Consider the following 48,050-nt stretch of genomic DNA (forward strand, 5'->3'; position numbering starts at 1 on the left):
GCCCCACCACCAGGTGGGGAGTCGCTCGCCCCCACGGCGAGGATCCACAACGGTGCATCGGAAACCCGGTGAACGTTAGTGGACACCGCACTAGACGCAGCACCGTAGGCACCGGCGGTCGCGGTAGGTTGCACAGTCATGGCCACAAGCGCCGACGTCCGTCACGACCTCGCCAGCCTCGCCGACCCAGGTCGGGCGGAGGCATCGAGCCGGTTTCTGCAGATGACTCCCGGTGGGTACGGCGAGGGCGACACGGCGATCGGTGTCTCCGTGCCGGAACAGCGCAGGGTGGCCGCCCGGTACTGGCGCGATCTCTCCCTGGCCGAAACGGCGAAGCTGCTGACCAGCAGCGTGCACGAGGAGAGGCTGACGGCGCTGTTCATCCTGGTGCGCAAGTTCACCAGAGGAGACGAGGAGGAACGGGGCCGGATCTTCCGCATCATCCTGGGCAACACCGACCGCATCAACAACTGGGACCTGGTGGACTCATCCGCGCCGTACATCGTCGGCCCCTGGCTGATCGACAAGGACCGCAGCGTCCTGGACCGGTTGGCCGAGTCAACCCTGGTGTGGGACCGGCGCATCGCCATCATGGCAACGTTCGCCTTCATCAAAGCCGGCGACTTCCATTGGACCTTGCGCCTCAGTGAACGGCTCCTGCACGACCCGCACGACCTCGTCCACAAGGCGGTGGGCTGGATGCTGCGCGAGGTGGGCAACCGTGACAGAGCGGCGGAGGAGAAGTTTCTGGCCCGACGTTACCGGGACATGCCGCGGGTCATGCTGCGGTACGCGATCGAAAAGTTCGACCCGCAGCGACGTAGGGAGTACCTGTCCGGCGCGGTCTAGATCAGCGGCCGCTGTCAAAGCGGCGGGGGCGGGCCCCGAGCCGCCGGCCACCATGCCCGGATGCGGCGTGGCACTGACCGTGGGTTTTGGTGCAGCCGTGCGAGACATTGGTGTTGCCCTGGTCCCCCACCGACCACGGCGCGGCATGGATGATCGCGCCCTGACCGACTGCGCCCGGCGTTTCCGCTTGCGGCCCGACTAGGCCTGCGTGTGCTGTTCGTCGCGAACGCAACGATCACGCGTGTTCCACAGTGCGTAGGCAGCCTTGAGAAACAGCACAAGGTAATCGAAAGAGCGCACGGTTCGCAAATGGAATTCTCGCCGTCTTTCTACAACCGGGCTGTGCCTGCCTTGTCAGCAGTTACGGTGCTTTAACATGACGGTTGTTCGTATTACTGCCGTGGTGCTCAGCGCCGTACTGACCACGCCCGCCGTGGCAGTCGGGTCCTCGACGTTGGCGGCGTCCGCGCCGTACGTGCCCTGCCCGGCCGTGAAGCCGCCAATGCCCCCGCCCGCCGCACCGTCGCCACCACCGGTCGGTCCCGCCGACCTGGCCGTCGGCGGCGAGACGCTGGCGACGGCGGGGCTGGCCATTCCCGCGGGCGCGTCGATGGCGCCGTCGGTGACCGCCACCTCGTGGGTCGTGGCCGACCTCGACAGTGGCGCGGTGCTGGGTGGATGCGGCCCGCACGAACACCGCACGCCCGCCAGCGTGCAGAAGATGCTGCTGGCCGCGGCCCTGATGCCTCACCTCGACCCTGCACAGGAGGTCGAGGTGACCCGGGCGGATCTGCAGGATCTCGATCCGGCCAGCTCACTGATGGGGGTGGTCGAGGGCGGCCGTTACTCGGTCGAGAGCCTGTGGCTGGGACTCCTCCTCAAATCGGGAAACGACGCGGCGAACGTGCTGGCCCGCGCCGGCGGCGGCACCGCCGGGCGGCAGGGCGGCGTGCAGGCGATGAACGACGAGGCACACCGGCTGGGCGCAAAGCAGACCCACGCGGCGACACCGTCCGGCCTGGACGGTCCCGGTCAGTACACCAGCGCGTACGACCTGGCGCTGATCGCGCGCGCCACCTACGCCCGCGCAGACTTCCGGCGATACATCGCCACCCGGGTGGCGGAGATACCGGCAAAGCCGGGAACGCCAGGCTTCTCCATCACCCACGACAACACCCTGCTGGACCACTACCCGGGGACGCTCGGCGGCAAGACGGGCTTCACCGACCTGGCGCGACAGACATACGTGGGGGTGGCGGAACGTAACGGCCGGCGGCTCGCCGTGACCCTGCTCGGCGCGGAGACCGCGCCACTGGGGAGCCTGGGCGAGGCGGCGGCCCTGCTGGACTGGGGCTTCGCTCTCCCGCCCGACGCGTCGGTCGGCCGCCTGGTCACCCCCGATGAGAAGAAGCAGGACCGTCCCATTGCCGAGGTCAGAGGCGGGCTTGACGGTCATGCTGGGGCAGGACCATCGTTCTCGTTGGCGGTCATTCTCGGCCTCGCCGCCGCCGTCGTACTGGCCGTTCTCCTCCTGGCGGCTTCCTGGCGACAAAGGGCCACGCGCCGGGCGGCCAACCCGTAGGAAGCCGGCGGTTCAGCTCCGGAGACCGGGCGGGCGCGCCGAGGCGGCCCGCCCGGTGAGACGGAATTCAGGTCGTCTGACCAACTCGGTCGACGATGGCGAGGCCAAGCACGGCCGACGATCCCGCCGAGCCGCCCACTCCGAGAAAGGTGTAGGTCTCGGGGTGGAAGACGAGCACAATTTCGCCTGAGCCGCGCGTCGATGGCCAGGTGATCCCGATGCCCGATCGGCCCGCGCCGTCCTTGACATGCTCAACGGCTTGCAGGTCCGGCGTCGTCGCCGCGGCCTCGTAGAGCGCAGCAAGGGTGCGCGGGCGTAGATAGCTGCCGGTGAGGTAGTAGAGCACGTCCTTGCCGGCGGCATTGGCGTCACCTGGTTCACCGCTGCGATGCTCGATCAGAAAGGTCCGCATGGCGGCGGCATCGGTGGGCAGGTCGGCACGGTATGCCGGTGCTGGGGTGCACCGCTCGGTCACGCCCGGAACTACCTCGCCGCCCTTGAGCACCGCCGCCCGTCCGTTCCGGCAGCCGGGCACGATGCTTTCCGTGCGAGCGGTGGCAGTGTTCTCGATGACCAGTCCGTCTCGGGTTCCGTCCACCGACATCCAGCTCTCCCGCATTCCCCGACCCTCCTGGCTGCGGGAGTAGACGAACTGGTCGGGCCGGGGTTTGACGTCGGGCACCCGCAGCGCGGCGGTTGCCGCGTTCCGGAGAACCTGGGTGGCATCGGCCCGCGCGGGCGGCGTGCTGCCACCGAGCCGGTCCGGCGCAAGCACCAGTACCGCGGCGAGCGACGCCGCGACGCCCGCCGATACCACCCCGCTGAGCACGAGCCGCCAGGCCGGTCGCCTCGAGCGAGGAAGCGTCGAGGGCACGGTCGACGTCATGGGTACGGACGACTCTGCCGTCATCGCGGCCATCGCGGTCGTCAGCCGGCTGCGGGCCGGGCTCAACCGCTCGGCCGTCGGCAGCTCGGTCTCGTCGCCGAGCTGCTGGAGCAGTCGCATCTCATCCATTGCTCAGTGCCTCCTCGATCGTGCTGGCCGGTTCGCCGCCCAACTGCTCGCGGAGCAGCCTGCGGGCTCGATTGAGTCGTGATCGCACGGTGCCGACCGGGATCGCCAGTGCGGCGGCAACCTCCTCGTACGTCAGTTCCTCCCAGGCGATCAGCAGCAACACGTCGCGATCTCCGTCGGAGAGCGTGGCCAACGCGTCGAGGAGAAGTCGGCGTAGCGATTGCGCCGTCACCACGGTGGCGACCCGGTCGGCATGTGATGCCTCGTTCGTCGCGGGGATGTGCGCCTGCCGCAGTCGGTATTCGCGCTCCTCCGTCCGCCGGTGCTGGCCGGCGATGTTGGTGGCGATCCCGTACAGCCAGGGCCGGGCGTTCGGATACGCGATGTCGAATCGATCCCGACGACGAAACGCCGCGAGGAAGGTCTCAGCGACCAGGTCGTCCGCGGCCGGCGCGCCGAGGCGCCGGGCCAGGTAGCGATGGATGTACGGCGCGTGCCGGTCGAAGATCGTGGAGAAGATCTCTGGTTCCTGCACAGACCGCGCGATGATCGCTGCGTCCGTCACCGCACCGACGTCGACATCCTTCACTCGTCGCAGGTCTCTCATGTATGGCCCTTCGCGGAGTCGGGAAGCATCACCTGTTATCCGCACCCCGTGGCCGGACGGTTCACGGACGGGACTGTAGATGTCCGCACGCGAGTGGTGCGGGCCTCTACACGCAGGTCTCGTCCATGGCGACGCGGGAAGCCCTCAAGCGCCTCGGCGACTCGCTCGGCCACTGACGCCGTTGCTGTTTCGACAGCAGAAAGGCCACCCCCAAGACTGGGAAGTGGCCTTTGACCCCGTTCGGAAGATCACCACCGCCAGGGCTGCGATGATCCGCAACAGTTGATTTAATACAGCCGCTTCACGGCAGATCCACCGGCCCGTACCGGGTCTGGACGGCCCCGGTGCTCAGCGCCCAGTAGCGGTCGCCGAACGACCAGTGCCACCATTCGGTCGGGTAGTTGACCATGCCGGCGGACGACAGCGCCCGGCCCAGGATGCCGCGATTGGTGCGGGCCCGCGGGGAGATGTCGGGTGATCCGGTGAAGCAGGCGTTGGCGCTGTCCACCGGGCTGGCGTTGACGATCGTGCCCAGGTCCAGTTCGATCCCATCGGCCGTACAGAGCGTGAGGTCGACCGTCCCGCCGGTACTGTGCGGAGCCACCTCGGGCGGCGAGATGTACTTGCTGGCCTCCACGTGCCGGCGCGCCGAGTCCCACTCCGGGTACCTGCGGCGCAGTTCGTCCTGGTAGCTCTCGAAGTAGGTCGTCTGCAGGCTGAGCGGCCGGTACCCCTCGATGACCAGCAGCCGCAGCCCTCCGGGCAGGGTCCGCTGGGCGGCGAGCAGACGCTGCACCGTCGCCTCGCGCAGGTGCGCGTACGCGCCGGCCTCGTCGGCCAGCCGGTCGTCCACCCGAAGGTCCGCGACCTGGCGTACGTCGACCAGGGCCTCGCCGTTGTCGCCGAGCCGGATGGCCGAGATCCGCCGATCGGACAACAGGATCATGACCGGTACCGCCCAGCGGCGTCGATGATCGCGCTGGCGACGGCCGTGGCCGCATGGGGCCGGCCGTGCTGGCGGGCGGCGTTGGCCAGGTCCTGGCGTCGTTCCGGGTGGTCGAGCAGCACCATGATCTCCTCGTAGAGGCGGTGGGCGGAGGCGTCGGGGCCGGCGAGCATGCGGGCGGCACCGGCGTCGGCGAGGTGCCGTGCGGTCCGCCGCTGTTCGTCGCCGCCGGTGGGGATGAGCGGGATGAAGACGCATGCCTTGCCCAGAGCGGTGAGTTCGGCCACGGTGCCGGCGCCGCTGCGCGCGACGACGATGTCCGCGGCGCTCAGGACGTCGGGCAGCTCGCCGTGGACGTAGTCGACCACCCGGTACCTGCTGCGCAGGTGTTCCGGGAGGGCGGCCGCGACCTGCCGCATCCGGTCGAGGGAGTAGTCGCCGCACTGGTGCAGCACCTGACATTTCTGCAGGAGTCCGGGGAGGATGTCGGCGATCAGGTTGTTGACCTGGACGGCGCCCTGGGCGCCGCCGGTGACGTACACCAGCGGCAGGCGCGGATCCAGGTGGTACGCGGCGAGCGCCCGGTCGCGGTTGCCCGTGAGGATCTCGGGCCGGATCGGGTTGCCGGTGACCACCGCGCGGGTTCTCGCTCGGGCGGGCAGATGGTCGATGGAAGACTCGTGACTCAGCAGGACTCGATCGGCGAGGCGGGCGAGGATCCGGTTCGCCAGCCCGAGCGTGAGGATCTGCTCGTGCATGACCAGCGGGCGGCGGGTCATCCAGGCGGCGATCCCGATCGGGACGGAGACGTATCCGCCGGTGGAGAAGACCACCTCGGGCCGGGTGCGCACCACGATCATGATGGCCTGGAAGATGCCGAGCGGCACGCGGAAGGCGTCGGCGATGTTGCGGCCCCACTCGTGCAGATTCGGCGAGCGGCGCAGTTTGCCGGTGGTGATCGCCGTGAAGGGAATGCCCTCCTGCCAGGCGATTCTGGCCTCCAGTCCGTGCTCGACGCCCACCCAGCGGACGTCCGGTGCGGTGCCGGCTTCCGCCAGCCGGTCGCGGAGTGTATGGATCGTGGTCAGCGCCGGGTAGGTGTGCCCACCCGTTCCTCCGCCCGTGACGATCATGCGGAGACCACGGAGATGTTCCGCGGTGTAGACGGCCATCAGCAGGGACTCGGGCAGGGGGAGGCGGTGTCGCGGCTCTGCAGTGCGCCCTGGATGAGGATGTCGAGCAGTGCGGAGTAGCCGACGCCGGCCCGCTGCCAGATCTGCGGGTACTGGGAGGCGGCGGTGAATCCGGGGAAGGTGTTGACCTCGTTGATCACCGGCTCCCGGTGGTCTCCGGTCCACCCTGTGCCGCGGTCGGCGTCCGGATCCGGGAGGAAGAAGTCGACGCGGAGCAGCCCACGGCAGCCGAGCGCGTGGAACGCCCGCACGGCCCGGTCCTGCAGTAGTCGGGTGGTGCCGGGGTCGAGCTGGGCCGGAATGTGGAAGACGGCACCGCCGTCGTACTTGGCGTCGTAGTCGAAGAAGGCGGCGTTCGCCACCCGGATCTCCAGCGGCGGCCCGGCCTCGACGCGACCGTCGGGGTGCTGAAGGACGCCGACGTCGATCTCGCGCCCGCGCACGGCGCCTTCGACGAGAACCTTCGCGTCGCTCTCGCGCGCGAGCCGCAGGGCGGCGGGCAGTTGCGCCCATCGTTCGACCTTGGAGACCCCCAGGCTGGAACCGGCCCGGGCCGGTTTGACGAAGACGGGCAGCCCCAGCCGCTCCTGATCCCGCGACGACAGATCCTCGTCGGGCCGCAGCGTCACCCCGTCGGCCACGCGCAGGCCGTCGGCGGCGAGGAGTTTCTTCGTGACCGGCTTGTCCATCCCCGCGGCGCTGGCGAAGACACCGTTTCCGACGAACGCGACGCCGAGCCACTCCAGCATCGACTGGACGGTGCCGTCCTCACCGTACGGGCCGTGCAGCGCCGGGAACACCACGTCCTGGTCGCCGAGGGTCCGCAGCGCCTGCGCGAACGTGGCCCGGTCGCCGTTGACCCGCCACTGGCCGTCCCGCTCGATCAGCACCTCGGTCACCTGGTAGGCGGCGGGGTCGAGGTGGGCCAGGATGCTCTCCGCCGAGCGCCGGGAGACGTCGTGCTCCCCGCTGCGCCCACCGAACAGCACCGCCAGACGAACAGTCATGATGTTGCCGCTTCCCCGTGCAGGTGTACGCGCGCCACTCGCGCGCCGATTCCGGTCAGGACTTCGTGCGGGTTGGTGCCGGCCCACCGCGCCCACTCGGCGGCCGTCGGCTCGGCCGGGTCGGGCGAGCCGGGCTCGGCGCCGGGACCGAAGACGACCACCGGATCGCCGAGCGCCACCGGCAGGTCGCCGACATCGACGACGCACTGATCCATGGCGATGCGGCCGACGATCGGGCAGCGCCGACCGGCGAGCCAGACCCACGCGCGGCCCTCGGCGGTGCGCGACAGGCCGTCGGCGTACCCGAGCGGCAGCAGGGCGAGCGTGGTCGGCCGATCGGTCACATGATCGGGGCCGTAGGACACGCCGGTACCGGCGGGCACGCGCTTCAGGTTGATCACCCTTGACCGCAGGGTCAGGGCGGGTCGCAGGCCGTAACGGCGGGGACCGGTCGCGCCGAACGGGTCGACGCCGTACATGGCCAGGCCGATCCGGCAGAGATCGAACCGGGTCTGCGGGGCGGCCAGCGCCGCCGCCGAGTTCGCCAGATGCACCACTTCGGGGTCGAGCCCGGTTTCCCGAGCGATCCGCAGCGCCTCCTGGAACGTTGACAGCTGCCGGACGATGCTCGGGCAGCCCGGCACGTCGGCGTTCGTCAGGTGGGACCACACCCCGCGTACCCGGACGCTGCCCTCCGCCTCGTGCTTGCGGGCCCAGGCGACCAGTTCGGGCCATTCGTCGCCGTCGGCACCGTTGCGGGACAGACCGACGTCCGCCTTGAGTTGGACCGCGGCGGGCACACCGAGTTCGGTGGCCGCGTCGGCGATCGCGCGCAGGTGGGTCAGGGTCGACACCGCGATGTCGACGTCCGCGGCGATCAGGCGGGTGAAGTCCTCGTCCGGCCGGTGCAGCCAGCTCAGGACGGGCGCGTCGATGCCCGCCGATCGCAGCGCCACCGCCTCCGTCGCCGAGGTCACACCCAGCCAGGCGGCGCCGGCCCCCACCGCAGCCCGCGCCACCGGCACCGCGCCGTGCCCGAACGCGTCGGCCTTCACCACGGCCATCAACCCGGTGCGTGCGATCGCCGCGATCGTCCGGATGTTCTCCGCGATCGCCGCAAGATCGATCACGGCCTCGGCCAGCTGGACACTCTCGTTGATCACACCGGTCCCCGCGCGCCGACCACGCGTACCCGGCGTCACCCGGCAGTCCCGGGCTCGACGGGTGGTTCATCCGGCGGTTCGGCGGCCCCTTGCCCGCCGACCACGGCGGCCCGGCGCACCGCGAGCGTCTCCCGGATCCGCCGCCGGACCGCCCGCCGCAGTCGCTCGTCGCGGCGGCGTGGGTGTGCCGGTTCGACGATCATGTCCGGCTCCTGTCTGACATGACGGGAACGGTAGGCAGCCTGTGGTGAAGAACCTTTGAAGAAGGTGTTGGCCAGCTGTGCGGGAATCCCGCTCACCGCTCTCCGGAGCCCGCCCACATCGGTTCTTCACGGGTTTCGGGTTTACTTGACCCCGCAACCAGCAGGCAGGACGGGGGAAACATGAGCGCGCGGATCCTGGTCGCCGAGGACGACCCCAAGCAGGCCAACCTCGTGCGGATCTATCTCGAACGCGAGGGGCACAGCGTGCTGCTGGTCGGCGACGGGCGGGCCGCGCTGGACCAGTGCCGGTCCCGCCGGCCGGACCTGGTGGTCCTCGACGTGATGATGCCGGTCGTCGACGGCCTCGACGTGTGCCGGATCCTGCGCGCCGAATCGGACATTCCGATCCTGCTGCTGACCGCCCGTACGACCGAGGACGACGTCCTGCTGGGCCTCGATCTCGGTGCCGACGACTACCTCACCAAGCCGTACAGCCCGCGCGAGCTGGCCGCTCGGGTCCGGGCGCTGCTGCGCCGGGCCCGGGTGGTGAGCGCCGACAACCGGGCGGTGCTGCGCGTCGGCGAACTCGAGGTGGACGCCGGCCGGTTCGAGGTACGCGTCGGTGGCCGGCCGGTCGCCCTGACGGCCAAGGAGTTCGGCATCCTCGAGGTGCTGGCCGGCGAGCCCGGGCGGGCGTTCACCCGGGCGCAGATCATCGACCGGGCCTTCGGATTCGATCGTTTCGTGCTCGAACGTACCGTTGACGCGCACGTGATGAACCTCCGCCGCAAGATCGAGGACGACGTTGCCGAGCCGCAGTACGTGCAGACCGTCTACGGCCGCGGCTACCGGCTCGCCGAACCGGAGCCGGAACCGGCGGCGAAGCCCCAGGGCACGCCCGGAGCCAGCCGGTGAGTTTTCGGCTACGGGTGCTCTGGCTGGTCATCCTCGTCGCGGTGAGCGCCACCGCGGCGACCGCGTGGCTGACCCTGCGGCAGGCCTCGCAACAGATCAACGACTCGGCCACCACCGACCGGGCGCAACTCGATGAGGTCGTCGGCCGACTCACGACGTACGGCAGCCGGCACGGCACCTGGGAGGGTGTGCCCGACCTGGTGCGGGACCTGCGCGCCCAGACCGGTCAGCGGATCCATCTGGTCGCCGACACGGGTCAGGTGATCGTGGACACGGACACCCAGGAGGACCGCACCGCCCGGCCGCTCGGCACGATGGTCGGGGTCGTCGACCCGCGGCCGGTTCTGAATCTGGCCGCACTGCCAGCGGAGCCGGCGAGCCGGCAGAAAGGTGTGGCCGCTGCGATCGCCGGCTACCGCACCGGCGTGCTGTTCGCGGCCTGCCTGACACGGGAATCCGTCCCGGTTGTCGCTTCACCCACCAGCACGGGAGTTCCGCAGTTCGACGCCGGCCTGAGCGCGGCCGACGTGCGCGATCGCCCTGGTGTCGCGGACATCGTCGACGGCTGCGCCGACGTCGCGGCAGAGCCGGGCCGGCACCTGGCAGACGCTGCCTCGGTGCAGGTGTGCGGCACCTCGACGGTGGAAGCACTGGATTCCTGCCTGGCCCAGGCCTTCACCAACGACATCAACGACGTCGCGCCGGTACCCGCCCGGGTCTATCTCGGTGCTCGCGGCGATCCGGCGTCCGTGTTGACCGCCGGTCCACTGCTCGCCGCGGCAGCGGGCGTTGCGGCGGTCGCGGTCATCGGCACCGTGCTGCTGAGCCGCCGGGTGCTGCGCCCCATCGACACGCTCACCGCGGCCGCTCAGCGGCTCGGCCGGGGCGACCTCACCGGACGGGTTCCGGTGCGGGGCAACGACGAGTTGGCGGAGTTGGCCCGGTCGTTCAACCGGATGGCAGACTCCCTGCAGCGCGGGGAGGAGCGGCAACGCCGGATGGTCGCCGACGTCGCCCATGAACTGCGCACCCCGCTGGCCAACCTGCGCGGCTATCTCGAGGCGCTCTCCGACGGCGTGATCACGCCGGACCAGGATCTCTTCGCATCACTCCACGAAGAGGCGGTGCTGCAACAGCGCATCGTCGACGACCTGCAGGACCTGGCCCTGGCCGAGGCCGGCAACCTGGCGTACCACCGGGTCACGGTGGATCTGGCCGAACTCCTGGAGACCTGCCGCACCGCCCACCACGCAAGGGCGGAGTCGGCCGGGGTGTCGTTGCGCGTGGCGGCCGAGCCGGTCGCGGTACACGCCGACCCCGACCGGCTCCGCCAGGTGGTGGGCAATCTCGTCACCAACGCCCTACAGGCGACCGCTGCCGACGGCAGCATCCGCTTGGTCGCGAGCCGCGCCGACACGCAGGCGGTCGTCCAGGTCGTCGACACCGGCTCGGGAATCGCAGCGGACGCGCTGCCGCATGTGTTCGACCGGTTCTGGCGGGCCGACTCCGCACGGGGCCGCCGTACCGGGGGCAGTGGCCTCGGCCTCGCCATCGCCCGACAGATCGTCACCGATCACCAGGGCACCATCACGGTCGCGAGTGAGGTCGGCGTCGGGACGACATTCACCATCACGCTTCCCCGCGTCGACTAGCTTGATCTTCACAGCAGAAAGGCCACCTCCCGTTTCCAGGAGGTGGCCTTTCTGCTGTGAGGACCGTCGGCGAAGGCCGCACGCGGATGGAGGAGTTGGCTCTCGCGTAGGACGTCACCCGCCGCACGTTCGTCCGCAATGCACGCTGGGTGGCCGGCCTGCGCTGAGCGAGAGCTCCCTCGCCTCGCTTCGGTCGTCCCTCACGTACCCGCCGAGATTTCTCCGTGGCGCATGGGTGGTTACGCCGGCGGCGTCGCCGGCTTCGGGGCAGACAGCGCCGCGCGGAGGTGTCGGCGAGAGCTGACTCCGAGCTTGGTGAATATCTTGCCGAGGTGCCACTCCACCGTGCGTGGACTGATGAACAGCTGGGCGGCGATCTCAGAGTTGGTGTGCCCGTCTCTGGCCAGCCTGGCGATCTGGGCCTCCTGGCTGGTGAGTTCAGCGACGGCGCCGATCGTCCGCTTGCGTACCGTTTCCCCGGTTGCCAGAAGTTCCCGGCGGGCCCGCTCGGCGAAGCCGTCGGCCCCGATCCGGCTGAAGACCTCGTAGGCGGAGCGTAGCTGCGTACGGCTTTCCTGGCGGCGGTTGTGGCGACGCAGCCACTCGCCGTAGAGCAGCCGGGCGCGGGCCAGCTGGACGACGATCCGGCAGCGTCCGAGATGCTCGATCGCCTCCCGGTAGAGCGCATCGGCCTCCTGGTCGTCGCTCAGTAGCGCGCGCGAGCAGGCGGCCACGCCCAGGGCCCACTCGGTTCCACTCGCGTGGGTGCGTTCGGTGAGCTTGTCCAGCGCCGCTGCGGCAACCTCCGACTGTCCGCTGCGGGCGGCGGCCTCGATCAGTTCGGCCAGTGCCCACCCGAAGAATCCGAGATCCTCGTACTGGCAGGCGCGTGTCGCGGCGGCCAGCGCGGTGTCGTAGCGGCCGAGGCCGTTGTACAGCACGGCGGTCGCGTACTCGGCGAGGCTGAGGACGCGTCCCTCGCCCCGGGCGCCCACCTCTTCGATGGTGGTCTCGATCAGGTCCCGTGCCTGGGATTCCTGTGCACGCCAGGCGCCGAGCACCAGTGACGTGTACATCATCGGCACGCCGCCCGCCGCCTCCGAGATCGCTGTCGCTTCGTCGATCAGAACCGCCGCAGCATCGAATTCGCCGGCGTGCACGTGGAAGCCCGCCATGTAGGTCAGCGCCATCGGAAGGACGGAGAGCGCACCCGTCTCGCGGGCGATGCGGACCGCGCCGGTCGCCATCTCGTGCCACGCGTCGTCGTCCCACAGCTCCGGTGCGAGCGGCTCGGGTATCACCCGGAACGTCAGCCACAGCCAGCGCCTGTCCGAATCCGTCGCGCCGGACTGCTGCTCCTGGCGAACGATGTCCAGTGCACGCCGGAGAGCGTCGACGGTGGGAGCGCAGCGATCGATGATCAGGCCAGCCATGCTGTCCAGAAGGACGTCGACCGCCCGCGGCGGCGACGGCGGGGACGTCCGGCGCGGACCGCCTCGGCCACCTCCCGCTGCCCGGGTCCGTCACTCAGGCGGCCAGCGAAGATCGCCGCGCCCACTGCTTCCAGCAGGGTGTCACGGGCGAGGGCGCCATCGAGGGGCGCGAGCCGGTGTGCGGCGTCGAGCAGAAGCCGCGGTGCGTTGCTGCAGCGTAGCTGGGAGAACACCAGTCGGGCTCGCAACCGCTCGAGCCGGGCGCGCTGCAGGTCGTCGAGGGGGCCGGCCTCAGCGACGCCCAGCAGGCTGTCCGCCTGTGCTGTCCCGCCCGCGTCGATGTCGAGCTCAGCGGCTGCCAGTGCTCGGATGACGCGTCGCGCCGGATCGGGCGTCAGCTCCGCCGCCCGCCGCAGGAACGCCGCTGCGGCAGCGGCTCCGCCCCTGCCGTGAGCCCGGTCCGCCGAGCGTTCCAAGTCGACGGCGACGTTCTCGTCAGGCCTGGTGGCGGCCTGAGCGCGATGCCACGCTCTGCGGTCGGGATCAAGGTGGGGATCGGTGGCCTGTGCCAACGCTCGGTGCGCCGTTCGGCGGTCGGGCGGGGGCGTCCGATGGTAGACGGCAGAGCGCACCAACGGATGGTGGAATCGCACCCTGGCGCCGAACTCAACCAGTCCTTCGCTCTCGGCCGGCCCTGCGGCGTCCACCGGGATGTCCTGCAGACTGGCCGCGCGCCACAGCAGGCCGCCGTCTCCGGTCGGCTCAGCCGCAGCGGTCACCAGAAGCCGCTGACTGTCTGGAGGCAGTGACCGGAACTGCTGATAGATGGCACTCTCGACGTGGCTCACCAGAGAATGGCCGGCGGGAAGCCCGTATCCGCCCGCCAGCTCAGCGGGTGCGAGCGCGTGCGGCAGATGAAGCAGGGCCATCGGGTTGCCGTGCGCCTCGGCGACGATCCGATCCCGCACCAGCGGGTCGAGCGGCGCGCGGACGGCCGAAGCCAGCAGGGCACGCGCGTCGGGCACGCTCAGGCCCTCGACGATCAGGTCCGGCAGACCGGCCAGGTGGCGATCGTAATCGGGTTCCCGCAGGGCGAAGATCAGAGCTACCGACTCGGCCATCAACCGCCTGGCGACAAACGCCAGCACCTGCACGGACCCGACATCCAGCCACTGCGCATCATCGACGAGGCAGGCCAGCGGCTGATCCTCGGCGGCGTAGGCCAGCAGACCGAGCACAGCCAGGCCCACCAGGAACCGATCGGGCGCCTCGCCCTCGCGTAGTCCGAACGCGACGGACAACGCATCGCGCTGCGGTCCAGGCAGCTCATGAAGCTGATCCAGCATGGGCGCGCAGAGCTGATGAAGGCCGGCGAACGGAAGCCCCATCTCCGACTCGATGCCGGCGACGCCAGCCTTGCGGAAACCGGCGGCCCGGCTGGCTGCGTAGTTCAGCAACGCGGTCTTGCCGATCCCTGCCTCGCCGCGAAGGACCAGGACCGCGCTGCTACCCGCCCGCGCAGCGGCCAGCACCCGCTCCAGCGCGGCCAACTCTGCGCCCCGGCCCCGCAGTTCGACCCGCGTGTCGATGGCGGGCACCCCCATGAGTCGATCTTCCTAGTCCGCTGCTGGGCAGGTCGTGCGGCCAATACGGTGATGTTAGTCAGATCCGGTCGGCTTGCCTGTGCAAACCGCGACGCGCGACCCGACCTCGCAGGCCCGCAGCCGATCGGAACGCCCCTGCATCCAGACGCAGCATGGCGATCATTTACCACCTTTTCGCCTTACTTGCGGCCTTTCGGCCGTAGCGGCTCATGTGACGTCTCGACTGGGCCTTCCGGTCATTGTCCGATCTGCCGGGCCCCTCCACCCGTTCTTTCCGTTCACCTGCCACAGGCTCCAAGTGACCGCAGACCGCACCTGGCATGACCTAGCGGGTTCCGGCGCGAACGGAACCTCTCGGGTTCCAGACAGGGGGCCAGACCCGGGGGTTTCCCTGGGGCGACCGATGCCCGCCTCGGCGATCGTGGACGGGTCGGCGACACAGGGTCGCTGACCAGCCAGCTAGCGAGACGCAGCCTCGAACATTCCACAGGGAGGGCGATTTATGCCGGTTTAGCACAGGTCCGAGCGGCGTCTTCACCTGCGGTGCCCCCGGGAGAACGGCGCGGTGCACGCCGCTTGCCCAATGGAGGGCAGAACGCCCTTTTCGACCCCTAATGACACAGCAAAGGAAACGACATGTCTGCCACCCCGGAAGTGCGGCCGTTCAAGGTCGAGGTCTCTGAGGCGGATCTTGAGGATCTGCGCGCCCGCATCCTGGCCACCCGCTGGCCTGAGAAGGAGACCGTTGACGACCAGTCGCAGGGCCCGCAGCTCGCCACGATGAAGGAGCTCGCGCGCTACTGGGCCAACGAGTACGACTGGCGCAAGGTCGAGGCGCGGCTGAACTCCCTGCCGCACTTCATCACCGAGATCGACGGGCTGGACATTCACTTCGTCCATGTGCGTTCGAAGCACGAGAACGCCCTGCCGCTCATCGTCTCGCACGGCTGGCCGGGTTCGATCATCGAGCAGCTGAAGATCATCGAGCCCCTGACCGACCCGACGGCGCACGGTGGCAGCGCCGAGGACGCCTTCCACTTGGTGATTCCGTCGATGCCCGGCTACGGGTACTCGGGCAAGCCGACGACGACCGGCTGGGGCCCGGACCGCATCGGTCGTGCCTGGGTGACGCTGATGAAGCGCCTCGGCTACGACCGGTTCGTGGCGCAGGGCGGCGACTGGGGCGCTGTCGTCGTGGACCTGATGGCCACCGAGGCACCCGAGGGGCTGCTCGGTATCCACACCAACATGCCCGGCGTGATCCCGGCCGAGATCGACAACCTGTTCCACAAGAACATCATCGGGGCGGCCAACGCGCTGGAGAATCTGCCGGCCGGCCTGTCCGACGAGGAGCGGCAGACGTGCGAGCAGCTGGACTTCGTCTGGAAGCACGTCACCTACGCCCTTGAGATGGCGGCTCGCCCGCAGACGCTGACCGGGTTGGCGGACTCGCCCGTCTTCCTGGCGGCGTACATGCTCGACCATGACGCCGCGAGCCTGGCGCTGATCTCCCGGTCGTTCGCCGGGGTGCCCGAGGGCCTGACGCGAGACGACGTCCTCGACAACATCACCCACTTCTGGCTGACGAACTCGGGGGTCTCCGCGGCGCGACTCTACGCGGAGAACAAGTTCTCGTTCTTCGGTGTCAAGGGCACCAAGATCCCGGTCGCCGTGAGCGTCTTCCCCGACGAGCTCTACCAGGCTCCGAGGAGCTGGGCGGAGAAGGCGTACCCCAAGCTCGTCCACTACAACCGGCTCGACAAGGGCGGGCACTTCGCGGCCTGGGAGCAGCCGAAGGCCTTCGTTCAGGAGGTGCGGGCGGGCTTCCGGTCGATGCGCTGAATGACCATGTGCGAGCGGGTGCACATGTCCGCGCTCGCCGGGGCGACCGAGTGGCTCAACTCCGAGCCCCTCGGTCGCCCCGAGCAGGACCGAGACCAGCTCAAACAACCGGGCCTTCCAGCGATAGGAATGCCCAACGTGACGTCCTCTCGCCATCGGGTGCTCGCGGCCCTGGCATTGCTGGCGATCGGGCTAGGTCTCGGCGGGTGCCAGAAGGCCATCACTGTGGGCGCGGTAGACCGCTGTGGCGCCAACGTCGAGGTCAAAGCGGGCAGCGTGAGCAATAGTTCGAGCGGATGGAGGCTCGAAGCTTCGACGTGCCTGTGACGTCGCTCGAAGACCCACCCGCCGACGTGGACTACGAGGCACAGCTTGTGCTGGCAGGCGATCGCTGTCCATGACGCTTCGGCCTGGGGGTGCCCCGGCACCAGACATGCCGCGGGACGTGCAGACCTGGCTTCGGGCAGCGACGTCGTACCCGGATATGGCGGGTTCAGGCGATGAGCAGGCGAAGGCCAAGCTCTGCTGCATCGAGATCGACGAGGTCGCGGTTGCGTTCTGCCCATCGACCTGAGGCGAGGTCATCACGGAGGCTGTGCACTGCCCTCTGCTCGGCGTCCGGCCCGACTCTGGCCCAGACCGACACCCCGCGACGGACGTTCTCGTCCAGGTACGCCTCGGGCCGGCGCCAGTAGGCCTCGAAGAAGCCGTCAACGCAGTCCCACGGGATGAGCACCGGCTCCACGCGGGCTCCGATCGCGCCGGCCAGCTCGGTCAGTGAAGGCCGGCCGACAAGGATGTCCGCGACTTCGGGAAGGTAGTCGCGAGTAAGCCAGAACCGACGAAGCCATCCGGTGTCACTGGTGTCGTGCGTGAACACCACCACGCGGCGAGCAACGCGCCGCATCTCGCGCAGGCCCGCGATCGGGTCCTGCCAGTGATGGATGGTGGCAAAAGCCATCGCTGCGTCGAAGGACTGGTCCTCGAACGGAAGGCTCTCCGCGGCGGCAGCCACGCACGGCCCTGCGCCTGTGGGGCGCTGCGCACGCATGAGCGCCGACGGTTCCACCGCGGTGACGTCACGGTCGGCGGGCTCGTAGGAGCCGGTACCAGCCCCGACATTCAATACCGTCCGCGCATCGCCGAGCGCAGTCCAGACCCTTGCGGCGATCCGCGGCTCGGTGCGCCGCGTCACGGTGTAAGTGGCTCCGATGGTGTCGTACAACTGCGTGCTGGACATGTCGCCGCCCCCCTGGCTGTCACCAGCCCACACCGCGCATGGGGCTGGCGTCGCTGCCGTGGAGAGTAGGTCACGTGCGCACTTGGGGCGGACGACAGTGCAGGCGGCGATCCGGACAGCACATAGGCTGATCTATAAATCCTGGGTCACGCCTCGGCGGGCAGTGGGTCAGGAGGCTGTGGCGGGCTCTTTGGTGGGGTCGGCCGAGGTGGCGCCGTGAGTGGGGCGGCGGGTCAGGACCTGGGGGCCGGAAGCCGTGATGGCGACTGTGTGTTCGGAGTGGGCGGTGCGGGAGCCGTCGGCGGAGCGGATCGTCCAGCCGTCGTTGTCGAACTTGATCTTGTCGGTGGAGCGGCAGAACCAGGGCTCGATGGCGATGGTGAGGCCGGGTTCGAGTTTCATGCCGCGGCGGGCGCGGCCGTTGTTGGAGACGTGCGGGGCCTCGTGCATGGTGCGGCCGATGCCGTGACCGCCGAACTCGGCGTTGACGCCGTAGCCGTAGGAGTGGGCGACCTCGCCGATCGCGGCGGAGATGTCGCCGAGGCGGCCGCCGGGCTGGGCGGCGGTGATGCCGGCCTCCAGTGCGACCTCGGTGGCCTCGATCAGCTTCAGGTCGGCCGGGTCGGGGGTGCCGACGACGACGGAGAGCGCGGAGTCGGCGACCCAGCCGTCGATGCCGGCCGCCATGTCGATGCTGAGCAGGTCACCGTCCCGCAGAACATAGTCGTGCGGCAGGCCGTGCAGCACCGCGTCGTTGACCGACAGGCACAGCACGTTGCGGAACGGGCCGCGGCCGAACGAAGGGGCGTAGTCCCAGTAGCAGGATTCGGCGCCGCGTTCCTTGATCCGGCGGCGGGCGTGGTGTTCGAGGTCTATCAGGTTGACGCCGACTGCGGCGACACCGCTCAGCTCGGCGAGCAGCTCGCCGACGAACTGGCCGGTCACCGCCATCCGGCCGATCTCCTCGGCGGACTTGAGCTCGATCACGACAGCCTCCCTCTCTGCATGCGGTATTTTTATACCACGCCAGTTCGGGGATGCTCCGGTGGGATATCCTGCGGGCATGGTTCGCCAACCACTCACCGCCGAACAGATCGCAGCGGGCCAGCGCCTCGGAGCCGCCCTCCGGGCCGCGCGGGCCGGCCGCAGCCTCGTCGAGGTGGCCCTGGCAGCCGGCATGTCCCCCGAGACGCTGCGCAAGATCGAGGCGGGCCGCCTTCCCGCACCGGCGTTCGGCACTGTGGTCTGCCTCAGCCAGGCCCTCGATGTCCCCCTCAGCGACCTGGCCGACGTCTGGCTGGCCGGCATGCCCATCCGCCAGGCGTCCTAGGGATCAGCCGCGGTTGATGGTTGACACGGCGGGTTCAGAGCTTGACGACGCCGATCACGTTTTTCACCGGCACCGTTCCGTTCTGCGATGAGTCGTTGGCCACGCCTCGGTAGTCGCCGAGGAGGTAGAGCTCACCCGCCGGCACTGTGATGGGCTCGAACGCCCCCAAGGGCTCGAATTTCGATGCCTCGTTGACGTAGGGCTCGTCCTGCGCGGTGCCGTTACGGATGAGCCAGCCCTGAGCGTCGCAGCAGGCGATGGTGTCGCCGGCCACCGCCACCACTCGTAAAATCCGTGGCCGTCCATCGGGATTCCAGCCGTAGCTGTCCGGTGGATCGAACATGACGACGTCGCCCGTGCCCGGCTGGTATTCGCCCGGCTTCACTACCTTGGCGGTGACGGTCGAGCCTTCCGTGATCGTTGGCTCCATGGTGGGAGAGTTGACCTGGTAGCGCTTGTCCCGGGGGGCATCGCCGGGCGACGCGCAGGCGGCCAGGGAAACAACGAGTCCGATCAGGACGACAGCCATCCGCACGTCCGGATCATGCCAGCTTGCTTCGCGCCGTGGCGGCCCCGGGCGCGGCCGGGGACGGTCCCACGTCCGATCGGCCGGCCCGGCGGTTCGAGCGCGGGCTGCGCCAGATCAACCGGAGTACGACAGGCCGGCTGCCGGGCAGTGGCGTCGTGGGTGACGTCGCCGAATCCGCCTCTCTCAGATCACGGCGGCCCGCAAAGCGGATTGCGCCTCCCCCATTGAACGGCGGACCGTGACAGCCCGGCGCGGGACCCCCAGATCAGGTCCTCCTCTCCCCGATGCCGGCACCCTCGGGCTGAGCCGGCCCGGCACGACGCCCCGCACCCCGCGACCGGTCCGGCGGCCAGAGCCAGGTGTGCCGGGCTCTGGACGGTGGTTCAAGGCGGGACGTGGCGTGTCACTCCGTTCCGCTCGGGTAGTCCGTTCCATGGGGTGCGGACGGATCGCGGATCACGGTTTCCTGGCCGATGGTCGCAGCGCGGTGCTGGTGGACCGCGCCGGGTGGTGAACTGGTGGTGCCCTGCACGCTTCGACGCTCCGTCAGTGTTCGCCCGCCTGCTTGATGATGACGCCGGGCACTGGGTGATCCGTCCCGAGGGCAGGTTCAGCACGGAACGTGCCTACCTGACCGATACGCTCGTGCTCCGTACCGTCTTCACCACCGCGACCGGCAGCGTGGCGGTGATCGACGCGCTGGCCCTGGAACCGGGTGCGCGGGGCCATGAGGTTGGTCTGCGCTCGCCGAGGGTGCTGGCCCGGGTGGTGCGGGGGCTCTCCGGCGAGGTTCGACTACGGTTGCACTACCGACCACGGTTCGAGTACGGCCGGATGGCCGCCCAGCTGGTGCGGCAGGACGACGCGCTGGTCGCCGTAGCGGCGTCGGCCCGGCTGGATCTGCGCGCCACCGTCCCGTTGGTCTGCGAGGCCGGGGAGGCGTCCGGGTCGTTCACGGTACGGGCCGGCGAGACGCGTGGCTTCACCATGGGGTACGCACCGGCATACGGTGCCGGCCCGCCGGCGATGCTCGACGCCGAGCAGGTGATCGACAATGCCGTCGCGGGCTGGCGTTCCTTCATGGGTCTGCACGACTACCGTGGCCTCTACCGGGACCAGGTACTACGCAGCGCGCTGGTGGTGCAGGGCATGACCTACCGGCCCAGTGGCGCGATGGTGGCCGCCCCGACGATGGCCCTGCCCGAGGAGTTGGGCGGCGAGCGCAACTACGACTACCGCTACGGCTGGGTACGCGACTTCAGCTTCACGCTGGAGGCGCTGTGGCGCGTGGCCTGCACGGATGAGGTCAACCTGCAGATCGGGTGGTTGGCGCGGTCGATGGGCGTGAACGAGGGCATCGTGCCGATCATGTACGGCGTGGAGGGGGAACGGGACCTCGCCGAACACCACCTCGACCACCTCGCCGGCTACGCCGGCAGCCGCCCGGTAATGGTCGGCAACGACGCCTGGCAGCAGCGTCAGAGCGACGTGCCCGGTGAGGCGCTCGCCGCTGCCTGGCTGATGCGCGAGCACCTCGACCCGATGCCGCCGCACGTCCGCCAACTGCTGCGCGCGATGATCGAGCGGGCCGAGCAGGACTGGCACCTGCCGGACGCCGGGATGTGGGAGGCACGCGGCCCCGCACGCCACTACGTGTCCTCGAAAGTGCAGTGCTGGACGGCGTTGGACCGAGCCGTACGCTTCGGGTCCCGCCTCGGCTCCGAGGCGGACGTTGCCAGGTGGGCAGCGGCACGGGACGAGGTACGCCGAGCCGTCCTAACCCGGGGCTGGAGCGACCGGCTTGCCGCCTTCACCGCGGCGTTCGACACCGAGGAGCTGGATGCGTCGGTGCTGGTGATGCCGTTGGTCGGCTTCCTTCCCGCCGACGACCCGAGAATGCGTTCCACCATCCGGCTGATCGAGGATCGGTTGTCCCACAACGGGCTGCTACGCCGCTGGGAGGGCGACCCGGCCGGCTTCGTGATCTGCTCGTTCTGGCTGGTCAGCTGCCTGGCGCTGACCGGCGAGCGCGACCGGGCGGGGCAGCTTTTCGAGCGGCTCGCCGACCGGGCCAACGACCTGGGCCTGTTCGCCGAGCAGATCGACCCGTACAGCGGGGAAGCCCTGGGCAACTTCCCTCAGGCGTTCTCACACATCGGCCTCATCAACGCCGCCGGAGACCTCACCGACCTGGACGCCGGGCGCCACGACCTTCCGCCGGCACCAGGCCGGCTCATCCCGTCCTTTCAGGAGAGCGGTCGGCCGGAGAACGACCAGCGACGGTAAACGGACGGCGGGGCGGTCAGCCCCAAAGGTTCCTTGGGCTGACCGCCGGCACCTGTCGCAGCGCCGGAACTGCACCTGGCGTAGGCCGCCGGTTCAGTCGGTGGCGTTGGCCGCTTCGACGATGAGCTTGGTCACCACGCCGGGCTGGCTGGCCATGACGCTGTGCGATGCGCCGCTCACCTCGACCACCTTGCGGGCACCGGCCCGCTCGTACTCGAATCGCTCAAGCTCCGCCGGAGGTCGCCGAGAAGGGTCACCGCACGTTTTGGACGCGCATTCCCTCTTGGCCAACCCGAATTCACTGCGTCCCTCTACCTTGCCATCGGATCACGACCGAGAAACACCTGGTCATACGTGAAGAGATGAGGATCGATGGCAATAAGCAAGCGGGTGGGCCTGAGTGCGGCGGTGGCCGCCCTGACCCTGACGCTGCCGGGCGCCGCGTCCGCAGCCGAGCGGAGCACGTGGGACCGGGCGGAGTTGCTGAACTTCGCCGCACTGCCGGCGACCACCTTTGTTCCCGGGAGCGAACCGTCCGGCTCGTCGCTCGGCACTGCCCCCATCAACGGCATCGTCCCGCCGTTCGCCGACCAACCGATCCAGGGATTCAGCGGCGTCCTCCGCAACACCGACGGCACCTTCGACGTCCTGTCCGACAACGGCTTCGGCAACAAGGCCAACAGCGCCGACTTCCTGCTGCGTGTCCAGCGGGTCGCGCCCGACTTCACCAACGGCGCCGTCGACGTGGTCGGTGGCATCAACCTGACCGACCCGTACGGCAAGGTGCCATTCCCGCTCACCCGCGCCGACCGCGTGCTGACCGGCGCCGACTTCGACGTCGAGTCGATCACCCGGACGGCCGACGGCACGTACTGGATCGGTGACGAATTCGGCCCGTACCTGCTGCACTTCGACCGGGCGGGCCGCCTACTGCAGGCGCCGGTGGCGTTGCCGAGCGTGTTCGCTCCCGAGAACCCGACCCGCGGCACGACCCCGGCCAACCTCGCCAGCAGCAAGGGCTTCGAGGGCATGGCCCAGTCGCCGGACGGCGGCACGCTCTACCCGCTGCTCGAGGGCACGGTCGCCGGCGACCCGGCGGGCACCCTGCAGCTCAACGAGTTCCACGTCAAGACGAACACGTACACCGGTCGGCGCTGGACCTACGCGCTCGACGCTCCTGGGCACGCGATCGGCGACGCGATCATGGTCGATCGCGACCGCTTCCTGATCATCGAGCGGGACAACGGCCAAGGCGCCACGGCGAAGATCAAGAAGATCTACCTCGCCGACAAGCGCGACCGGGACCGAAACGGCCGCCTCGACAAGACGCTGGTCGCCGACCTGATGAACATCGCCAACCCGCGGCACGTCGGCGGGTTCGAAGGCACCTTCACGTTCCCGTTCCAGACCATCGAGGACGTGGTGATCCTCGACGACCGCACGCTCGCCGTCCTCAACGACAACAACTTCCCGTCCTCCGCGGGCCGGACAAGCGGACAGGCGGACAACAACGAGTTCATCCTGATCAAGCTGGACCGCGGCCTGGACGCGGACAGGCGCATCCTGCGTCGCTTCTGACCGGATGCCAGGGGTGGGCGGCCCGATCCGGCGCCCACCCCGTACCGGGCGACCGCAAGTCGGACGCCACCTCCTGATCTGCGCCGCCGCCGCGCCGCCTCGGAGCGGCCCGGCAGGTCATCCGCCCCACAGTCTTGAAGCCGACGGAGACCATCCACTGGTCGCGGGTGTTCCAGCGCAAGACGGCGGTGTGGCCCAGCGCCACGTCGTCGAAGTCGATCACCACCTCGTCGGTGTGTTGCTTGTTCTACCTGCCGACGTCGGGTTTGTTCGCGCACGCCGGTGCGGCGACCGGGACGATGTACTCCTCCGTTCACATTCGCGTGAAGATCGGGCCACCTCCACTCCCTAGTGTTTGCGGCCCGCACCGACCGCTGCCGCACCCCTGACCGCGGCAACCCGCGGCTCACATATTGGCTGGAGGCCATCCATGCGTCCCGACGGGACCTCGTCACGTTCCATCTCCGAGCTAGCCCAGCACCGCCTGTCCCGCAGGACGGCGCTGGCCGGCGGGCTCGCCACCGCCGCCGCATCGTTCTTCGGCACCGTGGCCCGGCCCGAGGCAGCGGCGGCCGCCGAGGCGGGAGCCACGGTCGGCGGTCCCGGCATGCGGCGGCTGCTCGGGTTCCCTGCGATCCCGCCGAGTGTCGCCGACCAGGTCGTGCTGCCGCCCGGATATCAGTACCAGTTGCTGTTCCCCTGGGGACACCCGATCGTGCCGTCCGGGCCCGCGTTCACCGAGGACGCCAGCAACAGCGCAGAAGAGCAAGCCCAACAGGCGGGTGACCAACACGACGGCATGTGGTTCTTTCCACTCAAGGGCAAACGCTCCGGTCTGCTCTGCGTAAACCACGAGTGCACGACTGAGCAACTGCTGCACCCCGACGGCCGGGCCAACTGGTCGCCGGAGAAGACCGCCAAGTCGCTCGCCGCGCACGGCGTGTCGGTCATCGAAATCGAGCAGGACCGCGACGGCCAGTGGCACCTCGTCGAGTCGAAGTTCGCCCGCCGGGTGACCATGACCACTCCTGCCGAGATCACCGGTCCCGCCGCCGGGCACCCACTGCTGCGCACCAGCGCGGACCCCGACGGCGTCCGGGTGCTGGGCACCCTGAACAACTGCGCCAGCGGACCAACCCCTTGGGACACGTACCTGACCTGCGAAGAGACGATCAACAAGTACTTCTACTTCGGCCAAGAGCCGCCGCCGGCCGGCTCAGCCGAGGACCGGTACGGCATTGGATCGGAGAATCCATACCCGTGGCACACCACGGACGCCCGATTCGACATGAGGGCGGAGCCGAACGAGTACAACCGGTTCGGCTGGGTGGTGGAGATCGACCCCTTCGACCCTTCGTCCACGCCAAAGAAGCGGACCGCGCTGGGGCGCATGGAGCATGAGAACGCCGTCGTCGTGCGCGGCAGCCGCGGCGAGGCCGTCGTCTACATGGGCGACGACACACAGTTCGACTACTTCTACAAGTTCGTGGGCGCGGAGTCGATCAACAAGGCACGCAAGCACGGACGCAGTCCCCTCGACGATGGCACCCTTTACGTCGCCCGGTTCGAAGAGGACGGCACTGGCAGGTGGCTGCCGCTGGTGCACGGCGAGCCGGGCCTGACAGAGGCCGACGGGTTCGCCGACCAGGCCGAGGTGCTGATCCACACGCGCCTCGCCGCCGACGCGGTCGGAGCGACCCCGATGGACCGCCCGGAGTGGTGCACCGTGCAGCCCGGAACCGGCGCGGTGTTCTTCACCTGCACGAACAACACCGCCCGAACCGAGTCGGTGAACGCGGCCAACCCACGGCTGAACAACCGCTTCGGGCACATCATGAAGATCGACGAGGGTGGCGACCCCAGCACGGAGAAGTTCGCCTGGGACGTCTTCCTGCTCGCCGGGGATCAGGCCAGCGGCGCCACCGTTCCCGCGGATCAGGCGTTCGGCTCGCCCGACGGCCTCTGGTTCGACGCTGCGGGGCGACTGTGGATCCAGACCGACGGCACCCAGCCGATGGTCAACGGCGCCCCACAGAACAACCAGATGCTGGCGGCCGACCCCGACACCGGCGACATTCGGCGGTTCCTGGTCGGCCCGCCGCGCTGCGAGGTCACCGGAATCACCTCCACACCTGACGGCCGGTCGCTGTTCGTGAACATCCAGCACCCCGGTGACTCGGGCACGCCCGCGAACCCTCGCGTGAGCTCGAACTGGCCTGATTTCAGCGCCACCGGCCGTCCCCGGTCGGCCACGATCGTCATCACCAGGGAAGACGGGGGTGTGGTCGGCGCCTGACTACACCCCAGGCACGCTCTCCAACCCGATGCCGGGTCCGTACACGCACGGACCCGGCACTGAGCGCCCCCAGCACCCCGTCTTCCGTCAGCGTGCGCTGGCCCGGCCGACGCCCTCGTGCACCCGCACCGGGCGGCCGATGAGCTCGCGCAGCGAACTCTCGTCGACGTCGTCGAGCCGCTACAGGCAGAGGCATCCCTACCCGCACGAGATCGTCAGCCCCAAATGCAGCGAAGCCCGCTACCGGATACTCCGGCAACGGGCTTCCTACCTGCAAATACTTGGCGGCGGGCGATACGGGGATCGAACCAGTGACCTCTTCGTTGTGAAGCAGGACGTCGCACCGACTCTGACCTGCGACGTGTTGCAGGCCGAGGGAGTGTCAAGTTAACGGCCCTGTCTCACTTTCGGTGGTGACGGAGGGTACTGCTATCCGAGGAGGATGCGGTGGCGAAGCAGGGTGAAGCCCGCTCGTCCGTGCATTTGACGTGCGATCCGTTTGGTCTTGGTGTTGACGCCTTCGGTGGGGCCGTTGCTGTAGGGAAGCGTGAGCGCGGCGTTCACGGCGTCGCGGTCCCGTTCCAGGCCCCTGGTGAAGGCGTGCAGATGAGGTAGATCGACCGCGCGGACCTGGACGATCCAGAGTGAGAGCCGGTCGGCGTTTCCCGGCTGAGGCGTCAGGAGCTCGGCGAAGCCCCCGACAACGGCGGCCAGTTGGGTCATCTCTGGGCAGGCTGCGGTGAGCCGTGCCAGTAGATCTCGATGCTCGGGCTTGAGGTTGTCGGGCCTGGTAAGGATCATCCGGGCGAGCCGGCGCGGGGAGATGTGGCTGCGGTCGACGTCCGCGCGGCCTTGGCTGATGTACTTGTGCAGGAGGTTGAGGCAGCCGGTGAAGCCGAGGGCCTTGATCTCTTCGAAGAGGTGCTTGACGGGGACGCCGGGGTCCTCGGCTCGACGTTTACGCAGGTATTCGCGGTAGGGATCGACGAGGCTGGCACGGTACTTGGGGACGCGGAGCATACGCTCGGGCCGGTCGGCTCGCGCGTAGCGCTTGACGGTGTTCAGGGCCAACTGCAGACGGCGGGCGGATTCGAGCAGGCCGACGCCCTGGTCGAGCAGGTCATGGACCTGGTGCCAGCGTTGCAGGGTCGTCTGCGCGCGGGGCCCGTCGTAGATGGGTGCGTCCAGTACGGGGGCCCAGCAGGTGCTGTGCGCCTTTACCTCGCTGAGGGCCGCTTCGCACAGGTTGTGCCATAGATGCCACCTATCCGCGACCTGCACCGCGTTGGGCAGGGCGCGGCGAATGGCCTCGGCGTAGGTGGCCGAGCCGTCGCGGCACACGACCTCGACGCCGGGATGTGCGCGCAGCCACGCCTCCAGCGTGTCGGCGGTGCGGTCGGGCAGTACCTCGATCCGCTCATGGGTCTCGGCGTCGATCACCACGGTGGCGTAGTGGTGCCGCCGGCGCAAAGCAAAATCGTCAACGCCGATCACACGGGGCATCCGCCCGGTGGGCAACGGGATGCGCAGCAGGGCGCGCAGGGCCGTGTGACGGGACAGGCCCATGGCGAGTATCGCCAGCAAACGCGACCCTGCCCGGCCTGCTAACTCCTTGACCACGGCTTTGACCTGCCTGTTCAAACGGGCCGTGCGGCGCTGGTATCGCTCCAGCACCCCGGAAACCTGTTCGCGGAAGGTGTGGCGGCAGCCGCGCGTGGGGCACACCAGACGCCGGACCCGCACGCGGACCACCACCCGGCGCCCGTCGACCGGAACGTCGGCCACCGTCCGCCAGTGATAGCCGTGGACCCGTCCCGACAAGGCACCGCACATCGGGCAGACCGCGGTTTCCTGCGGCGTCCGGGCCCGCACCACGATCCGCTCACCCTCGTCGACCACGTCCTCGATGACCAGCGGGGACAACCCCGAGAACACCGTCTGCACAAGCTTATTGACGTCCTCCACATAGGAGCAACGAGAGCCCGCCACCCTCCGTCACCACCGAATGTGAGACAGGGCCGTTATTTGTACAGTCCCTTTCCCCACTGAACGCCCGGACGGCGGCAGGCCGTGCACCTGACCTTGGCCGGCTCTCGAGGGCCGCCCGAGTCCGACGCCGACATCAGCATCCTCCGTGACTGCCACGTCTTCCGCATTTGATGACCAGTGCTAGCGGTACCTGATTGACGGCAGCGCAGCCAGGCAGCTCGCGTGATCAGCGGCAGATCCGGACGCCGGCTCGATTCGTTGATTGATCACCGATGGGAGGATCGGCGGTGTGATCGAACTGCCTGAGGGATCTTGGTGGGATTGGGACGCGCTGCACTTCGACGGCTCCCAGCTTCGGTTGGCCGCGGGACACGACCTGACCTACCACCACGGTCTGGAGGTGGTCTTCACCGACGTCGCATACCTGGCCTGCCCGACCCAGTTCCGGGATCCTCGGTTCCGGGAACCCACCCTCGACGAGCGCGCACTCGTGCGTCGGCACGTCGGTGAAGAACCACCAGTGATCGTTGCCTTCGACGTCGACGCACCGGCCGGCGGTGATCTTCTTACCTGCCTCGTCGCAGCAGGGGCGGTTGAGGTGGTACCCGGCCTGGTCTACCGCTACTGGCGCGACAACCTCGCTGCGGGAGAACGCCTGGCTCCGCACGTACGGCCGCCAGCGCAGTCGTAAGGTCCGCACCTCGCTGGAGCCGCGGGCTGACCAGGTACGACAGGACCCGCGCCGGTAGTCCTTCACCACCAGGATCACGGGTCCGGTCGGCCGCGTGGGTGCTTACCGCCGGAGTGACGAGATGACCTCGACGAGGACATCGGGCGCCTCCCAGTTGAGCAGGTGTCCGGCATCGGGCACGGTCACCAGCCGCGCTCCGGGCACGCCGGCGGCGAGCCGGTGTGAGTGGCTCGGGGGCGTCGAGCGGTCCGCCGAGCCCACCACGACGACGGTCGGTACGGTGATCTCGCTCAGCCGGGGGTAACGGTCCTCTCGGCTGAAGGCCCGCACGATCGGAATGAGCGGCTGGTGGCTCTGACGGACGAAGACGTCCCGGAACACGGAGATCATGGCCGGCGACGGCCGGGTGCCGCACTGCGCGGCTCCGAACAGCACACCACCGGCACGAGTGCGGGCAAGCCGCTGCAGAAGACCAGTTTCCAGCAGCGGAATCTGCAGCCGATTCTGCGGTGCCTGGTCGAGGATGCGGCCCGCCCAGGTAGCGAACAGCACCAGGCCGCGCAGGCGCCGGGCCAGCTCGGGGTGGTCGAGCACAGCACGAATCGCGATGAACCCGCCCATGGAGTGGCCGACCAGCACGCCGTCACGCACGTCGAAGTGCTCCAGAATGGCGGCGTAGTCCGCCGCCATGGGTTTCGAGCCGGTACCGGCGGAACCGAGCGTCGACCGCTCGTGGCCGCGCTGGTCGAAGGCGATGACGCGGTGACCGCGGGCGACCAGGTTGTCCCACACCACATTCCACTCCAGCAGCGAGGCCCCATATCCGTGGGCGAGCACCACCGGCGGGCCGTCCCCGGTCACGATCGCGCGCAGCACCGTTCCGTCCGGACGCGGGACGAGCACCTCCTCGCCCTGCGGCTCCCGAACAAGCCGGTCATACGGCAAGGGGTCCGGGTTGCGTTCGATCCTGGCGACCGCCGCCCGTGCCGCCCCGATGGTCGCGGCACCCAGCAGCGCGACGGCCGTGCCGCCGACGATCCAGGCGCGGTGCATGCTCAACGCCGCCCGAACCGAAGCGGCAGGCTCTCGGGTCCGTGGATGGCGGTGGGGGGACGCCAGGTGACGGGGCCGGCTATCGACGGTGGCGCCAGTTGACTGCTGAGCGCGATCAGCGACTCGGCCATCTCGACGCGGGCGGTCGGTGCGCCGATGCAGTAGTGCGGTCCACCGCCGAAGGTCAGGTGCGGCACCTGCCGGTGGATCGTGATGTCGAAACGGTCACCGTCGTCGACGGCGAGCGGGTCCCGGCTGGCGGCGTGCGTGCCGAGCAGCAGGAAGGTGCCCGCTGGGACGTGGACACCGTGCACGTCGAGGTCCTCGACGGGGAACCGGAAGATCGTCGGTACCGCCGGCGCCCATCGCATGACCTCCTCCACGGCCTGTGGCGCGAGCTCCGGGCGCTTCGCAAGCAGCCGCCACTGGTCGGGGTACTCACTGAACGTCGCCAGCGCCTGACCGAGCTGGTTACGGGTGGTGTCGTGCGCGGCGAACACGAGGGTCAGGGCGAGGTTGCGCAGTTCTTCGGTGCTGAGCCGGTCCCCGCTCTCCTCAGCGGCGATGAGCGCCGACAGGAGGTCGTCCCGCGGCTCGGCGCGGCGCTGCTCGATCAGTGAGTCGACGTACGCACGCAGCCCCACGACGGCCTCCTCCACCCGCGTACGCAGCTGCGGCAGGGTGAAGCTGTAGACCAGTCCAACATCGGTCGACCAGCGGCGGAACAACTCGTAATCGGTCGGTGGGACGCCGAGCAGCGCGCACATCACCCGCACCGGCATCGGGTCGGCGAAATCTGCCATGAACTCGCACTCGCCCCGCTCGGCGATCGCCGCGGTCAGACTCGTCGCGGTGTCACGCATGAACGGCCGCAGGCCCTCGATCATCCGTGGCGAGAACGCCTTGCTGACCAGTCGCCGCAGGCGCAGATGGTCGGAGCCGCGCTGGTGCAGGATCATCGGCACGAACCAGTCGTACAGCGGTCCGTCGGAAATGCCCATCAGCTCCAGGTAGCGCTCGCCGCTCTGCGCCAGCCGCGGGTCGCGGAGCAGTTGGTGCATCTCGGCGTGGCGCAGCACGATGAGTCCCATCGGCGTCATGGCACACCAGTTCGCCTCGCGTGCCGTGGCGACCGCGGGAGAGTCGAACCGAAAGTCCGGCGCGGTGATGTCGAGGAACGGAAGGTCCACGGCGGGGATCGTCGTCATCGTCACTCCTGACCGAATGATCTAGGTACATGAATCGATGCCGTGGTCACGGTAGCCGCACCGCCCCCCTGCGCGACACCCCTTGTAATCAACGTCCCACGATGTGTCACCTTCCTGCCCATGGACGTTGGTGACACGGCTGGGATCTTGAAATAGAGGACCTCCGGGTGGGGTGGAGCTTGTCGAAGATTTCGCACCACCCGGAGGTCCTCGTGCCCCACGCAAACCCACCCCTGACCAATGCGGCAGGCTGCGCCTGGCGCGCTGCGTGGTTGACGATCATTGGCCGTTGCGCGGGCCGCGGAACGGTTCCAGGTCAGCGTGAACACCGGGAAGCGGTGGGACGACCGGTACCGGGCCGAAGCCGCCGCGGGCATGGCCGACAGGTCCAGCAGCCCGCACCGGTCCCCGAACCGGAACCGCCCGCCCGCCCGCCCGAGGAACGCAAGGTGCTGCACCTACGGGTGAAGAAGCGGTGGGGACCAGCGCGGATCGCCGGCCGACTCGGCCTTGCGCGTCAACGTGCCACGCGATCCTGCGCCGCGCCGGGGTAGCTCGGCTGGCCCAGATCCTGACGCTGGCCCGGATCCGGACCACCCTGGCGACGGGCGGGAGCCGGTCCAAGGACGCCGCGGCCGACTTCGTCCTCGTCCGCCTGCCAGCCGCGCACCGCCGGGTGCTGGCCGACGAGGCCCGGGCGATCTATCGCGAGCTCGCCGCCGAGAGCTGGGACGCGCTGCGGGACCGGGTCCGCCGCCACGCCGACCACCAGGTCGCGGAGATCGAGCGGCCGGCGGCGGACCCGTGACCCGGGCTACCGCTCGTCGACCAGGTCGCGCAGCTCACGCAACGCTTCGCGGAGCCGGTCGGCAAACGTGTACATCATGTCGGCGACCGGGCGCGGGGTGCTGAGGTACAGGTTGAACCGGTCCGGCAGCAGCACGTACGCGATCCCGATGCAGCGACTGCTGGTGGCCCCGAACCCGAAGTAGCGGATGCTGGTCGACGGCGCCGAGCTGGTGCTCAGGTAGTCGTCGCGCATCTTGAGCCACCCCGGCGTCTCGTACAGCCGGGACGACTCGGGCACGCCGAGCGCCGCCCCACGCCGCTTCTGGATCAGCTGCAGCTCCCACAGGTGCTGCTCCGGTGCCGCGCCGGCCTGGCACTGCTTCGCCCGTTCGACATGCTTGTCGGCCGCGGCCCGGAACGCCGTCCGACGCTCGTCGGGTGACGCGGCGGGGTCGTCCATCGTGGACACGAACCGCAGCACCTCCGGCGTGACGACGCGCATCGCCTCGGTCCGCCCCCGCAGGTACTGGCGGGTGGCGATGGACTCGTAGGTGGCGCCGATGAAGCCCTTGGCCCGCTTGTGCGCGAGCTGGTATGCCATCTGCACGAACGCGTCCGGCGACATCCGCAGCCGCTTGACCTCGTCCACCCCGAACTCGTCGAAGGACAGGGTCACGGTGGCGGTGTCCGCGCCGTACCGGGCGAACGACCGTGCCGCGGCGGCGATGTCGGCCCGCAGCGCGTCGTCGAGCACGAACGTGACCGGCTCGATCGCCGGCACCCCCTGCGCCGCCGCACCCGACTGCGCGGCGTGCTCCTCGGGCGACCCGGCGAGCATCGTGTCGACGAAGCTGAGGATGGTGGTGCCGTCCAGCCCGCAGTGCTCGACGTTGATGCCGGCCGTGCCGTCGGCGAACACGATGACCGACACCGCCTTGTCGAACCACCGGTTGCCGCTGTCGCCGTGCAGCAACTGGTCGCAGGCCGCCAGGTCGTCGGCCGGCGTCAGGTCCTCCAGGCACACGCAGAACAGCGCCGTCTCGATGGTGTCCAGCGCCGCGGCGTTACCGGGATCCAGTGCCGCCAGCCGGTCCCTGGCCGCCGCCCACTCGGCCCGGGCCATCGTGGTGAGATGACCGGCCGCGGTGGCCGTCGCGGCCCGCGCGGCACCGGCCTTCTGCACCTCACGCAGGCCGGCCGCCAGGTCGTCGAGGGAGTACGGGCGCCCGTCCGGACCGACCACGTCCATCCGGAACGCGTTGCCGCGCTGGAACACCACGATGTGCCGCGCCGTCGACGGGCCCGGCATCTCGTCGCTGTACGGCGCTCGGACGGTGTCCTGCACCGGCCCCGGGATGCGCGTGGTCGAGAACAGGAACTTGTTCTGCTCCATCGACAACGGCTGCCCGCGCGTCACGATCGGCGGGATGCGCTCGTCGTCGAGCTGTGTCTTGTAGTTCACGGCGGCGGCGATGAGCCTCGCCCCGCGCTCCACCTGCGGCTCGGCGAACCCGCGCAACGGCGTGTCGCGGAACAGGAAGATGAAGTTGGCGTTCAACGCGATCCGGTCCCGGCGACCGAGATAGCGCGCCGGCCAGAACGTGTCCAACCAGCTGTGCGTGGCCGGATCCGCGTTGTACCGCACCAGATCGGCATGCAGCTTCGGCCCCGGACCGTCGGCCCGCCCGAACTCCTGCACCGCGGCCTCGGTGTCGGCGAACTCTTCCTCCGTCAGCAGCGGCGCAGACCACTCGAGGAACCGGGCGCAGGTGTCCTCGAGCGCGGGCAACGGCACCCGCGGCAGCGTGTCCTCGTTTTTGAAAGTGTTCACTCGGTCTCCTGGAGTTCGCTGCTCATCGGGCGGCCTTCTGGGTCAACGACTGGTCGACGTCAAAGGTCAAGGGGTCGGGAGTGCCGATGGGCCGGGAAACGTAGAGCTGAGCGTACAACCAGCCGTCGCTCTCCAGACCCTCCGGATCAACGCCGGCGGCGGACATCGTCTCCAGCACCTGCCGCTGTTCCTGGTCGGACGCGAAACGGCGCTGCCGGAACGTCCGGTCCACCCGCACCGTGTCGTAACCGAGGGCCGCGAGGCTGTCGGCGATCGGTTCGAACGGAAACATCCGCAGCGCGAAATGCGCCATCCACGGCAGCCGGTCCCGGCGGGAGTCGACCACGCGCACCAGCGTCCGTCCGGTGACGTAGCCGAGGCATCCGGTGGAGATCACGATGTCGGCACCGGCGAACAGGGCGCGCTGCCGCGCCGTGGGTTCGCGCGCCTCCAGGTCGGCCTGCACGGCGTCGTCGAGGAACCCGGCCGCCGATGCGTACCCCAGCGCCGGCCGGGACACGTCCAGCCCCACGAACCGGGCCGGGGACGGGTGCGCCCGGACCAGCTCACGATCGCGCTCCAGCAGCGCTTGCCGGGTGCACTCGGCGCCGGCGTAGCGGTCGTACAGGTCGTCCATGGTGGTGTCGCAGCGCAGCAGCGCCGCGTTGACGCCGTAGGAGCAGCCGACGTCGACGACGGTCGGGACGGCCACCTGAAGCGATTGGCGGTACTGCCCGATGATTTGCTGGAAATAGGGCTTGGCGAGTTGGGGAATGTAATAGTCGAGCTCACGCAGGGTGGTGAAATAGGCGCGGGGATCGGGTTGCGTGTAGATGCCTTCGAGGGAAACTTTTCCGGTCCGGTCGAAACGCACGGGGGCGGCTCCTCGCGATTACTAATCCAGCAACTGGTCGACTCGCACGGCATTGCGCTCGGCGTCGCGGTGCGCGGGCAGGACCCGGCCGAACAGCTGCCGCGTACGGGCGACGCTGCCCATGACGCCGGGGCGTTCGGAGTAGGCGAAGATCGCTGAGTGCCGGGCGGTGGCGCCGCGCACCGCGCTCACCCGGTGCAGCGAGTACCGGCCCTTGAACAGCTGGAGGTCACCGGGGCGCAGGGTCAGGGCCCGCACCGGCGAGCGGTCGGCGCCGGTGAGCACCGAACGGACGGCGCCGAAGTTCTCCGCGCCCGCCGACCGGATGTTCGGGCAGTACTCGAAGACGCCGCCCTCCTCCGGCTCCTGGGTCAGCATGCTGACGGTGAACTCGTTGGTGTCGAAGTGCCACGGGTGCTCCATGCCGGGCTGCACGACGTTGAGCACCAGGCCGGACAGCGGGTCGGCGAGCTCGTGCAGCTCCGGGAGTTCGAAGCAGGCGGCGACGAAGCGCACGAACGACGGGTCGATGTAGAGCCGGTGGATGACACTGTCGGTGGGGATCCGGTCGCGCGGGACGAACGCGTTGCCGCGCTGCATGACGATGCGGCCCGGGTGCTCGGCCGGCAGGTCGTCGTCCAACGCGATGTTGTAGACGTTGGTCTCCTCAACGTCGTAGTACGCCAGCGGGGCGACCCTGGCGCCTTCCCGCCGCAGCGCCTCCCAGCTGCTCGGCAGAATGAACTCCGGCAGCACGCTGCACCCGAGTTCGCGCAGTTCGGTGCGCGTTCGGGAAACGACGCGTTCCCATGCGTCGCTTCCCGGGTCGGCCAGTGGATAGCGCGCGGTGTCCACGATATGCATTTGGACGGATCCCTTCTTCAATGTGGCGGCATGAAGAAATGGGGAATCCTAACAAGATTCACCGGCGTCTAGCCCCATGTTGGTTATATTGTTCACAGCGCCGCGGCCGGAGCGCGGCCCGCTGGACCAGCCCAACTACTGGTAGTCCGCCCGGGTGCCGCCCCGGGGCCGGCCGACAGTCATGGCGCGTCCCGTCGTGCGCCCGAGGCGCTACCGGGTGGCCAGTTCACACTGAGCATGCCTGCCTGCCGCCTCCATGTTTGTCGACACGCTGGATCAAGCCCTCGGCCAGCCTCGGGTCATGACGGCCGTCGCCAAACTGCCAGTTGTGCACCTCGATGTCGGCGTACCGGTCCGGGGTCAGCACGGCGCGCGCCTTGTCCGGATCCGACGCCCGGACAAGCACCGCCGTACCCAGCCAGGTGGCGCCGTCGTCGGACAGCAGCGGCCCGTACGCGATCAGCTCGTCCCGGTCGGGCGGCACCGCGAGGTCGGCGGCCTGCCCCGCGCCGAGGCCGAGCACCAGGTACCGGTTACCACCGGTCCGGCCTCCGGGGAAGTCCCACATGGTGCGCCCCAGCATGTTGCGCCACCGGCGCAGCAGCACGTCCCGGTACACGCCGGCCTGATAGTTGGGCTCGTCGAAAGCGAACGCGCGCGCGGCGGCGGGATCGGGCAGGTCGACGATGTGCACGCTGCCGGTGGGCGTGTCGCCGTCGTCGGCAAGGGTCGGGCCGCGAGCGATCATTTCTCTCGAGTACCGGTCCATGTAGGACCAATGCTCGTCGAGCAGCTCGTCGCGCAGCGCCACCGAGCTGGGCCGGTCGCGGTGGTAACAGAAGAACTCCATGCCCCAAAGTCTGACCTCCATGCCAAGGCACCGACGCGGACGGGTACAACTCGCCCGTGTCACGGTCCCGACAAGGTCGCGAGAGGTCTGATTGATCCCGAGCGGGTCAACGCTCACGATCGCCGGCAGGACCGTCGCGTCTGTCATGCCACGCGACGCATGGTCGGAGGCAGCTTCGGATGAGGGCCGGGGTGGGCTCCCCAGCCCACGCCCGCCCAGCAGTCAAACACCGACCAGCAGATGACGTTCCGGAACTGCTGGTCGTCGAGCACGAGCTCGCGAATCGCCTCCGGGAGGTGGTCACGCTGCCATCGGCACTCGAGTCGCCCTGCGGCATCGCTCTCGCCTTCCGGCGCGGCAGCGTACGCGGCATGCCGTGCTGCCTGACGCAGGTCTCTGGCCGCGCCCATTGCATGCCGCCCGCCGCGCGAGCCTGCATCATCTTGACCTCACCACGCACCCAGGCGCGGGCGTGCTCGATCGCTTCACGTGGTCGTGGGTCCTCAGGCTGAACCGACTCGAACAGGTGAGGGACGTGCTTCGCGCATGACGCCGCCCAAAGAGCGAGGAGGCATTCAATGGCGCGCCGACAAGCACGGGCGGGCAGTTCTCCGCTGCCCGCCCACGTCGAACCATCAGGGTCGGTCGAGCACCGCGAACGGGCCAGCGCCCTCGCCGCAGTCGACGGCCGCGATCCGGCGCCGCAGCACGAATGTCTCGCCCGGTGCGAGGGTCACCTGCCGCTGGCTCATCACCCATTTGTAGGCGGCACCGTTGCCGGGTCTCGAACTCCCCTGGCTTCAAGGCTGTCGGCCTTCCGGAGGCATCGGCTCGACCCGGAACCCGCCCCTGCCGTCGAACCGGACTTCGTACAGCCGGTCGAATCCATCGACATACCGTGGGCGCCGCAGCCGCTTGAGCGTGTCATACACCCCGACGTCCGGCACGCGGCTCCGGCCCTCACGCGCGGCATTCCGGTCGAGGGCCGCAGGCAGATCGGGCGGGAACCAGTATCCGACCGTCACCGCGCCGTGGACGCGGGCGGCCTCGATCAGCGGTTCCCACTCCTGAGGTGAGGGGTTGGTGTTGTCCACCACGACACAACGCCGCGCGGCCAGGGCCTCATGGACCAGACGCATCTGACGGCGCTGAGGGTGGCGGGCGTTCCGGAAAGCGTCCTTGCTGACCACCAGGTGATCGTCAGCCAACATCCGATGGCAGAAGGTGGTCTTGCCCGATGCCTGCAACCCGATCAGGATCGCCAGTTCCAGCTCGTCAGCCACAGACCGTCACCGCCGGCCCCGGTACGAACGATCGCGCACGTCAGGGTGTCCGGCAAGGTACTCCGCGAACGTGATCGTCCCGATCGCCCGGTCCGGGGCGAGGTGCGCGCCGGCCCGGTAGGCGCGGAAGGTCCTGCCCGGCAAGCGCACCGGTAGCAGCAGCCGCCGGCGATCAGGCACGGGCCACCTCCTTCCACGTTGTCACTGTCAGGAACGGGCGAGACCTGCGACAGGTGACAACGGGCTGCATCTTGTCGTACCGATGGCCGAGTGATGCGCTACTCGATGGTGGCGAGCGCGCCTTCGGCGAGCACGTACGCCGTCTTGACCTCGTCGGGCACACCGGGAACCTTCAGCCACTCCGGCTCCAGCCGATCGGCCCAGCCGACGATCTCCGTCGGGCACCACCCAGCCGTACGACCGGGACAAGGACTCCCTGGACCGTGATCCGTCCTTCCTGGTGGCCGCCGCGACCTCCGGCAGCTGACCGGCCGCAGCGCACCCCGCCCGCCCCGAGCTGTCGCCACGCGCGTCCGCCGTCGGCTACCCCGCCGCGAGCCGGCCCGCCGCCGCCGTGGCGACCATCCGCGCGTACGTCTCGTCCCGGTCGGGCGAGAACATCACGGTGCCGACCAGGTCGCCGACCCGGACCACCGCGACGAGCGTCACGATCGGATCGGCGGCAAGCGTCTCACCCTCGTAGTGCCACTGCTCCTCGCGGACGAGCAGCGCCTCGTCCCCGGCGAAGCCGGTGCCCACGACGGTGAACCTGCGGGGCGCCGGACCTCCGGGCGCGGTCGACGGTGTCGCCGTGCCGGCGCAGGTCGCCAGCACGTGACGTACGTCGTCGAGCGCCCGCGGGCCCCACCCGCCCGCATACCGGTGCAGGTGTTCGTAGACGTACCCGGCCGACCCGGTGGCGTACCCGGTGAAGTCGAGGTCCGCCTGCCGGCGCAGAGACGGGTAGTCGGAGCTGCGGTAGGCCGCGCACAGATCGGCCCAGCGCCACGTGTCGCCGGAGAACGGTTCGCTGGGCAGCTGCTTCCGCCACGCACCCGGCCCGAGATCCGCTGGCCGGAGCATGCGGGTGCTCAGGTCCGCCGCGCCGGGGTCGGGCCTGCCGCTGCCGTTCGGGCTCGGCGGGGCGCTCGTTGCCGGGGTCGTCGGGCTCGGCGCCACGCTCGGCGACCCGGTGCCGCTCGGCGCCACGGTCGTCCGGCTGGCGCCGGGGGTAGGCGAGCCGTCGCCCGGCCCGAGGTTCGCGGCCCAGCCGGCCCCCGCCCCCGCCACGGCGACGGCGACGACGGCCAGGCCGGCTACGACCGCCTGGCGCTGCGAGCGCTGCCGTCCGCGACGGCGGACCGCCTCGGGGAACGCGAACGGCGCCGGCGGCTGCTGCCCCCGCAGCGGCGCGAACGTGCTCTCGAATCCGTCAGACATTGTGCGCCTCCGAAGGTGTCGCCTCGAGCAGGTTGGCGAGCGCTCGCCGGCCGCGGGACAGGCGGGCCTTCACGGTGCCCTCGGGCACGCCGGTCTCCCGCGCCACGTCGGCCACCGGCAGACCGACCAGGTGGTGCAGCACCAAGGCGGTCCGCTGAGCGGGCGGCAACTGGGCGAGCGCGCCGACCAGCGCGACGCTGTCCGGGTTGGGGCCGGGCACGTCCTGCGGCGGGCCGGCCCGACGGTAGGCATTCAGCGCCGAACGGGCCCGCCGCCAGCGACTCACCGCGACGCGGCGGGCGACCGTCCGTACCCAGGCCTCCGGATCGGCGTACTCGCCGACCGTCGACCACCGCTGCCAGGCCCGGGCGTACGCCTCGTGCACCACGTCCTGCGCCTCGGCGGCGTTGCCCGTGAGGGCGTACAGGCAGTCGTAGAGCCGCTGCCTGCTACCTCGGTAGAACGCGTCAAAGCTCTCCTCGCCTGACATGCGTCCCCTCCCTCCCCGCCTGGTCGTACCCCTAGTCACGCCGCACCCCCGCCGGCGGTTGCCTGCTGGGCAGTGGTTTCGCTCCGGAGCTGGCCGGGGGGGTACGCAGTGTTCCGGAAGCACGGACACGAAGCTCATCCGGGGGTGGCGCGTCGACGGGCAGCGGCCGCGCGGTAACCGCCACGACCGCGTGGTGGAATTCGACATCGCCGCGACCGTTACGACGATCCACGGCCGTCGCGGCGGCGAGGGAAGACCGCTACTCCTCCTGCACGGCATACCCGAGGCCCACCCGTATGCCCTCACGTGGCACCGCGACTCGCCGAGCGATTCACCGTGATTGCCACCGATCCCAGTAGTAAAGGAGGCCCCGGGGACTTCCCCGAGGCCTTCCGTCTCCTCTGGACGGGCTACTCGTGGGCCGGAGTCAGGTCGTCCTCGTCGACGAGGTAGCCCAGCTCGATCAGCTTCCGCACCGAGTTGAGGATTGCGTCCCGGCCCTCCCGGCCCTCGCCGTCGATCAGCACCCGCGTCTTGTGGGGGAGGTCGCGAAGGCTGTACCTGAACCCCGCCGATCCGGCCACGCCCGCACGCAGCTCCGACCGTTACATCAGCAACTTCGTCGACAGCGGCGTCAACCCGCGCCAGCTGGTGCTCGGAGCTTCCTTCTACAGTCACGGTTGGACCGGCGTCACCAACGCCAACAGCGGACTGTTCCAGGACGCCACGGCCGGCACCAGGCCCGCCGCTGACGACTACCGGAACATCGTTAGCCAACGCTCAGGGGCCGGTCTGACAGGCGGGACGCGGGTCGGAGGGATGGGCTGCGTCGCGGCGAGAGATTTTTCCGGGGCCGTGTCGATCCGCAGGCCGCTCGTTCGACGTGGGGGTGCGAGGGCCGAGGGGCGGCCCCGCCGGATGAGGAGAACGCGATGCCGCAGTACATGCTGATCATGCGGGGCACCGATGAGACGAACGCGGCGATGATGGCCAACGTCGACGAGATGATGGTCGCGACCCGCCTGTTCATCGAGGAGACGGCCAAGGCCGGCGTTTACGTCGCGGCCGAAGGGCTGGACGATCCGGGCCAGGGCGTCGTGGTGCACTTCAGCGACGAGGCCCCGGTGGTCACGGACGGGCCGTACGGAGAGACCAAGGAATTGTTCGGGGGCTTCTTCCTGCTCGATGTCGCCTCGAAGCAGGAGGCGGTCGAGTGGGCCAAGCGGGTCCCGTCGGTCCCCGGGTCCAAGATCGAGATCCGGCGGGTGCCCGGGGAGGACGAGGTCCCGCAGGACAACGGGAAGTTCGTCAAGGAAGGGGCCTTGCGCGAGAGCAGCGGCCAGATCTGATGGGTACGGCCGACGTCGAGGCCGTCTGGCGGATCGAGTCGGCGCGGATCGTCGCCGCGCTGACCCGGTTCACCGGCGATTTCGGGCTGGCCGAGGACGCGGCCCAGGAGGCGGTGGCTGAGGCGCTGGTGTCGTGGCCGCGTGCCTCTCCGGCCAATCCGGCCGGCTGGCTGATGGCCACGGCCCGGCGGCGGGCCATCGACGCGATCCGCCGCCGGACGGCGCTGCAGGACCGGTACGCCCTGCTGGCGGCCGGCCCGGCGGTCGATGACGAAATCGACCCCGACAGGATCGACGACGACGTACTGGCGCTGATGTTCGTCAGCTGTCACCCGGTGCTCTCCCGCGAGGCCCGGGTGGCGCTGACTCTGCGCGTGGTCGGCGGCCTGTCCAGCGAGGAGATCGCCCGCGCGTTCCTCGTACCCGTGCCGACCGTGCAGGCCCGCATCACCCGGGGCAAAAAGACGATCGCGGCGGCCGGGGTGCCGTTCGAACTGCCGGCGGCCGGCGAGCGCCGGGAACGGCTGGACGCCGTGCTCAGCGTCCTCTACGTGATCTTCACCGAGGGGTCGACGGCCACGTCGGGCGACCGGCTGCTGCGCCCCGACCTCGCGTACGAGGCGATCCGACTGGCCCGCACGCTGGCCGCGCTGCAGCCGGACGAGCCGGAGGTGCACGGCCTGCTCGCGCTGTGCGAGCTGACGGCCGCACGCTTCCCGGCCCGGACCGGCCCGGACGGGGCACCGATCCTGCTGGAGGACCAGGACCGGCGGCGGTGGGACGTCTCGGCGATCCGCCGTGGGCTGGCCGCGCTGGCCAAGGCCTCGACTCGCGGCCTCGGCCCGTACGGCCTGCAGGCCGCGATCGCCGCTGCCCACGCGTCGGCGCCCTCGGTCGAGGCGACCGACTGGGACCGGATCGTGGTGCTCTACGAGGCGCTCGGCCGGGTCGCGCCCTCCCCGGTGGTCGAGCTCAACCGGGCCGTCGCCGTGGCCATGGCCTCGGGTCCAGCGCAAGCCCTGGCCATCGTGGACGACTTGATCGCCTCGAACCGACTCCCCGGCTCGCACCTGGTCCCGACCGTACGCGGAGAGCTGCTGACCCGCCTCGGCCGGCGACCGGAGGCACGCGCCGAGCTGGAGCTGGCGGCCCGGCTGTGCGCCAACCAGCGCGAACGCTCAGTGCTCCTGCGCAAGGCAGCCGCGCTGGGCTGACTCCCCAGCTCGGTCAGCCAGGATCCGAGCAGATGCGTTGTTTTCCTTCCCCGCTTCGGCATCCGCCTGCGATCCGATTCGTCGATCTTGGCCGAAGCGGCGTTCTGCTCCAGCTGCCACAACGCCATGGCTTCCCACGGAGCACGCGGGGGCCTTCCGGCACGACGACCAGGTCCTCATCTTCACCAACGGAACCGGCGAGCCGATCCGGCGGGGCGCCTTCCGCAGCCGGGTGTGGAAACCGTCCTTGCAACGGGCTGGCCTGCCGGCGGCCCTGCGCTTCCACGACATCCGGCGCTCCTACGCCACCTGGTTGGTGTCCGACGGCGTCCCTATCAACGACGTGGCGAAGGTGATGGGACACGCCACCACGGGGCCAGCCGCCTCCCGGCGTCGGAAGACGTGACTTGGGCCGCGCGGCGTAGGTAGTAGCGCGGCCCAAGCCCGCCTGGCCACCTCCAACGACCACCACGTCACACGATCCGGGCATGCTCGCGCCTCGCTCCGTCCCCCGAATCATCATGCCGAGTGGCCCAAGATCCCGACACGCTGGACCGACGCAGACACTCGCCCGTCCCGGCGACGGACACGGCCGGGACGAGTTAACACTGCTCCCTACCCGCGAACGGGCGGTGACCCGGTCCTGGTTCCACCGGACTATTGATGGTGTTGGTGCAACGATGCAAGACGTGGGAGCTGCGAAAACTGCTATGCCTGCTATCTCGCCGCTGGCTGGCGAGCCGATCAAGCGTGCCGATGCCGAGCGGCTCGCGGGAGTGCTGAAGGCATTCGCCGACCCGGCCCGGCTGCGACTGCTCAGTCTGATCCAGTCCGCTCCGGAGGGCGAGGCGTCCGTCAGTGACCTCACCGCGCCGCTTGGTCTCTCCCAGCCGACCGTGAGTCATCACCTTCGGATCCTCACCGAGGCCGGCCTGCTCGAGCGCGACAAGCGGGGCGTCTGGGCGTACTACCGCCTGGTGCCGTCCGCGATCGCGGCGATCGCCGACCTGTTGACGCCGCCCCGCAAGCGGGCGACGAAGAAGGCCCGCTGAGCGGCACTGCGAAGGCCGGCGCCGGTGCAGGATTCCCGGGCCGTAGGTCGGCAGACCCCGAAGTCGTCGAGGTGGTGGCGGCGCAGTGGGTTCCACTTAAGCGTGAAGTGCTGGTTGGTGCGGAAGTCGGTGCCAGCCGCATGAGCGGCCGTGGCGCGCCAACGTCTTGGCGGGGAAGCTGAGGTGGCCGGCGAGGACGCCGCCCGGCTGCTGGCCACGGCCACGTGCAGGTGGAGCAGTCCCGGCCGCAGGCCACCGACCACCGGTCCCCGCGTCAGGCAGCCGGGCGCGGGGACCGACTGCCCTGCAGACCAGTACCAGCAGTCCGACCTGGCAACGGACATGATGTTGCTGTCCGCGCCGTGGCACGTCGCTGGCCCTCACGACTCAACCTCGCTGACGGCCGGCGCCGCGCTCCTGGTTCGGCTCGTGCGCCGTGAGGTTGTCCTCCAGTTGGTGCATGACCCGGAGCGCTTCGCGCTGTTCAGCCGGGGTCATGTCGCCGACCGTACGGCGTTCGAGGTCTTCCCAGATGCGTTCCACCTGCTTGCGGAGGACGAGGCTGGCCGGGGTGGGTTCGACGCGGGTGGCGCGGCGGTCGTCGGGATCGGGGACGCGGCGCACGTAGCCGGCCCGTTCGAGGCGCTGCACGGTGCGGGTCATGCTGGCCGAGTCGGTGTCGAACTCGTCAGCGAGGTCGGTCTGCCGCTGCGGCCCCGACTCCCACAGTCGCTTCATCAGCAGTTCCTGGCCGGGGTGGAGCCCGACATCGCGGAGCAGTTGGCCGGCGAGCATTCGGTGGGTGCGGGCCAGCCGGAAGATCGCGTGGCTGATCGGCCCGCCCGCCGCGACGCCGGGCGGCTGCCGCTCGACCGGCACGTCCTCTGCGCTCATGCCTACCAGATTAGCTGTTCGGGTCAGATGTGGCAGCAGTCACCTGCTGCTACAAGAAATATTCTGGCTGTACCGAGCATTTACCTGTCTAGGACAGCTAATCTGACGTCGACGGGAGTTGCCACATGTCCATAGCATTCGAACCAGTCACCATCGGCCGCCACATGGCCGGCAGCCGGGTGGTGATGGCCCCGATGACCCGCAGTCGGGCGTACGGGCCCGGAACCAGCCCGACGGAGCTGATGGCGACCTACTACGCCCAGCGCGCCGGCGCGGGGCTGATCATCACCGAGGGCATCCAGCCGTCGGCGGTCGGGCAGGGCTACCCGGACACCCCGGGGCTGCACACCGCCGAGCAGGTCGCGGCGTGGCGGCCGGTGACCACGGCGGTGCACGATCGGGGCGGGCTGATCTTCGCGCAGCTCATGCACACCGGCCGGATCGGCCACCCCAGCGTCAACGAGCAGGAGCTGACGCCGGTCGGCCCGTCGCCGGTGAAGGCGGCCGGCACGGTGTTCACCCGAGACGGCTTGAAGGAGTTCGTCACGCCGCGGCCGCTGGACCGCGCCGGCGTCGCGCAGACCATCGACGCCTTCGCCGCAGCGGCCCGCAACGCCGTCGCCGCCGGCTTTGACGGGGTGGAGTTGCACGGCGCCAACGGGTACCTGCTGCACCAGTTCCTCTCCACCAACGCCAACCAGCGCGAGGACGAGTGGGGCGGCAGCGTCGCCGGACGCATCCGGCTCACTGTCGAGGTTGCGCGGGCCGTCGCCGACGCGATCGGCGCCGACCGGGTCGGGCTGCGCATCTCCCCCGCCAACCCCTACAACGACATCGTCGAGGAGGGGCACCGGGAGACGTACCTGGCGCTGCTCGGCGCGCTCGACCCCCTCGGCCTCGCCTACCTGCACGTCGCCGAGGGACCGGACACGGAGTTCACCGGCCACCTGCGCCTGCGGTGGAACGGTCCGTTGATCCTCAACCCGTATACACCCGGGGCGTACACCGGGCCGGAGGCGCTCAAGCTCGTCGAGACCGGCGCCGCCGACCTGGTCTCCTTCGGCGCCCTCTTCCTGGCCAACCCGGACCTGCCCGACCGGCTCCGCACCGGCGGTCCCTTCAACGTCCCCGACTACGGCAGGGCCTACGGCGGCGACCACCGCGGCTACACCGACTACCCCACTCTCACCGACGAAAAGGAGACAGCGATGAAGGCCATCACACTCGACACGTTCGGCGGCCCCGACGTGCTGCACATCGCCGAGGTGCCGCTGCCGGCGCCAGGCCCGGGCCAGATTCGGGTCCAGGTCCGCGCCGCCGGGGTCAACCCCCTCGACGGCAAGATCCGCAGCGGCGCGATGGAGGCGCTCTTCCCGACCCCGCTGCCCGCCGTGCTCGGCATCGAGCTGGCCGGGGTGGTGGACGCGCTCGGCGACGGCGTGACCGATGTCGCCGTTGGCGACCGGGTCTTCGGCTGGGCCGACGCGCCGACCGGCTCGTACGCCGAGTACGCCCTCGCCACCACGTACGCCCGGCTCCCTGACGGCCTGGACTTTCCCGCGGCGGTGACCCTGCCGGTAGCGATCGAGACCACCAATCGCGTGCTCCACCAGCTCAAGGTCACGTCCGGGGAGACCCTGCTCGTGCACGGCGCGAGCGGTGCCGTGGGCCAGGTCGCCGTGCAGGTCGCCATCTCCCGCGGAGCCACGGTGATCGGCACCGCCAGCGAGAAGAACCATGGTCGCGTACGCGCCCTCGGCGCCGTCCCGACCGTTTACGGGCCCGGCCTGGTCGACCGGGTACGCGCCCTCGCCCCCAACGGCGTCGACGCGGTGCTCGACACCGCCGGCAAGGACGCACTGCCCGACTCGATCGAGCTACGCGGCGGCACCGACCGCATCATCACCCTCGCCGATCCCGACGCATACCGCCTCGGTGTCGCCTTCGCCACCGGCCCGGACCAGCGCTCCGCCGACGATCTCGCCGCCTTCGCCGACCAACTGGTCCGAGGCAAGGTGAGCACCCACGTCGCGGCGGTCTACACGTTCTCCCAGGCGGCCGAGGCACACCAGCTCAGCGACGGCGGCCACGCCGGCGGCAAGGTGGTCCTGGTTCCGTGATCCATTACGGACGCCGCTGTTCGTCCATACCGGAGGACGCCGCCTAACCGGGCGAGTTCCGCGACTCCGAGGCCCACACGGTCCGGCGGGACCGGTCGTCCTGGCCAACCTCCGGCCAGAACGACCGGTCCCGCCGCCACAGAGCGGCCCGACACGAAAGCCCGCAGGTCGACCGCGCCGCCCGTGACCGTCCAGCTTCCCGACGATCCGTTCGTCAGCCTCGAGCTCGTACACGATCCCGCGAGACCGGTTGAGGACACCGGCGCCGTCAACCACCTCGTCGTCCAAGTGGACGACCTCAGCGCCACGATCGCCGATCTGGCAATCAGGGGCGTCATGGCCGAGCCGCCGACGGAGCTGGGGCCGGGGATGCGGACGTCATGGCTCACCGATCCCGACGGCTACCGGATCGAGCTCGTGCAGTGGCCACCCGAGCATCCGGCCGGCATGACGGCGGCCGATTTTGCCTGACCGGTCTGGCCGAACACGAATCGTGGCCGGCTTCATCCCGCTCGGCCTCCTGCCGTTGCACCTCGCGCCGCCTCCGCCACAAGACCGACCGGTCTCGATGAGCATCGGCACCGCCACAGCCGCACACAAGCGACGCGCCCGACTTGGAGGTGAGCGGCTACCGCCGGCAGCCGGGGAGCGCGGTCTGCGGCAAATGAGTTCACCAAAGCTGGAGCAGCCCACGTTTGGCCATGTAGTCTCGCAACGTCTCGGCGTCCTCGGCGGACATCAAGCGGCGTGGGATCACGGTCGCCGGCATCCGGCCGACGTACACGATCCAGAACTCAGGGGTGTCCCTTACCTGGGTGACCCCGTCCCAGGCGATGCCGCCGGACTCCGAGCCGCTGCGCATCATGATGTTGTCGTCGGTGATGTCGTAGGCGCCGTCGACAGCGTAGCGACTGGAGCGGCGCCGGGCGCGCAACCGCAGCCACGGCGAGTACAGCATCGACAGCAGGCCACCCACTACCATCGCCATGCACAGCGGCGAGATCTGATCGGCCCACGGGAACCCCCGCAAGACGGCGAAACCGATCGCCCCGACCGCCGCCAGCACCGCGCCGACATAGCGGTACCTGCGCAGCCGAACACTGCTGAGCGCAGCGGCCACGCGGCCTGGGTAGGCGGGATCGGCTGGGACGTCAAAACGGATGTGCACGCCAGAACGATAGTGCCCCCACCTGCCCCCGGGCAGCGCCTGACTCGCCCCCCGCTGGCCGGATCGTCGGGGGCCGCCCGTTGTCAGCGGCAGATCAGTACACCTGACCTTCGTCGACGCCCAGCCATGGGTAAGGCAATGCGCCCGGCAGCTATCCGAACGCATTGACATCGGCAGGGTCGCCACCGGCCGTCTCCAGCCGGTGGCGTCGGCGGCGATCAGTTTCCTGATCAGAAGGGGGGTGCGTCCTCGCCCATCAACGCCAGCACGACGCCTCCCTTCCCGCCCTTGAGGCTCTGGACCACGACCTTGCCGGTGCTGCCGTCGGGCAGCTCCAACGTAAAGGTCTTCCCGACCGCGTTTTTAGGGCCATTGCCGGCGCTGTTGGCGGGTCGGAAGTCGCCTGCCCACGGCGGGGTCCCACCCTTGCGGGCGGGCTCGGCGAAGAGCGCGGCGGTGCCGGGGGTCCTGGTGCCGTCCGAGGAGAGAAGCACTGAGGCGCTGCGATAGGTAGCCATATACGCCAAGGCTATCCCGGACTGCGCTCGTTCGCGCCACGACAACTGCTCCGTAACGCGAACGGCCACGGGGAGCGGCCCTGATCTGCTCTCACCCCTTGGGTTGACCGTGCGTTGGCCGCGGCGCGAGCTAGGCCCCGGTCGCCGAACCTGCAGCTTCGGCGGCCGACAGCCCGCCGGCTCGGCCGACGTCTCGCCACCGCGTCCGCACTTGTCCGCACCAGGCTCAGACGCCTCGCAGGTTGTCGGCGCGCACGATCGGCGGCAGAAGAGTAAGCAGGTGATCTGACAAAAAATCGATGTTTGCCGAGACCCAAGGGCCGTACTACGTACGACGTGGTCGGGTGTCGAGCAAGCCGGCTCCCGCCTCCACCTCTGCTCAGATACAGTGACGCGCCATTACCCGGAGGTACGAACGTATGCCTAGTCCCACTAAGCGACTGATCACGAGGATCAGACGCGACTTCCCGGCCCCAGGCAGCTCAGACGAGGTCATCCGGTGGCTCACCCAGTTGCCGTCGGATGCGTACGGACGTCAGGATCCGGAGCGCGTGCAGACCGCCCTGGTGCTCGCGGCGTCGGGCCAGTGGAGTCAGTTCGTCGCCGGGATAGAACTGCTTCGGGTGGATTGGCGGGATGTACTCGTGGCGGGCGGTCTTGCTGAGGGTGACTGGCCGGAACGTCTCAATGTGGAACTCCCCGATCAGGACAGCGTGGACTGACAGCCAGTGCCCCTTCGGCAGCACCTGCCACGCGCCGGTTCCGCCGGCTGAGGCGTACTCATCTCGGAAGACCGTGCGCGGAGCGCCACCGCGCCCGTCACGTACCGTGACGCGCGGATCGCGGCATGTGAGCGGATATCGGCTGGCGAGGCGTGCGGCCAGTGGGCCATGGTTAGGGCGTGATCGTCATCCAGCGGGTACGCGTGCGATGGAGCGTGGCTGGGCGCGGCGCTCCACAGGCCGACGCCCGTCGAGGACTCAACCGGCCGGTGACACTTCCTGCGCTGCTGCCCGCAGGCGACGTCGTAGTCCATGACGTCCTGGCCGATGAGGCCGCCGGCTACACACGTCGCGGCGAGGTGCTGACCGGCGGCGTGAGCA

The 48,050-nt window shown here is 69.7% G+C and carries 42 protein-coding genes and 6 pseudogenes; 21 read left to right on the forward strand and 27 right to left on the reverse strand.

Annotated features, from left to right (window positions below):
- Positions 1 to 138: 138 nt before the first annotated feature.
- Together M2302_RS28475 and M2302_RS28480 are read left to right on the forward strand one after the other, a co-directional pair.
- Complete coding sequence (locus tag M2302_RS28475) at positions 139 to 849, forward strand: DNA alkylation repair protein (RefSeq protein WP_280840904.1); 711 nt, start codon at positions 139 to 141, stop codon at positions 847 to 849.
- 376 nt (positions 850 to 1,225) lie between these two features.
- The gene (locus M2302_RS28480) at positions 1,226 to 2,431 is read left to right on the forward strand and encodes a serine hydrolase (protein WP_280840905.1); all 1,206 of its coding nucleotides are present in this window, start codon (positions 1,226 to 1,228) and stop codon (positions 2,429 to 2,431) included.
- A 67-nt stretch (positions 2,432 to 2,498) separates the two neighbouring features.
- On the opposite strand, the gene M2302_RS28485 is transcribed toward M2302_RS28480, so the two are convergent.
- From M2302_RS28485 to M2302_RS28515, 7 genes are all read right to left on the reverse strand, one after another.
- Positions 2,499 to 3,446, reverse strand: coding sequence for a CU044_5270 family protein (locus M2302_RS28485; RefSeq protein WP_280840906.1), 948 nt, complete (start codon positions 3,444 to 3,446; stop codon positions 2,499 to 2,501).
- The gene (locus M2302_RS28490) at positions 3,439 to 4,053 is read right to left on the reverse strand and encodes an RNA polymerase sigma factor (RefSeq protein WP_280840943.1); all 615 of its coding nucleotides are present in this window, start codon (positions 4,051 to 4,053) and stop codon (positions 3,439 to 3,441) included. The genes M2302_RS28485 and M2302_RS28490 overlap by 8 nt, the downstream gene beginning before the upstream one ends.
- A gap of 301 nt (positions 4,054 to 4,354) precedes the next feature.
- On the reverse strand, positions 4,355 to 4,999 hold the full coding sequence (locus tag M2302_RS28495) for a M15 family metallopeptidase (protein ID WP_280840907.1): 645 nt from the start codon (positions 4,997 to 4,999) through the stop codon (positions 4,355 to 4,357).
- Positions 4,996 to 6,171: a UDP-N-acetylglucosamine--N-acetylmuramyl-(pentapeptide) pyrophosphoryl-undecaprenol N-acetylglucosamine transferase gene (locus M2302_RS28500; protein WP_280840909.1), complete on the reverse strand. Its 1,176-nt coding sequence runs from the start codon at positions 6,169 to 6,171 to the stop codon at positions 4,996 to 4,998. The genes M2302_RS28495 and M2302_RS28500 overlap by 4 nt, the downstream gene beginning before the upstream one ends.
- A complete protein-coding gene (locus M2302_RS28505; protein WP_280840910.1) occupies positions 6,171 to 7,199 on the reverse strand; it encodes a D-alanine--D-alanine ligase family protein in 1,029 nt (342 codons plus the stop codon). Before M2302_RS28505 ends, M2302_RS28500 begins: the two co-directional genes overlap by 1 nt.
- Positions 7,196 to 8,362 carry an alanine racemase gene (gene alr, locus M2302_RS28510; protein ID WP_280840911.1) on the reverse strand — a complete coding sequence of 389 codons (1,167 nt, stop codon included), beginning with the start codon at positions 8,360 to 8,362 and terminating at the stop codon, positions 7,196 to 7,198. Before alr ends, M2302_RS28505 begins: the two co-directional genes overlap by 4 nt.
- A gap of 35 nt (positions 8,363 to 8,397) precedes the next feature.
- Positions 8,398 to 8,565 carry a hypothetical protein gene (locus M2302_RS28515; protein WP_280840912.1) on the reverse strand — a complete coding sequence of 56 codons (168 nt, stop codon included), beginning with the start codon at positions 8,563 to 8,565 and terminating at the stop codon, positions 8,398 to 8,400.
- Between the two features lie 180 nt (positions 8,566 to 8,745).
- On the opposite strand from M2302_RS28515, the gene M2302_RS28520 reads away from it, so the two are divergent.
- Both M2302_RS28520 and M2302_RS28525 read left to right on the forward strand, forming a co-directional pair.
- Positions 8,746 to 9,480 carry a response regulator transcription factor gene (locus M2302_RS28520; protein ID WP_280840913.1) on the forward strand — a complete coding sequence of 245 codons (735 nt, stop codon included), beginning with the start codon at positions 8,746 to 8,748 and terminating at the stop codon, positions 9,478 to 9,480.
- A 41-nt stretch (positions 9,481 to 9,521) separates the two neighbouring features.
- The gene (locus M2302_RS28525; protein WP_280840914.1) at positions 9,522 to 11,132 is read left to right on the forward strand and encodes an ATP-binding protein; all 1,611 of its coding nucleotides are present in this window, start codon (positions 9,522 to 9,524) and stop codon (positions 11,130 to 11,132) included.
- A gap of 239 nt (positions 11,133 to 11,371) precedes the next feature.
- On the opposite strand, the gene M2302_RS28530 is transcribed toward M2302_RS28525, so the two are convergent.
- Together M2302_RS28530 and M2302_RS28535 are read right to left on the reverse strand one after the other, a co-directional pair.
- A complete protein-coding gene (locus M2302_RS28530) occupies positions 11,372 to 12,565 on the reverse strand; it encodes a LuxR family transcriptional regulator (protein WP_280840915.1) in 1,194 nt (397 codons plus the stop codon).
- On the reverse strand, positions 12,553 to 14,163 hold the full coding sequence (locus tag M2302_RS28535) for an ATP-binding protein (protein WP_280840916.1): 1,611 nt from the start codon (positions 14,161 to 14,163) through the stop codon (positions 12,553 to 12,555). The genes M2302_RS28530 and M2302_RS28535 overlap by 13 nt, the downstream gene beginning before the upstream one ends.
- A gap of 642 nt (positions 14,164 to 14,805) precedes the next feature.
- Here M2302_RS28535 and M2302_RS28540 point away from each other — a divergent pair.
- Positions 14,806 to 16,011: an epoxide hydrolase gene (locus tag M2302_RS28540; RefSeq protein ID WP_280840917.1), complete on the forward strand. Its 1,206-nt coding sequence runs from the start codon at positions 14,806 to 14,808 to the stop codon at positions 16,009 to 16,011.
- A gap of 493 nt (positions 16,012 to 16,504) precedes the next feature.
- Here the strand turns inward: M2302_RS28540 and M2302_RS28545 are convergent.
- A pseudogene (locus tag M2302_RS28545) lies at positions 16,505 to 17,239 on the reverse strand (class I SAM-dependent methyltransferase); the annotation flags it as partial.
- A gap of 180 nt (positions 17,240 to 17,419) precedes the next feature.
- Entirely contained in the window at positions 17,420 to 18,238 is an 819-nt protein-coding gene (gene map, locus M2302_RS28550) for a type I methionyl aminopeptidase (RefSeq protein ID WP_280840918.1), read from the reverse strand.
- A 76-nt stretch (positions 18,239 to 18,314) separates the two neighbouring features.
- Between map and M2302_RS28555 the strand changes: the two genes are divergently transcribed.
- Positions 18,315 to 18,581 (forward strand): helix-turn-helix transcriptional regulator, encoded by a 267-nt coding sequence (locus M2302_RS28555; RefSeq protein ID WP_280840919.1) that lies wholly within the window; start codon positions 18,315 to 18,317, stop codon positions 18,579 to 18,581.
- Positions 18,582 to 18,615: 34 nt separating this feature from the next.
- Here M2302_RS28555 and lepB read toward each other — a convergent pair whose 3' ends face one another.
- Complete coding sequence (lepB, locus tag M2302_RS28560) at positions 18,616 to 19,110, reverse strand: signal peptidase I (protein ID WP_280840944.1); 495 nt, start codon at positions 19,108 to 19,110, stop codon at positions 18,616 to 18,618.
- 433 nt (positions 19,111 to 19,543) lie between these two features.
- Between lepB and M2302_RS28565 the strand changes: the two are divergent.
- The 3 genes and pseudogenes from M2302_RS28565 to M2302_RS28575 all read left to right on the forward strand — a co-directional run bounded on the left by M2302_RS28565 (position 19,544) and on the right by M2302_RS28575 (position 25,270).
- Positions 19,544 to 21,396, forward strand: a pseudogene (locus M2302_RS28565) (glycoside hydrolase family 15 protein).
- Between the two features lie 372 nt (positions 21,397 to 21,768).
- A complete protein-coding gene (locus M2302_RS28570) occupies positions 21,769 to 22,974 on the forward strand; it encodes an esterase-like activity of phytase family protein (RefSeq protein ID WP_280840920.1) in 1,206 nt (401 codons plus the stop codon).
- 430 nt (positions 22,975 to 23,404) lie between these two features.
- Positions 23,405 to 25,270, forward strand: a complete 1,866-nt coding sequence (locus M2302_RS28575; protein ID WP_280840921.1) for a PhoX family phosphatase — start codon at positions 23,405 to 23,407, stop codon at positions 25,268 to 25,270.
- 429 nt (positions 25,271 to 25,699) lie between these two features.
- On the opposite strand, the gene M2302_RS28580 is transcribed toward M2302_RS28575, so the two are convergent.
- Positions 25,700 to 27,205: an ISL3 family transposase gene (locus tag M2302_RS28580; protein ID WP_280840945.1), complete on the reverse strand. Its 1,506-nt coding sequence runs from the start codon at positions 27,203 to 27,205 to the stop codon at positions 25,700 to 25,702.
- Between the two features lie 343 nt (positions 27,206 to 27,548).
- Between M2302_RS28580 and M2302_RS28585 the strand changes: the two genes are divergently transcribed.
- A complete protein-coding gene (locus M2302_RS28585; protein WP_280840922.1) occupies positions 27,549 to 27,950 on the forward strand; it encodes a hypothetical protein in 402 nt (133 codons plus the stop codon).
- A 102-nt stretch (positions 27,951 to 28,052) separates the two neighbouring features.
- On the opposite strand, the gene M2302_RS28590 is transcribed toward M2302_RS28585, so the two are convergent.
- Together M2302_RS28590 and M2302_RS28595 are read right to left on the reverse strand one after the other, a co-directional pair.
- Positions 28,053 to 29,003: an alpha/beta fold hydrolase gene (locus M2302_RS28590; protein ID WP_280840923.1), complete on the reverse strand. Its 951-nt coding sequence runs from the start codon at positions 29,001 to 29,003 to the stop codon at positions 28,053 to 28,055.
- Between the two features lie 2 nt (positions 29,004 to 29,005).
- Entirely contained in the window at positions 29,006 to 30,211 is a 1,206-nt protein-coding gene (locus tag M2302_RS28595) for a cytochrome P450 (protein WP_280840924.1), read from the reverse strand.
- A gap of 250 nt (positions 30,212 to 30,461) precedes the next feature.
- On the opposite strand from M2302_RS28595, the pseudogene M2302_RS28600 reads away from it, so the two are divergent.
- Positions 30,462 to 30,773 (forward strand): annotated as a pseudogene (locus tag M2302_RS28600) (leucine zipper domain-containing protein); the annotation flags it as partial.
- A 9-nt stretch (positions 30,774 to 30,782) separates the two neighbouring features.
- Positions 30,783 to 31,019, forward strand: a complete 237-nt coding sequence (locus tag M2302_RS28605; RefSeq protein ID WP_348529472.1) for an aminoglycoside adenylyltransferase domain-containing protein — start codon at positions 30,783 to 30,785, stop codon at positions 31,017 to 31,019.
- Positions 31,020 to 31,025: 6 nt separating this feature from the next.
- Here the strand turns inward: M2302_RS28605 and M2302_RS28610 are convergent, their stop codons facing one another.
- The 9 genes and pseudogenes from M2302_RS28610 to M2302_RS28645 form a co-directional block, all read right to left on the reverse strand.
- Positions 31,026 to 32,831, reverse strand: coding sequence for a choline/carnitine O-acyltransferase (locus M2302_RS28610; protein ID WP_280840925.1), 1,806 nt, complete (start codon positions 32,829 to 32,831; stop codon positions 31,026 to 31,028).
- Positions 32,832 to 32,853: 22 nt separating this feature from the next.
- The gene (locus M2302_RS28615; protein WP_280840926.1) at positions 32,854 to 33,705 is read right to left on the reverse strand and encodes a hypothetical protein; all 852 of its coding nucleotides are present in this window, start codon (positions 33,703 to 33,705) and stop codon (positions 32,854 to 32,856) included.
- Positions 33,706 to 33,726: 21 nt separating this feature from the next.
- Positions 33,727 to 34,569, reverse strand: coding sequence for an arpA protein (locus M2302_RS28620; RefSeq protein WP_280840927.1), 843 nt, complete (start codon positions 34,567 to 34,569; stop codon positions 33,727 to 33,729).
- A 226-nt stretch (positions 34,570 to 34,795) separates the two neighbouring features.
- The gene (locus tag M2302_RS28625; protein ID WP_280840928.1) at positions 34,796 to 35,440 is read right to left on the reverse strand and encodes a YciI family protein; all 645 of its coding nucleotides are present in this window, start codon (positions 35,438 to 35,440) and stop codon (positions 34,796 to 34,798) included.
- A gap of 197 nt (positions 35,441 to 35,637) precedes the next feature.
- Positions 35,638 to 35,990 (reverse strand): annotated as a pseudogene (locus M2302_RS33195) (putative immunity protein); the annotation flags it as partial.
- A 229-nt stretch (positions 35,991 to 36,219) separates the two neighbouring features.
- On the reverse strand, positions 36,220 to 36,702 hold the full coding sequence (locus tag M2302_RS28630) for an ATP-binding protein (protein WP_280840929.1): 483 nt from the start codon (positions 36,700 to 36,702) through the stop codon (positions 36,220 to 36,222).
- 6 nt (positions 36,703 to 36,708) lie between these two features.
- Complete coding sequence (locus tag M2302_RS28635) at positions 36,709 to 36,882, reverse strand: hypothetical protein (protein ID WP_280840930.1); 174 nt, start codon at positions 36,880 to 36,882, stop codon at positions 36,709 to 36,711.
- Positions 36,883 to 37,245: 363 nt separating this feature from the next.
- Positions 37,246 to 38,142 carry a hypothetical protein gene (locus M2302_RS28640; RefSeq protein WP_280840931.1) on the reverse strand — a complete coding sequence of 299 codons (897 nt, stop codon included), beginning with the start codon at positions 38,140 to 38,142 and terminating at the stop codon, positions 37,246 to 37,248.
- Positions 38,135 to 38,632 (reverse strand): SigE family RNA polymerase sigma factor, encoded by a 498-nt coding sequence (locus tag M2302_RS28645; protein WP_280840932.1) that lies wholly within the window; start codon positions 38,630 to 38,632, stop codon positions 38,135 to 38,137. The genes M2302_RS28640 and M2302_RS28645 overlap by 8 nt, the downstream gene beginning before the upstream one ends.
- Positions 38,633 to 39,564: 932 nt before the next feature.
- On the opposite strand from M2302_RS28645, the gene M2302_RS28650 reads away from it, so the two are divergent.
- The 4 genes from M2302_RS28650 (at position 39,565) to M2302_RS28665 (ending at position 42,247) form a co-directional block, all read left to right on the forward strand.
- A complete protein-coding gene (locus tag M2302_RS28650) occupies positions 39,565 to 39,981 on the forward strand; it encodes a YciI family protein (RefSeq protein ID WP_280840933.1) in 417 nt (138 codons plus the stop codon).
- The gene (locus tag M2302_RS28655) at positions 39,981 to 41,195 is read left to right on the forward strand and encodes a DUF6596 domain-containing protein (protein ID WP_280840934.1); all 1,215 of its coding nucleotides are present in this window, start codon (positions 39,981 to 39,983) and stop codon (positions 41,193 to 41,195) included. Before M2302_RS28650 ends, M2302_RS28655 begins: the two co-directional genes overlap by 1 nt.
- A gap of 37 nt (positions 41,196 to 41,232) precedes the next feature.
- The gene (locus M2302_RS28660) at positions 41,233 to 41,601 is read left to right on the forward strand and encodes a tyrosine-type recombinase/integrase (protein ID WP_280840935.1); all 369 of its coding nucleotides are present in this window, start codon (positions 41,233 to 41,235) and stop codon (positions 41,599 to 41,601) included.
- Positions 41,602 to 41,875: 274 nt separating this feature from the next.
- Positions 41,876 to 42,247 carry a metalloregulator ArsR/SmtB family transcription factor gene (locus M2302_RS28665; RefSeq protein ID WP_280840936.1) on the forward strand — a complete coding sequence of 124 codons (372 nt, stop codon included), beginning with the start codon at positions 41,876 to 41,878 and terminating at the stop codon, positions 42,245 to 42,247.
- Positions 42,248 to 42,634: 387 nt separating this feature from the next.
- On the opposite strand, the gene M2302_RS28670 is transcribed toward M2302_RS28665, so the two are convergent.
- Positions 42,635 to 43,141 carry a MarR family winged helix-turn-helix transcriptional regulator gene (locus M2302_RS28670; protein WP_280840937.1) on the reverse strand — a complete coding sequence of 169 codons (507 nt, stop codon included), beginning with the start codon at positions 43,139 to 43,141 and terminating at the stop codon, positions 42,635 to 42,637.
- 125 nt (positions 43,142 to 43,266) lie between these two features.
- Here M2302_RS28670 and M2302_RS33200 point away from each other — a divergent pair.
- From M2302_RS33200 to M2302_RS28680, 3 genes and pseudogenes are all read left to right on the forward strand, one after another.
- A pseudogene (locus tag M2302_RS33200) lies at positions 43,267 to 44,241 on the forward strand (alkene reductase); the annotation flags it as partial.
- 108 nt (positions 44,242 to 44,349) lie between these two features.
- A complete protein-coding gene (locus M2302_RS33205) occupies positions 44,350 to 45,261 on the forward strand; it encodes an NADP-dependent oxidoreductase (protein ID WP_348529473.1) in 912 nt (303 codons plus the stop codon).
- Between the two features lie 183 nt (positions 45,262 to 45,444).
- Positions 45,445 to 45,732: a VOC family protein gene (locus tag M2302_RS28680; RefSeq protein ID WP_280840939.1), complete on the forward strand. Its 288-nt coding sequence runs from the start codon at positions 45,445 to 45,447 to the stop codon at positions 45,730 to 45,732.
- Positions 45,733 to 45,931: 199 nt separating this feature from the next.
- On the opposite strand, the gene M2302_RS28685 is transcribed toward M2302_RS28680, so the two are convergent.
- Together M2302_RS28685 and M2302_RS28690 are read right to left on the reverse strand one after the other, a co-directional pair.
- Entirely contained in the window at positions 45,932 to 46,429 is a 498-nt protein-coding gene (locus tag M2302_RS28685; protein WP_280840940.1) for a YcxB family protein, read from the reverse strand.
- Between the two features lie 230 nt (positions 46,430 to 46,659).
- On the reverse strand, positions 46,660 to 46,947 hold the full coding sequence (locus tag M2302_RS28690; RefSeq protein ID WP_280840941.1) for a hypothetical protein: 288 nt from the start codon (positions 46,945 to 46,947) through the stop codon (positions 46,660 to 46,662).
- 551 nt (positions 46,948 to 47,498) lie between these two features.
- On the opposite strand from M2302_RS28690, the gene M2302_RS28695 reads away from it, so the two are divergent.
- Complete coding sequence (locus M2302_RS28695) at positions 47,499 to 47,669, forward strand: hypothetical protein (RefSeq protein WP_280840942.1); 171 nt, start codon at positions 47,499 to 47,501, stop codon at positions 47,667 to 47,669.
- Positions 47,670 to 47,848: 179 nt separating this feature from the next.
- Positions 47,849 to 48,050, forward strand: a pseudogene (locus M2302_RS28700) (hypothetical protein); the annotation flags it as partial.

This window comes from Micromonospora sp. A200 (assembly GCF_029893845.1).
Classification (GTDB): domain Bacteria; phylum Actinomycetota; class Actinomycetes; order Mycobacteriales; family Micromonosporaceae; genus Micromonospora; species Micromonospora purpureochromogenes.

Bases quoted from the DNA above. Each gene is read 5' to 3' on its own strand.
- M2302_RS28640 (WP_280840931.1), bottom strand. From the start codon at position 38,142: ATGTCTGACGGATTCGAGAGCACGTTCGCGCCGCTGCGGGGGCAGCAG.
- M2302_RS28690 (WP_280840941.1), bottom strand. From the start codon at position 46,947: ATGGCTACCTATCGCAGCGCCTCAGTGCTTCTCTCCTCGGACGGCACC.
- M2302_RS28625 (WP_280840928.1), bottom strand. From the start codon at position 35,440: ATGGAGGTCAGACTTTGGGGCATGGAGTTCTTCTGTTACCACCGCGAC.
- M2302_RS28555 (WP_280840919.1), top strand. From the start codon at position 18,315: ATGGTTCGCCAACCACTCACCGCCGAACAGATCGCAGCGGGCCAGCGC.
- M2302_RS28495 (WP_280840907.1), bottom strand. From the start codon at position 4,999: ATGATCCTGTTGTCCGATCGGCGGATCTCGGCCATCCGGCTCGGCGAC.
- M2302_RS28645 (WP_280840932.1), bottom strand. From the start codon at position 38,632: ATGTCAGGCGAGGAGAGCTTTGACGCGTTCTACCGAGGTAGCAGGCAG.
- M2302_RS28540 (WP_280840917.1), top strand. From the start codon at position 14,806: ATGTCTGCCACCCCGGAAGTGCGGCCGTTCAAGGTCGAGGTCTCTGAG.
- lepB (WP_280840944.1), bottom strand. From the start codon at position 19,110: ATGGCTGTCGTCCTGATCGGACTCGTTGTTTCCCTGGCCGCCTGCGCG.
- M2302_RS28650 (WP_280840933.1), top strand. From the start codon at position 39,565: ATGCCGCAGTACATGCTGATCATGCGGGGCACCGATGAGACGAACGCG.
- M2302_RS28530 (WP_280840915.1), bottom strand. From the start codon at position 12,565: ATGGCTGGCCTGATCATCGATCGCTGCGCTCCCACCGTCGACGCTCTC.
- M2302_RS33205 (WP_348529473.1), top strand. From the start codon at position 44,350: ATGAAGGCCATCACACTCGACACGTTCGGCGGCCCCGACGTGCTGCAC.
- M2302_RS28570 (WP_280840920.1), top strand. From the start codon at position 21,769: ATGGCAATAAGCAAGCGGGTGGGCCTGAGTGCGGCGGTGGCCGCCCTG.
- M2302_RS28490 (WP_280840943.1), bottom strand. From the start codon at position 4,053: ATGAGAGACCTGCGACGAGTGAAGGATGTCGACGTCGGTGCGGTGACG.
- M2302_RS28520 (WP_280840913.1), top strand. From the start codon at position 8,746: ATGAGCGCGCGGATCCTGGTCGCCGAGGACGACCCCAAGCAGGCCAAC.
- M2302_RS28665 (WP_280840936.1), top strand. From the start codon at position 41,876: ATGCAAGACGTGGGAGCTGCGAAAACTGCTATGCCTGCTATCTCGCCG.
- M2302_RS28575 (WP_280840921.1), top strand. From the start codon at position 23,405: ATGCGTCCCGACGGGACCTCGTCACGTTCCATCTCCGAGCTAGCCCAG.
- M2302_RS28590 (WP_280840923.1), bottom strand. From the start codon at position 29,003: ATGCACCGCGCCTGGATCGTCGGCGGCACGGCCGTCGCGCTGCTGGGT.
- M2302_RS28620 (WP_280840927.1), bottom strand. From the start codon at position 34,569: ATGCATATCGTGGACACCGCGCGCTATCCACTGGCCGACCCGGGAAGC.
- M2302_RS28505 (WP_280840910.1), bottom strand. From the start codon at position 7,199: ATGACTGTTCGTCTGGCGGTGCTGTTCGGTGGGCGCAGCGGGGAGCAC.
- M2302_RS28515 (WP_280840912.1), bottom strand. From the start codon at position 8,565: ATGATCGTCGAACCGGCACACCCACGCCGCCGCGACGAGCGACTGCGG.
- M2302_RS28500 (WP_280840909.1), bottom strand. From the start codon at position 6,171: ATGGCCGTCTACACCGCGGAACATCTCCGTGGTCTCCGCATGATCGTC.
- M2302_RS28655 (WP_280840934.1), top strand. From the start codon at position 39,981: ATGGGTACGGCCGACGTCGAGGCCGTCTGGCGGATCGAGTCGGCGCGG.
- M2302_RS28475 (WP_280840904.1), top strand. From the start codon at position 139: ATGGCCACAAGCGCCGACGTCCGTCACGACCTCGCCAGCCTCGCCGAC.
- M2302_RS28480 (WP_280840905.1), top strand. From the start codon at position 1,226: ATGACGGTTGTTCGTATTACTGCCGTGGTGCTCAGCGCCGTACTGACC.
- M2302_RS28595 (WP_280840924.1), bottom strand. From the start codon at position 30,211: ATGACGACGATCCCCGCCGTGGACCTTCCGTTCCTCGACATCACCGCG.
- M2302_RS28485 (WP_280840906.1), bottom strand. From the start codon at position 3,446: ATGGATGAGATGCGACTGCTCCAGCAGCTCGGCGACGAGACCGAGCTG.
- M2302_RS28670 (WP_280840937.1), bottom strand. From the start codon at position 43,141: ATGAGCGCAGAGGACGTGCCGGTCGAGCGGCAGCCGCCCGGCGTCGCG.